54 protein-coding genes, 1 pseudogene and 1 riboswitch (1 of these 56 running past the window's edge) are annotated in these 57671 nt (G+C 43.1%); of the genes and pseudogenes, 12 read left to right on the top strand and 43 right to left on the bottom strand.

What is annotated here, in order from left to right; genetic code table 11:
- A partial coding sequence (locus AC19MX_RS07955) for a transposase (RefSeq protein ID WP_498297525.1) occupies nt 1-254 on the top strand: 254 nt, incomplete at its 5' end.
- A 7-nt stretch (nt 255-261) separates the two neighbouring features.
- On the opposite strand, the gene AC19MX_RS07960 is transcribed toward AC19MX_RS07955, so the two are convergent.
- From AC19MX_RS07960 to hinT, 12 genes are all read right to left on the bottom strand, one after another.
- On the bottom strand, nt 262-1986 hold the full coding sequence (locus AC19MX_RS07960) for an ATP-dependent nuclease (protein ID WP_498297527.1): 1725 nt from the start codon (nt 1984-1986) through the stop codon (nt 262-264).
- A 328-nt stretch (nt 1987-2314) separates the two neighbouring features.
- On the bottom strand, nt 2315-2863 hold the full coding sequence (locus tag AC19MX_RS07965; RefSeq protein WP_498297529.1) for an NAD(P)H nitroreductase: 549 nt from the start codon (nt 2861-2863) through the stop codon (nt 2315-2317).
- 101 nt (nt 2864-2964) lie between these two features.
- Nucleotides 2965-3558 carry an HvfX family Cu-binding RiPP maturation protein gene (locus tag AC19MX_RS07970; RefSeq protein ID WP_498297531.1) on the bottom strand — a complete coding sequence of 198 codons (594 nt, stop codon included), beginning with the start codon at nt 3556-3558 and terminating at the stop codon, nt 2965-2967.
- Between the two features lie 92 nt (nt 3559-3650).
- Nucleotides 3651-4496, bottom strand: a complete 846-nt coding sequence (locus tag AC19MX_RS07975) for a DUF6279 family lipoprotein (RefSeq protein WP_498297533.1) — start codon at nt 4494-4496, stop codon at nt 3651-3653.
- Nucleotides 4497-4557: 61 nt separating this feature from the next.
- Entirely contained in the window at nt 4558-5583 is a 1026-nt protein-coding gene (locus AC19MX_RS07980; protein ID WP_498297535.1) for a phosphotransferase family protein, read from the bottom strand.
- Nucleotides 5584-5619: 36 nt separating this feature from the next.
- A complete protein-coding gene (pnuC, locus tag AC19MX_RS07985) occupies nt 5620-6297 on the bottom strand; it encodes a nicotinamide riboside transporter PnuC (RefSeq protein WP_498297537.1) in 678 nt (225 codons plus the stop codon).
- 5 nt (nt 6298-6302) lie between these two features.
- Nucleotides 6303-6563, bottom strand: a complete 261-nt coding sequence (locus AC19MX_RS07990) for a hypothetical protein (RefSeq protein WP_432399678.1) — start codon at nt 6561-6563, stop codon at nt 6303-6305.
- Nucleotides 6564-6612: 49 nt separating this feature from the next.
- Nucleotides 6613-8814 (bottom strand): TonB-dependent receptor, encoded by a 2202-nt coding sequence (locus tag AC19MX_RS07995; RefSeq protein ID WP_498297539.1) that lies wholly within the window; start codon nt 8812-8814, stop codon nt 6613-6615.
- Nucleotides 8815-8871: 57 nt separating this feature from the next.
- Nucleotides 8872-8978, bottom strand: a riboswitch (TPP riboswitch).
- Nucleotides 8979-9125: 147 nt separating this feature from the next.
- The gene (locus AC19MX_RS08000) at nt 9126-9518 is read right to left on the bottom strand and encodes a YcfL family putative periplasmic lipoprotein (RefSeq protein ID WP_498297541.1); all 393 of its coding nucleotides are present in this window, start codon (nt 9516-9518) and stop codon (nt 9126-9128) included.
- 36 nt (nt 9519-9554) lie between these two features.
- A complete protein-coding gene (locus AC19MX_RS08005; protein WP_160056244.1) occupies nt 9555-10022 on the bottom strand; it encodes a PaaI family thioesterase in 468 nt (155 codons plus the stop codon).
- Nucleotides 10015-10527 carry a PaaI family thioesterase gene (locus AC19MX_RS08010; RefSeq protein ID WP_160056246.1) on the bottom strand — a complete coding sequence of 171 codons (513 nt, stop codon included), beginning with the start codon at nt 10525-10527 and terminating at the stop codon, nt 10015-10017. The genes AC19MX_RS08005 and AC19MX_RS08010 overlap by 8 nt, the downstream gene beginning before the upstream one ends.
- Complete coding sequence (gene hinT / locus AC19MX_RS08015) at nt 10527-10880, bottom strand: purine nucleoside phosphoramidase (RefSeq protein ID WP_160056248.1); 354 nt, start codon at nt 10878-10880, stop codon at nt 10527-10529. The genes AC19MX_RS08010 and hinT overlap by 1 nt, the downstream gene beginning before the upstream one ends.
- A gap of 202 nt (nt 10881-11082) precedes the next feature.
- Here hinT and AC19MX_RS08020 point away from each other — a divergent pair, with 202 nt between their 5' ends.
- The gene (locus AC19MX_RS08020; protein ID WP_498297543.1) at nt 11083-12840 is read left to right on the top strand and encodes a M61 family metallopeptidase; all 1758 of its coding nucleotides are present in this window, start codon (nt 11083-11085) and stop codon (nt 12838-12840) included.
- A 118-nt stretch (nt 12841-12958) separates the two neighbouring features.
- Here AC19MX_RS08020 and AC19MX_RS08025 read toward each other — a convergent pair whose 3' ends face one another.
- The 20 genes from AC19MX_RS08025 to yceD form a co-directional block, all read right to left on the bottom strand.
- Nucleotides 12959-13591, bottom strand: coding sequence for a LuxR C-terminal-related transcriptional regulator (locus AC19MX_RS08025; protein ID WP_498297544.1), 633 nt, complete (start codon nt 13589-13591; stop codon nt 12959-12961).
- A gap of 224 nt (nt 13592-13815) precedes the next feature.
- Complete coding sequence (locus AC19MX_RS08030) at nt 13816-15603, bottom strand: bifunctional protein-serine/threonine kinase/phosphatase (protein ID WP_498297546.1); 1788 nt, start codon at nt 15601-15603, stop codon at nt 13816-13818.
- Nucleotides 15604-15643: 40 nt separating this feature from the next.
- Nucleotides 15644-17110 carry a NarK family nitrate/nitrite MFS transporter gene (locus AC19MX_RS08035; protein WP_432399685.1) on the bottom strand — a complete coding sequence of 489 codons (1467 nt, stop codon included), beginning with the start codon at nt 17108-17110 and terminating at the stop codon, nt 15644-15646.
- Nucleotides 17111-17121: 11 nt separating this feature from the next.
- Nucleotides 17122-17448, bottom strand: a complete 327-nt coding sequence (gene nirD / locus AC19MX_RS08040) for a nitrite reductase small subunit NirD (protein WP_498297548.1) — start codon at nt 17446-17448, stop codon at nt 17122-17124.
- Complete coding sequence (nirB, locus tag AC19MX_RS08045) at nt 17445-20075, bottom strand: nitrite reductase large subunit NirB (protein ID WP_498297550.1); 2631 nt, start codon at nt 20073-20075, stop codon at nt 17445-17447. Before nirB ends, nirD begins: the two co-directional genes overlap by 4 nt.
- Before the next feature lie 309 nt (nt 20076-20384).
- Entirely contained in the window at nt 20385-20990 is a 606-nt protein-coding gene (locus tag AC19MX_RS08050) for an ANTAR domain-containing response regulator (RefSeq protein ID WP_498297552.1), read from the bottom strand.
- Nucleotides 20978-22153, bottom strand: a complete 1176-nt coding sequence (locus tag AC19MX_RS08055) for a glycosyl transferase (protein WP_498297554.1) — start codon at nt 22151-22153, stop codon at nt 20978-20980. Before AC19MX_RS08055 ends, AC19MX_RS08050 begins: the two co-directional genes overlap by 13 nt.
- A complete protein-coding gene (gene cobA / locus AC19MX_RS08060; protein ID WP_498297555.1) occupies nt 22146-23018 on the bottom strand; it encodes a uroporphyrinogen-III C-methyltransferase in 873 nt (290 codons plus the stop codon). The genes AC19MX_RS08055 and cobA overlap by 8 nt, the downstream gene beginning before the upstream one ends.
- Nucleotides 23018-25786 (bottom strand): nitrate reductase, encoded by a 2769-nt coding sequence (locus tag AC19MX_RS08065; RefSeq protein WP_498297557.1) that lies wholly within the window; start codon nt 25784-25786, stop codon nt 23018-23020. Before AC19MX_RS08065 ends, cobA begins: the two co-directional genes overlap by 1 nt.
- Nucleotides 25787-26251: 465 nt before the next feature.
- A complete protein-coding gene (gene cctA / locus AC19MX_RS08070; protein WP_498297558.1) occupies nt 26252-26587 on the bottom strand; it encodes a tetraheme c-type cytochrome CctA in 336 nt (111 codons plus the stop codon).
- Nucleotides 26588-26957: 370 nt separating this feature from the next.
- On the bottom strand, nt 26958-27833 hold the full coding sequence (locus tag AC19MX_RS08075; protein WP_498297559.1) for an NAD(P)-dependent oxidoreductase: 876 nt from the start codon (nt 27831-27833) through the stop codon (nt 26958-26960).
- A gap of 13 nt (nt 27834-27846) precedes the next feature.
- Entirely contained in the window at nt 27847-28335 is a 489-nt protein-coding gene (locus tag AC19MX_RS08080) for an acyl-CoA thioesterase (RefSeq protein ID WP_432399695.1), read from the bottom strand.
- A 90-nt stretch (nt 28336-28425) separates the two neighbouring features.
- A complete protein-coding gene (gene fabF, locus AC19MX_RS08085; protein WP_432399696.1) occupies nt 28426-29667 on the bottom strand; it encodes a beta-ketoacyl-ACP synthase II in 1242 nt (413 codons plus the stop codon).
- A gap of 163 nt (nt 29668-29830) precedes the next feature.
- On the bottom strand, nt 29831-30064 hold the full coding sequence (acpP, locus tag AC19MX_RS08090; RefSeq protein ID WP_011496723.1) for an acyl carrier protein: 234 nt from the start codon (nt 30062-30064) through the stop codon (nt 29831-29833).
- A 163-nt stretch (nt 30065-30227) separates the two neighbouring features.
- On the bottom strand, nt 30228-30974 hold the full coding sequence (gene fabG, locus AC19MX_RS08095; protein ID WP_498297561.1) for a 3-oxoacyl-ACP reductase FabG: 747 nt from the start codon (nt 30972-30974) through the stop codon (nt 30228-30230).
- 10 nt (nt 30975-30984) lie between these two features.
- Entirely contained in the window at nt 30985-31911 is a 927-nt protein-coding gene (fabD, locus tag AC19MX_RS08100; RefSeq protein WP_498297562.1) for an ACP S-malonyltransferase, read from the bottom strand.
- An 81-nt stretch (nt 31912-31992) separates the two neighbouring features.
- Nucleotides 31993-32952 (bottom strand): beta-ketoacyl-ACP synthase III, encoded by a 960-nt coding sequence (locus AC19MX_RS08105; RefSeq protein WP_432399699.1) that lies wholly within the window; start codon nt 32950-32952, stop codon nt 31993-31995.
- 8 nt (nt 32953-32960) lie between these two features.
- A complete protein-coding gene (gene plsX, locus AC19MX_RS08110; protein WP_432399700.1) occupies nt 32961-33989 on the bottom strand; it encodes a phosphate acyltransferase PlsX in 1029 nt (342 codons plus the stop codon).
- A 15-nt stretch (nt 33990-34004) separates the two neighbouring features.
- Nucleotides 34005-34175, bottom strand: a complete 171-nt coding sequence (gene rpmF, locus AC19MX_RS08115) for a 50S ribosomal protein L32 (RefSeq protein ID WP_011636967.1) — start codon at nt 34173-34175, stop codon at nt 34005-34007.
- A 17-nt stretch (nt 34176-34192) separates the two neighbouring features.
- Nucleotides 34193-34717, bottom strand: a complete 525-nt coding sequence (yceD, locus tag AC19MX_RS08120) for a 23S rRNA accumulation protein YceD (RefSeq protein WP_432399701.1) — start codon at nt 34715-34717, stop codon at nt 34193-34195.
- Between the two features lie 249 nt (nt 34718-34966).
- Here yceD and AC19MX_RS08125 point away from each other — a divergent pair, with 249 nt between their 5' ends.
- Entirely contained in the window at nt 34967-35584 is a 618-nt protein-coding gene (locus AC19MX_RS08125) for a Maf family protein (RefSeq protein WP_498297564.1), read from the top strand.
- Between the two features lie 95 nt (nt 35585-35679).
- Here AC19MX_RS08125 and AC19MX_RS08130 read toward each other — a convergent pair whose 3' ends face one another.
- On the bottom strand, nt 35680-36327 hold the full coding sequence (locus AC19MX_RS08130) for an HAD-IA family hydrolase (protein WP_498297566.1): 648 nt from the start codon (nt 36325-36327) through the stop codon (nt 35680-35682).
- Between the two features lie 45 nt (nt 36328-36372).
- Nucleotides 36373-37329, bottom strand: a complete 957-nt coding sequence (rluC, locus tag AC19MX_RS08135) for a 23S rRNA pseudouridine(955/2504/2580) synthase RluC (protein WP_432399705.1) — start codon at nt 37327-37329, stop codon at nt 36373-36375.
- A 627-nt stretch (nt 37330-37956) separates the two neighbouring features.
- Here rluC and rne point away from each other — a divergent pair.
- Nucleotides 37957-41325, top strand: coding sequence for a ribonuclease E (gene rne, locus AC19MX_RS08140; RefSeq protein WP_498297568.1), 3369 nt, complete (start codon nt 37957-37959; stop codon nt 41323-41325).
- A gap of 399 nt (nt 41326-41724) precedes the next feature.
- Here the strand turns inward: rne and AC19MX_RS08145 are convergent, their stop codons facing one another.
- On the bottom strand, nt 41725-42642 hold the full coding sequence (locus AC19MX_RS08145; RefSeq protein WP_498297570.1) for a bifunctional methionine sulfoxide reductase B/A protein: 918 nt from the start codon (nt 42640-42642) through the stop codon (nt 41725-41727).
- A 157-nt stretch (nt 42643-42799) separates the two neighbouring features.
- Here AC19MX_RS08145 and AC19MX_RS08150 point away from each other — a divergent pair, with 157 nt between their 5' ends.
- Both AC19MX_RS08150 and ylqF read left to right on the top strand, forming a co-directional pair.
- Nucleotides 42800-43639, top strand: a complete 840-nt coding sequence (locus AC19MX_RS08150; RefSeq protein ID WP_432399709.1) for an isopenicillin N synthase family dioxygenase — start codon at nt 42800-42802, stop codon at nt 43637-43639.
- Between the two features lie 164 nt (nt 43640-43803).
- Nucleotides 43804-44745 carry a ribosome biogenesis GTPase YlqF gene (ylqF, locus tag AC19MX_RS08155; protein ID WP_432399711.1) on the top strand — a complete coding sequence of 314 codons (942 nt, stop codon included), beginning with the start codon at nt 43804-43806 and terminating at the stop codon, nt 44743-44745.
- Between the two features lie 113 nt (nt 44746-44858).
- On the opposite strand, the gene AC19MX_RS08160 is transcribed toward ylqF, so the two are convergent.
- Both AC19MX_RS08160 and AC19MX_RS08165 read right to left on the bottom strand, forming a co-directional pair.
- On the bottom strand, nt 44859-45353 hold the full coding sequence (locus AC19MX_RS08160) for a low molecular weight protein-tyrosine-phosphatase (RefSeq protein WP_498297572.1): 495 nt from the start codon (nt 45351-45353) through the stop codon (nt 44859-44861).
- 151 nt (nt 45354-45504) lie between these two features.
- Nucleotides 45505-46353: a DNA ligase gene (locus AC19MX_RS08165; protein WP_498297574.1), complete on the bottom strand. Its 849-nt coding sequence runs from the start codon at nt 46351-46353 to the stop codon at nt 45505-45507.
- 147 nt (nt 46354-46500) lie between these two features.
- Between AC19MX_RS08165 and AC19MX_RS08170 the strand changes: the two genes are divergently transcribed.
- Nucleotides 46501-46869, top strand: a complete 369-nt coding sequence (locus tag AC19MX_RS08170; RefSeq protein WP_498297576.1) for a diacylglycerol kinase — start codon at nt 46501-46503, stop codon at nt 46867-46869.
- 318 nt (nt 46870-47187) lie between these two features.
- Here the strand turns inward: AC19MX_RS08170 and hdfR are convergent, their stop codons facing one another.
- On the bottom strand, nt 47188-48063 hold the full coding sequence (gene hdfR, locus AC19MX_RS08175; protein WP_498297578.1) for an HTH-type transcriptional regulator HdfR: 876 nt from the start codon (nt 48061-48063) through the stop codon (nt 47188-47190).
- 108 nt (nt 48064-48171) lie between these two features.
- Between hdfR and AC19MX_RS08180 the strand changes: the two genes are divergently transcribed.
- The 3 genes from AC19MX_RS08180 to AC19MX_RS08190 all read left to right on the top strand — a co-directional run bounded on the left by AC19MX_RS08180 (nt 48172) and on the right by AC19MX_RS08190 (nt 51121).
- Nucleotides 48172-48600, top strand: coding sequence for a MaoP family protein (locus tag AC19MX_RS08180; protein WP_498297580.1), 429 nt, complete (start codon nt 48172-48174; stop codon nt 48598-48600).
- 448 nt (nt 48601-49048) lie between these two features.
- On the top strand, nt 49049-49960 hold the full coding sequence (locus tag AC19MX_RS08185) for a hypothetical protein (protein ID WP_498297582.1): 912 nt from the start codon (nt 49049-49051) through the stop codon (nt 49958-49960).
- Nucleotides 49961-50095: 135 nt separating this feature from the next.
- Nucleotides 50096-51121, top strand: a complete 1026-nt coding sequence (locus tag AC19MX_RS08190; RefSeq protein WP_432399719.1) for a GGDEF domain-containing protein — start codon at nt 50096-50098, stop codon at nt 51119-51121.
- A 91-nt stretch (nt 51122-51212) separates the two neighbouring features.
- On the opposite strand, the gene bioD is transcribed toward AC19MX_RS08190, so the two are convergent.
- The 4 genes from bioD to bioB are packed head-to-tail and all read right to left on the bottom strand — an operon-like array spanning nt 51213 to nt 54987.
- Nucleotides 51213-51944 (bottom strand): dethiobiotin synthase, encoded by a 732-nt coding sequence (gene bioD, locus AC19MX_RS08195; RefSeq protein WP_498297742.1) that lies wholly within the window; start codon nt 51942-51944, stop codon nt 51213-51215.
- A 7-nt stretch (nt 51945-51951) separates the two neighbouring features.
- The gene (locus tag AC19MX_RS08200) at nt 51952-52710 is read right to left on the bottom strand and encodes a methyltransferase domain-containing protein (protein ID WP_498297584.1); all 759 of its coding nucleotides are present in this window, start codon (nt 52708-52710) and stop codon (nt 51952-51954) included.
- A 30-nt stretch (nt 52711-52740) separates the two neighbouring features.
- Nucleotides 52741-53928 (bottom strand): aminotransferase class I/II-fold pyridoxal phosphate-dependent enzyme, encoded by a 1188-nt coding sequence (locus tag AC19MX_RS08205; protein WP_498297586.1) that lies wholly within the window; start codon nt 53926-53928, stop codon nt 52741-52743.
- 6 nt (nt 53929-53934) lie between these two features.
- Nucleotides 53935-54987: a biotin synthase BioB gene (bioB, locus tag AC19MX_RS08210; protein WP_432399723.1), complete on the bottom strand. Its 1053-nt coding sequence runs from the start codon at nt 54985-54987 to the stop codon at nt 53935-53937.
- Between the two features lie 114 nt (nt 54988-55101).
- On the opposite strand from bioB, the gene bioA reads away from it, so the two are divergent.
- Nucleotides 55102-56436, top strand: a complete 1335-nt coding sequence (gene bioA, locus AC19MX_RS08215; RefSeq protein WP_498297588.1) for an adenosylmethionine--8-amino-7-oxononanoate transaminase — start codon at nt 55102-55104, stop codon at nt 56434-56436.
- On the opposite strand, the pseudogene AC19MX_RS08220 reads toward bioA, so the two are convergent.
- Nucleotides 56423-56914 (bottom strand): annotated as a pseudogene (locus tag AC19MX_RS08220) (LysR substrate-binding domain-containing protein); the annotation flags it as partial. The gene bioA and the pseudogene AC19MX_RS08220 sit on opposite strands and share 14 nt — an antisense overlap.
- A 139-nt stretch (nt 56915-57053) precedes the next feature.
- Between AC19MX_RS08220 and AC19MX_RS08225 the strand changes: the two are divergent.
- Nucleotides 57054-57671, top strand: partial view of an ISAs1 family transposase gene (locus AC19MX_RS08225; RefSeq protein WP_498297590.1) — the 5' portion only. It continues 474 nt past the right edge of the window; the window shows 618 of its 1092 coding nt (coding positions 1-618); the start codon lies at nt 57054-57056; the stop codon falls past the right edge of the window.

Here is a 57671-nt window from a genome sequence, read left to right on the forward strand (position 1 = left end):
CCTACAAAGGTAAACGGGTCATCCAAGGCGGACGAGCACAAGTACGAACTGTACTCTATATGGCAATGATGTCGGCTATGCAGTGTAACCCTGTGTTTAAAGCCACTTACCAGCGACTGCTTGGGCAGGGCAAGCCCAAAAAAGTCGCCATCATTGCATGTGTCAGAAAGATGGTAATTATCTTAAATTCGATGCTAAGAGATGGCGTCATGTGGGATGAGAATACAGGTAAAAATAAGTTATTGACGCCATAGTCGTTAGTTAGGCTTCGACGTCTTCAACTATTTTTTCTGACCCAGAAACTAAATTCGCTTTCAAATTACAATGCTTACCTTTATGGACTAGATCCACAAAATTTCTTAAGTCATTAAGTTGAGGATCTCCTAGCGGGATGCTGGTTAACAGCTTAGTTATAAATTTAGGGCCATGGGATCCAATTTGTGGGCAGAAATTTTCTATTTCTCCTACAGGTACCAAATAAATACCAATATCTTCCAATAAATCCTTTAGCAATTGATAGTCAGTTTGTGCTTCACCATGGGGGATGCCTCTAAAACCAAACTTTTTAACCACACTCCAAGGTTTACCTTGCTTCATAGCTTCAATAACATCCCCTTTTGGCAGCTCATCATCGCCTGTATTATTTATTATTTCTATAACACTTTGTTTCATTTCAGATTTTGTTTTCGGCTTATTTCCCCCTCTAACTGCTGCGTCAACACGTTTCCACAATGGCTCTATTTTAGTCCAACAACCACCAAAAGCATCAACCGTTGTTTTAACCAAGCTAGACTCAGATAAAAAATCAATATCAAATACCGCTTTCACAGGAACACCAACTTCTCGAAGTGTCTTTGCTATTTTTGGCACCCCATGCTTTCCACCTGTTGGAATATATGCGGTGTCTAGCCATTGATCATTGGAATTCAACTCCAAATGGTCACCTATTGAATTAATTAATCGACAATCACTATCATCCTCACAAATAATCGTTTGCTCATGAAAAATACCTTCAAGCGCATTTGAGTAACGTAATTCAGGCTTGTCCCATAAACTTTTAATCGTCTCGCTTGATGCTTCAGAAACGACATTTTTATCACCGTCTCTTTGAACACGAAGAATTCTAACATTCCCACGTGTTCCCTCAAGGAAACCACGAAGAATATCACTGCTATGGGTAGCAACAACCAACTGCCCCCGTACTTCTGAAGAAAGGGTTTCTCCAAGTCTGCGCATCTGCGGTGGATGTAGAAACGCTTCAGGTTCATCAATAAGAGTTATATCTAGATCTGTTACGATAGCTTCAAACAGAATACCAGCATAACTTTTCATTCCATCCCCTTGTTTATCTAAGAGAGGATTACTTCGAACTGATTGAACATAAGTATCACCAACTCTATCGACTACACCATCAACCATAGGGTTATCACCTACATGAATAGGAAGACTCCTTCCCCCTCTATAATCAAACATAATATCTTTGCCAAACGCACGTTTAAAAAGCAGACTAATTTTATTCATCAATGCTTCATCATCATAAAGAATGTGCTGTGGTTTAGTTTTTTGATCGCCAGGTGAAATGCTGTTTTGTTGATTGCAGATAGTCAACCTGTCATTGGCTGCAATATTTTTTATGTATCCATCCGCTATTCCATGCATTAGATACTTTTGAGCCCAGAATTGAATATGAGATTCATGAACTTGCCAATTGTTAAAACGGTACTCTGAGTTTACAAATTCCGCATTATCTTCCAAAAACTGTCTAAGCTGCTCTAAATCACCATTCTTCTTGATTTCAAGATCAGTAACTACAACTGTTCGTTCTCCCTCACCTTTCTGAGCAATAGCCATAATTTCACGTAAAGTTTGAGATTTCCCACTATTATTTGGTCCTACAATAATAATTTTTTCGTTTGGGTTTAATTGGAAACTGTTTCCACCTGAGAAACTAATCTTTGAAATTGTTGCTGTGGGTTTTTGGGACAATGCACTATTTCCTTATAATTAATATTGATACTTGACTAGCCGTGTACGCTTAGAACCCTAACGAGCCTGTAGAATTACTCGTTTTAAAATTTATTTTGATTGATTAACAAACAATATCTGAGTTCCTATTTTGACTCAATCATTTAGTTGTTTATAGATAAGCTAAAACTAAGCCATATATGGCCATATTTGCTGTTATGAACAAGAATGCGCTTTACCTCTTTGCTTTGGTAACGGTGAAGCGCCACGACGTTAATGGCCGCAGGCCATGCATCAATATGAAGATGGCCGAAGGTCATAACCCCGAAACGTTATGACCTTACGTTGCTTACAAATAACGCGCAAATTGCTGGCCACTTTTTAGCGGTTTAGTGGGTGCAACCACCGCTGGAGTGCCGACATATAAAAAGCCCACAATTTGATCGTCTGCGGCTAATCCTAAAGCGGCATTCACATCAGCATTAAAAGCAAAATCACCACTGCGCCATACTGCGCCAATACCTAGAGCGAATGCGGCTTGTTGCATGGCCATGGTGGCGCAGCCTGCTGCGATATGTTGCTCTAAAACTGGCACTTTGTCATGCTGTTGCGTTTTGGCAACAACGGTTATCACCATAGGTGCACGATATGGCATATTGCCGGCCTTGGTTATCATGGCTTCGTCGGCACCTTGTGCTTTGGCTGCGGCAACAAATACATCAGCCAATTTTGCTAAACCATCGTCAACGGCAATAATAAATTCCCACGGTGTTAGTGCGCCGTGATCGGGTACTCTAGCTGCAGCGTCGAGTAAAAAAGTCAGTTGTTCTGCCGTTGGTGCTGGGGCGACTAGACGAGGTGTTGACTGGCGAGTCAATAACAGTTGTGTTGCGTCCAAGGTTCAATCCTTTCAAGTAAAATCATGCGAATGATATTAACAAAAATCCCACCAATTTGGTGGGATTAATTAAACGGGTTTCATCGACTGAGTGAACAACACTACTTTAATAAGCGACGGCTAATAAAATAGTCGACACTGGTGTAACGTCCACCGCCAATAACCAATAACGCTAACAACATGAATAAGTAAGTAATGGCGAATTCGATACCATTATTTAAAATCACAAAATTGCCAGAGCTGGTCAGCCATTCGTAATTACCATGCTGTTGTAAAATAGATTTAGCCGCAGCCAGTTTTTCTGCTGATGCCATCACGTTTTCATTGGCAAGCCATGAACTGGCATCGGCAATAGCTAACCATCCATTAGGTAAATGCACTGCAAATGCTGCCACTAGCATGGTGATCATCATAGGCAATGCGACTAATCGAGTGGCTAACCCCACCAGCAATAATGCTCCGCCAATTAGCTCGGTACCTGCCGCTAATGCTGTCATGACTTCTGGCATGGGTAAGCCTAAACCCCAATCTGGGTTTCCAAACCAGGCTGCGGTGTCGTCAAAATGAGACAGTTTATTGTAGCCTGCTTGCATTAATACGGGAGCAAGATATAGCCTTAAGGCCAAAGCGGCTAAGCCTTCTGAATGCTTAACCACGTGTAAAAATTGTTGATATAACCCGATTAACGCCTGCATAAATAATTCGTCCTAAATGTGTAGTGAATCAAAAGACCTGCTTTAGCGGCAAAATCTTTCAATTCACGCTGAGGTATCTCAGTGAGGTTCAGTTATTTATCTAAGTGCAATTCGGTTAAATCGTCAACTAACTCGGTTAATTTACCATTAAAGTGTTTGCGCTGTTTGTCGCTAAAGCTTTGGTTTAAAGCAATTATCATCACCCCAAACTTATGTGTATTCTCAGTGACATTATTTTGATAAACAGATGACTTTAGCTCATCAGGTGCGGTGAGTAAGCGTGTCATTTGTGCGGTAAAATAGTCAGCCTCATTACGGCGCAATAAAGCTTGCTCAAATTGTCGTAGCCATTCGTGACGGTATTCTAACCACATATCTAAGGTGGCTAAACGCTCTGTATTGGCTTGATGAATAATCTGCTTTTGCGCTTCACTGACACTACCGGTCCATTCTTTTAATTGTTTTTCGATACGTTTGTCTGAGTCTGTTATCAGTTCACTTTGCTCTTTACCGGCGTATTCTTCAATTAACTCTTTTTGCTCTTTTTTAAGCTGAGTTAATACCTGTTGAACTTGTTTGTCATCAAAGCTTACTACTATGGGGAGTAAGTCTGGCATGACGACATTAAAAATTCGATACCAGTGCGCTTTGGCCATAGTGACTTGTTGCTGCCATAACTCTGGTGTTAATGAATATTCATTGGCTTGAGTTGATAATAAGGTTAGCTGATCGCGGTATCGAGGTAATTCGTCTTGTCGATGCCATACTAAAAACTGTTCAACGAGTTGATCAAATTTATTTTGCTGATCACGATTTAAATCAACATATTCTTCAACTTCCCACTCGATGGCCCAATCAAGAAAGAAATAGCTCACCTTGGTTGAACAGCCTACAAATAAAACCGTACAGCACAATAATAACAGCAGTTTTTTGCTCACAATTGGTCCCTCAAAATTAGGTGAATCTATACTATACCCAAACAACCTGAAGATACGTTGATTAATGGATTAGGGCTAAGTATTGATTGTAAAACTTAATGTATTTAGCCATCGCTAATGTATCTTGTTTAGATTCATTAGCCGCCATAAGCAGTGACCACATTGCCGAAAATAACCAAAAACAGTTTATCGCAGCAGGCATTGCCGCTTTAGCGGCGGCTACATCGGTCAAACTCGACGTTTGGCAATATTGCACAATAACCTTGTGGGTTAATTGCGCCACTTGGTCTTCTGTTAAGTTATGGGTTGCTACAGTGCTGGCTAAATCAAACAATGGATGGCTGGCAACAGCATACTCATAATCAATACAAATTATTTTACTTTGCGGCAATGCGCTATTTATGTGGGTGGGACTTAACAGCAAATTGTGTGGGGTTAAGTCGCGATGACAAAAAATAGGCAATAAAACACAAGATTCTAACTGTGATAACCAATGCCTGATACGCATGTTCATGCGTTGTAATGTTTGCCATGCGTGATGCCACTGCTCGTTAGTTTGCTGCTGACTCAGCGTATCTAATTGCAGAGCATATTGCTGCCATTGTGCACTCACACTTATGCTTTTAGACGGTACGGGTAATTGGCTCAGCGATGCAAATAATTGCGCCAACAAAGCAACCGCATCCACATTCGGATGAGCGATTGCCGACAATGGCCGAGTAGATGAATGGCCAAACATGGATGAGAACTGGCTCCAATCGCCTTGCGGTTGAGCGACAAAATCACTTAAATAAAATTGTTTGTCGTCACTTACCCACTCGAGTTTCGGCGCGATATTCGCCGCGATAGCAGAGCGCCAACATTCAACCTCAAGCGCCCTATTACACCAATGACTGTGGCGTTGATTGACGCGCAACACCTTGTCACCCAAGGGGCAAGACAACAAATAATTTTGGTTACTTAAGCCAGTATTTAATAAGGTAACGGCAGTGCATTGCGTTAATAATGAGTGATATGTTGCAGCGGGTATTGCCTGCTGCAACATATTAATGAACTCACTGGGTAAGGTGAGTAAAGGTGATGACATAAATTTTACCGCAATAACAATCTGATAATGCTGTGATTATACACTAATTGCTTGTTGAGAAAGCTTATCTTGTTTAACAATGGAGTGTTGATATTTTTTACGCCACATCATGTAACCGCCAACGGCCATTGCAACATATAGAATAAACAAACCTGAGGTCAACATCAGTCCTTTTTGGAAGTAAAGGTAGATAGAAACCAAATCAATCACCACCCAGTACAGCCAGTTCTCGAGCACTTTTTTAGCCACTAAGTACGTGGTAACAACCGCAAAACAGGTGGTGGCTGCATCGATATAGGGAAATGCTGCACTGGTGTAATTCGCCATACCGTATCCCACCACTATCGACACCAAAGCAGTAACAGCGATAACAATACTGTGAGTCGTCAACGACCAACTGCTAATGCTCAGTTGTGTATTCACTTCATGGTGTTGAGATTCCTGCACAGGCGGCACATGCAACCACAGCCAATAACCATAAACAGCCATGCCCATGTAATAAATATTGAGCACCGACTCCATTAATAGCGACACATTCCAAAACAATACAGTGTAAATGGCGGTGCTCAGAAACGCCGCCGACCAACACCAAATGTTAGTCCGCATTGCCAGAATAAGGTAAGCCAGCGCAAACATGACGGCAATGGCTTCCCAAAATGTCATGACCGACGCTTCGCTAAAAGCTTGTTGAATGGCTAACATCACGTCATTCATGGCTGTTATTCGCTATGACTTAGGTTAAGTTCGCCACCAATAAACTTGCACACAAATACGGCTTTGCCCCACTTCTCGTGAGCAGCTTGCATTTCAATGGCCAGCATTGACATGACATCAGCGTACTCACCGCACACTTGTGTTGCCATGGCATTGGTGACACGTTCAATATTGTTGTAGCTATCAACACGGCCAATAAACCACTTGATTGGATCAAGGTAGTTTTCGTTGAATGGATACATACTAATTTCAGCGGTTAATTTCATTGTTCATTTCCTAAACGGTATGCGGCACCGGGTGATGCCGCGGTTGAACTTACATAAATTTATAGTCAAACGTCACACCCACTTGGCGAGGATCGCCATAACGAATGTATTGTTTGTCGGCCCAATCTAAGTCGGGTTCGTTACCAAAATAGAAGCCGCGCACACCGTATTCTTTATCAAATAAATTACGGCCCCATAAGTAAGCCGACCATGTTGCTGTTTCGTAACCTAGGCGGGCATTATAAATGGTGTATGCATCTGATGTTGACTCGTTGCTATCTGAGTAATAAAAATCACTTTTGCCACTGGCATTGATATTAGCAAACCAACCCGAGTCGGCGACATACGTCATACCGGCACTGTAGGTAAAATTAGGAGAATGGGCGAGCTCACGACCCGACAAATCAATAATCGAGCCGTATTTGTCACTGTATTCATACTGGCCGTATTCGGTTTCTAACCAACCAACGCTGCCGTAAAACTCAATATTCTCAGTGACGTACCATTTAGCATCGACTTCAGCGCCGTAGTTTTGTGAGCTACCGGCATTTTCAGTAAATAATACAAATCGTTGTGGATTATCTGGGTCTTGTAAAGAGGCTGACACTTGTTGATCTTCACGATCCATGAAGAATATTGCCAATGTCGAGTCAACCTTGCCGTCTAACCAAGTCGATTTCATGCCGATTTCGTAGTTATATAAAATCTCGGTATCAAACTCTTTTTTGTTGGCTAACTCTGTTGGCAACGTCATATTAAAGCCACCCGCTTTATAGCCTCGCGCAATGCGTGCATAGGCATTATGATTGCTATTAATGGCTTTTGATAAGGCGATATGACCGCCCCACATGTTTTCTGACGGTTCAAAATTATCATTATTACTGTCGCGGTATTCACTGTCTCTTTGCTCAAAACGCAAACCGGTAGACAACAAATAATCATTGCCTAAATGACTGTCTAATTGAGCAAACACAGCATAATTTGTGGCTTCGTAGCTCGACTGTAACACTTCATCTGGCCAGGTGTTGTACTCTGAATATAAGTCATTATCTTCATTGAGGTTCATGGCATATACACCCACTAACCAATCAGTAGAACCTGCAAAAATCCGCCCTGCATCTTTTGATGATAAACGAAACTCCTGGGTAAGCGTTTGGCGGTCGCCTTCTTTATCCCAGGTATAATCGTACTCACATGGCTCGCTGCCTGTGACGTTGTAGTCATCATCATACAAAGTACATTGCTTGCTGGCCCAGTAGTCAGGGTTTGCCCAGTCACCATCATATGCGTGGTGGTGGTCGGTTTGCGCTATCGAGGTGAGTGAGGTGAAGTCAAATGCTGTGGCACCGGTATAAATAAACTTAAGCCCAGCACCTGTTGTTTCTTGCGCATCAATACCCGGTTGATCGGTTAAGGTATTAGTGGTGTTGTTGTCTAGTGTCCAGGCATCATAACCGTTATCGAAATTGGCATGTAATAAGGTCAAATCAATTTGTAAATCGTCTGTGGCATACCAGCGTAATTTAGCGCGGGCACTGAGCTCGTCACGTTGATTGCTGTCGTCACTATTTAGGTACAGATTATTTCGGTAACCATTTTGAGTATGTTGTTCAACCGATACCCGATACAACAATTTACCTGAGTCATTTAATGGCCCAGAACTAAAGCCAGAAAACGTGCGTAAATCATCATCGCCAACGCTGACTTTTGCGCCATGCTCAAATGAATCGGTAGGATCATTACTTTTTAGATAAATTAATCCCGCTAAGGCATTGGCACCGTATTGTGTCCCTTGCGGTCCACGCAGCACTTCAACCTGTTGCATGTCATACATGCTCGACACCATGCCAAGTCCTGATAAATCAATATCATCGACCACAAAGCCAACTGATGAGTTTGGCGCGCCCTGGTATTGCTCTTGCTCGCCGACACCGCGGATTTGGAAGTATTTAGGACGAGAGCTACCACCAGACCAGTTAAAGTTAGCAATGGAATTCAGCACATCTTCAAAATGCTGCGCACCTTCGTCTTTAAGTTGCTGAGCATCGATAACGGTCACGCTCGATGGCATTTTATCAAGGCTGATATTACTAAAATCAGCATTAACAACAATGACTTCCATTTTTTCATATTCGGGAGTTACGCGCTCAACATCAGCCGTTTTGGCTAAAACAATCGGCGAGCTTAGTGCTGCGATAACCGCTAAGGCAATTGGGGTGTGGGTTAACCCGGTAGATTTTTTCGTGAACATAGGACCTCAAATAGTGATTTTGAGATCCGGCAAGAGTAGCGAATAAGAGGTGCACTTAAAGATAGTGTGGCCCATTCCTACGCCGGTATAAGCCGGATCAGGTTCTAAGGGTTCGTCTTAACGACATCTCAGTTCAGTATTGCTGAACACCCCTTGGCGGCCACGAGTATAAACTATCTAAAATCTGATTACACGATCCGTCATACAATTTGATAACACAAAAAGCACTTTGCCAATGTCGACATTATGCTAGTGCCTTTGTCGTATCAAACAAGCGGTAAACAGCGTGTACAAAATACGAATTTAAAGCGTTAATCAGAGTAGGTTTCGCGCACGTATATCTCAAAATGACTGACTTGAGTATTAGGTGCGACTGCACTGACTTGCAGTTGTTGCATGCCATGTAATTTTACCGACTTCCAACTTGTTGCTTCATTTTCAATGGTATAACCGTTGGCATCAAACCAGGTAAATTTGTATTGCACGCGTTGGTCATAACTCGATTTACTCTGAATTAACGCCGAGGCTTTAACTAAGTCGCCCACCATAATTGACGCAATATCAGTAACATTGACATCACTGGCAAAAGAGCTGCTATCAACGCGAACTTGCCCATTAGAGTCAAGGGCAATACCCGCGGTGTTGTGAGCACAAGCGCCAAGTAACAACGTTGATGTGAGTACGATAATCGATGCGAGTTTCATAATCTTTTCCTTAAATGTTACTGGCGGTTTGGGTTATTAATCTAATAAAAAATGCGCTCTGGCTGTGGCGATCAATTGTTTACGGTTAGTTTGCCAACAATTGATACTCACATTGGCCACGCGGCGCCCTTGACGGGTAATTTTACATTCTGCAAAGGTGTCTTGATGTAAACCTGCGCGTAAATAGTCAATTGAAAAGTCGACAATTTTAGGCACCTTTTTGGCCTGCATAAACACCATTAATTGCACAATGGCCGACATTTCCATAAAGCCTGCAATCACCCCTCCGTGAATAGCCGGTAGAATGGGATTGCCGATATTGTCATCTTTTGCGGGTAATCTAAATACCATTTCGTCGCCAAAACGGGCTACAGACATACCAATAAATTGTGAGTACGGCACTTTTTCAAGCAAATAACTGTAGTCATTTAACTCAATGGCACGCTTTACCACATCTTGAACATCCAACTCACTTGATGCCACCTGGGTTGTTTGCTCAGTCATGCTGACTCTCCGGCAAGTTTCCCATTAACGCCTGACGAAACTCTTCGCCAACCATTTCTGGGCTAATACGCATAAATGAACCAACTGCATGGGCAATCGGTTCATCAATACTTTCTTGATAGGCAATCGCGCGAGTAAAGGCCACACTTGACGATAAACGGTAACACTCTGCAAAGGCATAAACCGGTTTATGCGGCTCAGCAGGCTTCATGTAATCGACCCGTAAATCTAATGTTGGTGACAACTCAAGCGATTGATATTTTTTTAAAATGGCGCACACCACTGCGGTGCCGCAAGCGGTGTCGATGAGGGTGGTAATTACCCCACCATGGATCACACCCGTGTCTGGATAACCAATAATGTCTTGGCTATATGGCAACTCAATTAATACGTGATGCTCACTGGCTTCTTTAACACTTAACCCTAAGCGACGACACTGAGCCAGTTGGTTAACAAAACGAGTGGCCACTTCAGTTAATGGGAAAAAATCACTGTTAATTTTCATTAGTCGCGGCTCAGCATTGGACCTAATGGCTTACCGCCTAAAAGATGCATATGAATATGGTATACCTCTTGGCCACCATGTTTATTACAATTCATAATCAAACGATAGCCATCTTCTGCAATGCCTGCTTCATCGGCTAATTTAGCCGCTACGGTCATCATTCGGCCTAAGGCTTTTTCATCTGATGCTTTGACATCATTGGCCGTGGCAATTAAATGGTTAGGAATAATAAGTATGTGAGTGGGCGCTTGCGGAGCGATATCACGAAATGCAGTGACGAGTTCATCTTGATATAAAATATCGGCTGGAATTTCACGACGAATAATTTTACTGAATATGGTTTCTTCGGCCATTTTAGGATCCTTAATGAATGACAGCATTTTGCTAATGATGATAGTAACAAGTCTTTGATCTCTGACTCCAGAAAAAACTCAATAAATCAGTTATCTTTTACAGAAAATGGGATTCGTTTGCTTAACCGAGTCATTTTTGGCAGCATTGTCGATTATAGCTCAATCCTTTTGATTGCAATGCTTCTACTATTTGGAATTCTTTATGCATTATCATATCCGTGCGATCGATCCTAAAGCGCACTTATTTGAAGTCACTCTCACCGTCAGCCAAGCCTCACCGTCACAAGTTTTTTACTTACCGGCCTGGTTACCTGGCAGTTACATGATCCGTGATTTTGCTAAAAACATTATCGAAATTGACGCCACAGAAAATCAACAAGCATTAACCGTCACCCAGTTAGATAAGCAAACCTGGCAGGTAAATAACCAGGATAGCGACATCATATTATGCTATCAAATTTACGCCTGGGATTTATCGGTACGTACCGCCCACCTTGATACAAACCACGGTTTCTTTAATGGCAGTAGCGTGTTTTTAGCCGCCAAAGAGCTTGAGTCACACCCGCACCAGGTTACCATAGCCAAGCCCGCATTAGCCGAATTAAGCCACTGGACTTTGGCCACCAGCATGAACAGAACCGCTGGCGAACAATTTGGTTTTGGTGATTTTAACGCACCAAACTACGATGACTTAATCGATCATCCCGTTGAAATGGGCGAGCTGAGCATCGAAACCTTTTATGCTGCTGGAGTGCCACACGATATCGTATTAAGTGGTAAACACCGCGCCAATATGGCTCGCCTGGCTAAGGATTTAACCGCCATTTGCGAATATCAAATTAACTTATTTGGCACGCCTGCACCGTTTGAACGTTATGTGTTTATGACCACAGTATTAGATAACGGCTTTGGCGGACTCGAACATAAAGCCTCAACCGCCTTAATGTGTTCGCGCAATGACCTACCTTTGTCACTCGATGCGCCGGTTGATAAAGGCTATCGGACCTATTTGTCACTTTGCAGCCACGAATACTTCCATTCATGGAACGTAAAACGCATTAAACCTGCCGAATTTACCCCATTTGATTTATCGCAAGAGTCGTACACAGAGCAATTATGGGCATACGAAGGGATTACGTCATATTACGATGATTTAATTACTTTTAAGTCTAAGTGCATTGATGAAAAAGGCTATTTAACCTTACTTAGCCAAATCATGACGCGAGTGTATCGCGGCGAAGGACGCTTTAAGCAAACCCTTAAGCAATCAAGCTTCAACGCATGGACCAAGTTTTACAAGCAAGATGAAAATGCTGCTAACGCCATTGTGAGTTATTACACCAAAGGCGCACTATTTGCGTTGTATTTAGACCTAACCATCCGCATAGAAACCCAGGGCAAGCACAGCCTTGATGATGTGATGCGCACGTTATGGCAACAATATGGATTGCCGCAAATCGGCACCAATAACATGAGCCATCAACAGATTGTTGAAAAACTGCTTAACCGCTCGTGTGATGATATTTTTGCTTATTTAGACAACACCCAAGACATACCGCTAAGCAGCTTACTTGAACAGGTCGGCGTTAGCATGACAGTGCGTGCAAGTGAGGGTGTCACCGATCTCGGTGGCGGGGATGCCAAAGGTTATAAAATCGCCTTTGGGGCTAAAACCAAGCCAGAATCACTTGGCCTAAAAGTATTAACCGTTAGCCAAAACAGCCCTGCACATCAAGCGGGACTCAGCGCCGGAGATTTGCTGATTGCCGCTGATAATTTACAGGTTAACGCCCAATTTGAGCAGCAACTGCAAAGCTATAGCGTAGGACAACAACTCAATTTACATTGGTTTAGACGCGATGAATTAATGCAAGGCCAACTGCCAGTGCGAGAAGCTGTTGCTGACACGATTTCATTAACCATTAGCGATGCCAGTAAAACCGCACTTTGGTTTAACTAGCAGTGGATTAACTGACAATGGTTTAAGTGATAGAGGTTAAACTCTCCACAAAAAGCAGACACAAAAATGGGTATCAACTGATACCCATTTCTATTTACAAAAGCTGTTGAGCTAAGGATTATACCCTCACCTCATGCATGTGAGTTTGCGCCCAGGCAATGGCTTGGCCTCTGCAGGAAACACCGATCTTTCTAAATGCACGATATAAGTGAGTTTTAATCGTTGATTCACTAACAAATAATTGATTCGCAATATCTAAATTGGTACTGCCTGACAATAAGGCGTGCAGCACTTCACGTTCGCGGATAGTCAACTGATCGCCTTCCACTTCGTTATCATCATTCATCATCGAATGTAATAACTCCTGCGGCATGACACTTCGCCCTTTCATTATGTCGCTCAATCCCAAACTGATTTCCGTTAAGCTGGTGTCAGCGTAAAAAACACCTAGAGTCGTCGAAGGGTGAATAAGAAAACGCGTATCAAGTTGTTTAGGGAAGTTAATAAACACGGTATGGATAGAGCTATATTCTCGCTCAATAAGACGTTGTAATTGATAAGCTTGTTGGATATCGATGGTTGATAAGTCAAAATAGACCACTGAAATAACTTCTTCAGCCAATTTATTGGCCATATTACCGGGCTGGGCGGGAGTTAATTTAACTAAAAATTCTTGCGGCCAACGGCAATCAAGTAAGTCAATGAGCAACTGAGATCGTGACACTAACATCCAATTTACGACTTTAAACATCTCAAACACTCCATGTGAACTGACTAAACGACTTCATTGCCAAGTAATATTCCAACATGTGAATATTACCAATCATCCTCATTGTTGAAAATAAGCCAAAAGAGCCATCACCATAAAAAAATAACACTTTAGTATTAATGCTAACTAATTATCTATACGTAAGGTTATTTTAGTTAACTGAATTCATTAATGCCCGATTTTTATACTCAGAAACCATATTAGGCCTAAACCAATAAGCTGGTGATTAAAGCCAGAAAAAGTACGATGGAGGTGGCCTGCCAAAATCTGACTGGATTACGGTTGATGAGAGGCACAAAATGATGTGGGCGTTGACGAGCACTGGCGGTGGTTAATTGATGAATAAGCTCGCAGGTGTCGGCCTGGCGCAAATTAGGCTCAATGCTTAAGGCTTTTTTTAGGGCCTGGTCTATCCAGATGGGCACCATGGGATTGAGTTGGTGCACATTGACATATTCTAATCGCGAGAAAGCTTGCCTGGTATTGCATTTGCTGAGCTTGCCTTTAAAAGGGTGTTCACCTGCCAACATTTCATAAGCAATCACAGCAAGGGAAAACAAATCAGCTCGTCCATCAGCCTGATAACCCAATATCACCTCTGGAGCGGTATAATCTACAGTCCCCAAAATATGATCGCGTGTCAGTGGAGTGCTAATTTCAGCAACGCCTTTGATATAACAAGAGCCAAAATCGATAATTTTCACCACGCCATCACGGGTAATAAAAATATTATCCGGCTTTAAATCTTGATGTAGCGTTTCTCGGCGATGAAATGCCCTTACGCCTAATTCGATTTGTTTTAGCAGCGCTAGCACATCTTCTACTGGGGCTGTTTTATGCTGAACGAGCCATTGCGCTAAGCTCACTCCTGGGAGAAATTCGGTTAAGTAATACAATGTCGATTTAGGTTGATGTTGCTCTACCACCTTCACGACATGAGTACTGTTTATACGCTGACCAATCCAGCTTTCTAACATAAAACGTTCAATATAAGCCGCATCATCAATGTAATTAACTGAAGGTGTTTTCATGCAAAAAGCATGTTGCTGGTCATTCTCAACCCGATACACCTGGCTACGTTGAGATTGATGAATAATGTGAGTGACTCGATAACCATCAAGCTTCATCCCGACACTCAGCGGAGGCGGAAATGGACGCTGCGATAAATGATGGTAAACATCATCAATGGCTTGTTTCGGCAATTGCTGAACACACAATAATTGCGCACTCAAATTATCTTTACTGCCAAGTTCAAATGCTTTTGTTATCAATTTACGGCAAAACTGCTCACATAAGTCATCGCTTAATTGCGGATGTAATTGATGAAAACTGCTTATCCTTTGCAGTAATTCAAACTCTGTAAATTGATCGTGTATACCGTCTGTGGTTAATAAATACAGATCGTCTTGCTCAACCGTTAATGCTTTATAATCAACATCTAATTTGACATCCATGCCTAATGCGCGAGTTAAATATTGATGCGATGCGTTTATTTTTGTGCTGTGGTCATGGCTTAATTGGCTTAATTCGCCACGGCGAAAACGATAAATGCGTGAATCACCCACATGTAGCATGTGCACAGTGCACGACTTAAACACCAATGCGCTGAAGGTACATACAAATCCACGCCGTGCATCGCGATAATCTTGCCCTAACCCATACAGCCAACGGTTTAATGCGGTTAAGACTTTGGCGCTTGAGGTTTGCACGCTCCAGCTCTCTGGTGTGGAGTAATAATCGGCTAAAAAATTACTCACGCTAATCGCTGATGCTTGTGCGCCTCCCTCTGCGGTACTGACACCATCACTTATCACGCTGACGATACCTTTAGTCATAAGAGATACACCACTCGGGATGCGTATGCCTATCGCATCTTCGTTTTGCGATTTATGACCTTTTTCAGAGGCTTGCCCCACTACCAATTGCAAACTGGTTGCAAAAGGCAGCGTGTCATCTATCACAGGGCTGGCATGTGTATCTAACTTAGGAGGCATAGGTTTCCTGCTGTAATAACGATCCCACTCATAGGTTCATCTAACTGACGCTTATCAAGGTAACTTCGCCGTCTTCATTCACCTCGGCAATATGACCTTTCGGCTCATTCATAAAGAATAAAGTAATAAAACCAAATACGGCACTCACAGCAATGACATAGAAGAACGTTTGTGTCGACACCATTGAATATACCGTTAAGAAAAACACTGCGCCAACATTTCCATAAGCTCCTGTCATACCGGCAATTTGACCGGTTAAACGACGTTTAATGAGTGGTACTGCAGCAAAAACTGCGCCCTCACCGCCTTGAACAAAGAAAGAACACGCCATCACCACAACTACCGCAAGGGGGAGTGACCAACTTGAGTCTATTTGTGCTACCGATAAATACCCTATCGCTAAACCAGCAGTTAAAATCAATAGTGTGGTTTTACGGCCAAACTTATCACTTAACCAGCCACCGCCAGGGCGAGACATCAGGTTCATAAAGGCATAACTGGATGCCACCATACCTGCTTGCGCCATACCTAATGCAAAGGTTTCGGCAAAAAATAAAGGCAACATTGACACCACCGCCAGCTCAGAACCAAATGTGGTGAAATACAATACATTTAGTACCGCAACTTGCTTAAACTCGTAACGTTCAAACTCTGGCACTTCAACAGAAAAGAGATGCTTGTTGACCTGATAGGTTTGATAAAAATCAATTAAAAATACAAAGACTAAACCGGCGTAAATCAAATTTGTCGTATCTTGAGTAAACATGCTGACACCCGCTGGCGACAACTTCCATCCCAGTAGCGCTAAGGTGGCATACATCGGCACTTTCATGACAATGAGTAACACTAAATCATTTTTGCTGGTTACCTCTAACCCGCCGCCTTTTTTGGGCTTAAAGTATGTTGAACCTTTTGGTGTATCGGTGACATTAAAGTAGTAAACAAACGAAAACAATAAGCTCATTAAACCAGTAATACCAATGGCATAGCGCCAACCGTCTGGGCCACCAAAAGCAAGAGCAACCGCGGGTAAAGTAAAGGCTGCAGCAGCTGAACCAAAGTTACCCCAACCGCCGTAAATGCCCTCTGCGGTGCCTAACTCTTTAGCCGGAAACCATTCACTGACCATACGAATACCAATCACAAAACCGGCACCAATAAAGCCAATTAAAAAACGGGCTAATGCGAGCTGTTCAAATGAATCGGCAACGGCAAACATAAAGCACGGAATAGAACAAATGGCGAGTAACGCCGAATAGGTTATCCGCGGTCCGTATTTATCGGTCACCATCCCGATAATAATCCGCGCAGGAATGGTTAAAGCAACGTTGAGGATCAACAAGGTTTTAATTTGTGCGGTCGTCAGCCCTAAGCTGTCGGCAATCACACTCACCAGCGGTGCGGCGTTAAACCACACCACGAAGGTGATAAAAAAAGCCATCCAGCTTAAATGCATAATCTTCATTTTGCCGTTAAAAGAAAATAACTTAAATTTTTCAGCACTCATCGTAATACTCCTTATGCTTTGGCTAATACAAGGACATGTCCCTGTTCAGTTTTAATATCAAACGGACTGGCAATTAATGACGTATCTTCAATGCACACGCCTGTGGTTAATCGATAATGTTGTTTGTATAACGGCGATGCCACGCACAGTTCACCGTCCATTTCACAAATTAATCCGCGAGCTAATAAGCCCACGCCTGAGGCGGGGTCGACATTATCGATGGCATACAAACCATCTTTGCCTAAGTTAAAAATAGCCACTGCCTTTCCGGCAACCCAGGCAGCAACACCTGTGCCTATGGGTAAGCTTGTTTCTTCACACACATTAATCCAACTCATGCTAATACCTCATCTGCTTTTGCTTGTTGCTCAGTGGTTTGCTGCTCGGTAACTTTTTGCTCAGTAATCTGTTTAATCGCAATGTTGCCTGCACCGGTATCTTTACCATTAGGGAAGCGCTGATCGCGCACACGTTGGTATGCATTAGCATCTGCAACAGGTGCCTGACTTGGGTTAACAAACTCATTAAAGCGCGCTAAGAAAGCCGGTTGTTCAAGACTGGTTTTCCATTCACATTGATACGTTGCTGCAATCAACTCCATCTGTTGTTCTAAGGTTGAGTTGATCCCTAGCGCATCATCAATCACAACCGATTTTAAATATGCTAAGCCGCCTTCTAATGAATCCATCCAGGTTGAGGTGCGCTGCAGTTTGTCGGCGGTTTTGACGTAAAACATCAAAATGCGGTCAATGTATTGATAGAGCGTTTCGGTCGATAAATCGGTAGCAAATAAGTCGCCATGACGTGGACGCATGCCGCCATTACCTGCCACATAGAGGTTCCAACCTTTGTCGGTTGCAATAATGCCGATATCTTTACTTTGTGCTTCGGCGCATTCGCGAGTACATCCCGATACGGCAAACTTCAATTTATGCGGGCTACGTAGGCCCTTGTAACGATTTTCTAAATCGATGGCAAAACCCACCGCATCTTGCACGCCATAACGGCACCAGGTACTGCCGACACAAGACTTTACGGTACGCAGAGACTTGCCGTAGGCGTGCCCAGTTTCAAACCCTGCATCAATGAGTTTTTGCCAAATTTCAGGTAATTGTGACAAGGTTGCACCAAACATATCGATACGCTGCCCACCTGTGATTTTGGTATATAAGTCATACTCTTGGGCAATCTGCCCCATTGAAATCAACTTGGCTGGGGTAATTTCGCCACCGGCAACCCGTGGCACAATAGAATAAGTGCCGTCTTTTTGGATATTGCCTAAATACGCATCATTGGTGTCTTGCAGCTGAACATGGCCGCTGTCTTGGTTTAATACATATTGGTTTTGTAAGCTGGCAAAAATCGAGGCGGCTGCGGGTTTACAAATATCGCAACCATACGTGTGGCCGCTTGCAGAAGGTTTGCCGTGTTGACGCATTAATGAATCAAAGTCATTAATGCCTTCCACTTGGCATAGGTGATACAAGGCTTGTCTTTCGTGATCAAAATGCGCACAAATACCGGCATTAAAATCAAGCCCAGCAGCTTGCAAGGTTTGATCAATAATTTTTTGCACTAATGGCGCACAACCGCCGCAACCCGACGCTGCGCGGGTACACGATTTAATTTCAGCCATTTTATGATTGCCAGCTGAAACCGCTTCAACAATGTCGCCTTTCGTCACTTGATGGCAAGAACATACGATAGAGGTGTCTTTTAAGTCGGCTTCATCTTCAGCACCAGCAAGTAATAACTCAACTGCAGAGCCTGCAATTTCATCCTGAGACAAATACAAATCCAGTAAGCGGCTGTAATCGCTATTGTCGCCAATGAGTACCGCGCCTTTTAAATACTTACCACTGTCATCAAGCCAGAGTTTTTTATAAATACCCGTTTGATTATCAGACAACTCAACAAATTGAGCATCCTCAAAACCACGGCTTGCGCCAATAGCGGCCACATCGACGCCTAAGAGTTTAAGCTTGGTACTCATGTCGGCGCCGGTAAACGATTGGCTTGGGGAGCTTGATGATAATGAGGCAATATGCGAGGCCACTACACGTGCCATTTGATAACCGGGTGCCACTAAACCAAATATTTTTTGTTGCCATAATGCACATTCGCCGATGGCATACACATCGGGAGCTGACGTTAGACAGTGATCGTCAATTTCAATACCGCCACGCTCACCAATACTGATATTTGACACGCGGGCTAAAGCATCCTGTGGGCGAATTCCGGCTGAAAAGACAATCATGTCGGTTTCAAGAAAAGATTCATCATTAAATGTCATGCGGTGCAGTGCAGTTTCACCATCAATAATGGCGGTCGTTGCTTTTGAGGTATGCACACTCACTCCGAGTTGCTCGATTTTGCTGCACAATAATTCACCGGCTTTGTCATTTAGCTGAACGGGCATCAATTGTGGCGCAAACTCGACAACATGGGTTTTTACCCCAAGTTGCATCATGGCATTTGCCGCTTCTAAGCCCAATAGTCCGCCGCCGACAACCACCCCGACCTGACTATTTTTCGCCGCAGCTTGAATAGCCTCAAGATCTTCAATGGTACGATACACCAAACATTGAGCGCGATCGTTACCTTGTATTGGCGGCACAAATGGAAACGAGCCAGTCGCCAAAATTAATCGGGTATACGAGTAACATTCACCTTGGGCACTTGTGACGGTTTTCGCTGCGATATCAATCGCCGTGATGGGAGTATTTAAATGCAGATTAATGCCCCAATCTTGATAATCCTGGGCACTGGTTAGCATTAATGGATCGGCACTGCCTGTCTCAAAATATTTAGATAACTGCACTCGGTCATAGGCTGGACGAGGCTCTTCGCCAAACACATGTACTTCAAAGGTTTTATTCAGCCCCAGACTGCATAATTGCTCAATAAAGTGATGACCCACCATGCCATTGCCAACGACCACTAATTTGGGTTTTGAGACTGTCATTTCCTGCTCCTTCATGCCTTGGATGGTAAAAAACAAAATGGCGCCAACTCCTGTTAAAGAGTTGGCGCCATTGCCAGTTACAATCCCGATTTTTTTAAATTTTACTGTTCGTGCTTTTATGGGTTATGTCCCATTAATGCGTTGCAGTATCATACTGTGATGTTGCAGACTCTATGCCAACAAATAAAACCATGTAATAAATTGATTTATAAAGACTTTATGTATTCAACGTTAACCTTGCAGTGATAATATGTCCTTTTTAGGCTCAACCGCACCAACATTGGGCGCACCATCACTGTTCAATGTTATTTACTCCGCCAAACGAGCACGGTCAGATTGGCTAACAAGCGCAATGATTTGCGCGGACATTTGCGCCATCGACATGCCTTTTAGCATCGCTTGCTGCTGTATAATCTGGTGTGCTTTAGTTTCATCAAACCCTTGTTGCATCACAATCAATTTAGCCCTACTCAGCAATTTAATGCTGCGGATCTCTTCGTCTAATTTTTTAAATTCTGCGAGCGTTTTACTGGCGGCATTAAAGCGAATTTGTGCCAAACTAATCACGCTGGTTAACCGATTCACCGTTAACATGTCGGGAATAAAAGTGATTCGACCGCAATCAAGTAATTGTGACAGTACATCTTGTTGCCATGATTTGGCATTAACAATAATCACCATAGGTTTAATGGCCAAAGTGCGTTGTATTAACCCCTGAATTTGACTATGCAATTGGTCAGTTAGAATAAGTAAAGTATCAACATGTTGTTGATGTAAACGTTGCTCAATTTGGCTAATTGACGTCAACACACTGACATGCCCAAATGCCGCCAAACAAGCTTGGTATTGCACCACATCACAATCAACGACAGGCACCAGTGAAAAGCCTGCATCACAAAAAATTAAACTGCGCATGGTCGCTCCTTTTTGTGCCATTGAGCCAATAGGTTATTCGCATCACTCAAACGATTTGCCCAACACTGCTGGCTTAAACTAATGGCCTGCTCTACCGTCAATGATTGTTGCGAACCGCCTGCCATATGGGATTGCTGATTCAGTAACAGTATTACGGCAGTTAATGTCGCGCTAATACTACTCAATGCTTGCTCAATCATGGTGCGCGACATAACACCACTAAGCTCAGTTGCCAATAATGGTTGAGTTTCGCGCCATAACAGCGCAAGGATGTCGCTAGACAGGTCAGCCTGACCCACTTTTGCACCACAAAAGCCTGCTAATAATGTCGGGATAGTCGAGCTAGACACAGTTACATTGGCCGCTTTTTTACTGACGACTTTCATTAACGTAGCCACTCTGGGGTTAAATTCTGTTTCGCCTTGCAAGCCTTTAAAAATCGCAACATGCCCGGGTGGATATTCATTATTAGCAAATAATGCTTCGCTGACCTGTTGATGCAAATCATCTAAGCCTGGGTGAAAATAACTGCGTAAACTGATTGGAGCGTTACTTGGATTAATACAGCGTGCAGCGGTTTGAATGACGCTGCGTAATCCCAATTCTTGATGCAATTGACGACAATCATCTAACACGGGGGCTAAGTCACCTGCGCGCACATAGACAATACCGTCAGACGCTAATGCCAACGCTGCACTTTGAGGGGTGGTACAACACCGAATACTTAATGCATCCAAACATGACTCAACATGACGGCGATGCGGTAACGCTTGGCTATCGCCATGCAGCATCACACGGACACCTTGCTTAGCCAGCAATGTTGCCACCAGCAACAACCAAGGTAATTGTTCACGTTTACCTGCATAAACAGGCCAATCAATATCGACTGACAAAGACTGCCAATCACGATGTAACGTATGACGTAATCCCGCGACTATTCCGGCAACTTCATCCACGGTTTCGCCGCGAACTCGCATTAGCATCATTGCGCTCGCCATTTGCACTCGCGTGGCATGCCCTAACGCAAACCCTTCAAGTAACAGACTTGCTTCTGCAAACGTTAACGAACGAGATCCCTTTTCACCTTTACCCAACGCTTTTATCAATAACCGAAAATCGAATGTTTCGGCAGATGTCAGGGTTAATTCACCTATTTTAGGCATACAGCGCCTCATATTGTGTATTGACCGGTGAAGATGACAAGTCGATATCATCAAGTAAACAGGCAAGGTGCTGGCCGACACTGACCACCTCGCCAATAATGATTAACGTGGGTCCTGAGTCTTTAATGGTTAACGCTGCATCAGCCATTGAAGTCACTGTCGCAAACGTTACAATTTGATTAGGCCGACCTCCATTAGTGATAAATGCGACAGGTAAATTGGCTGTGCATTGTGCTGTAAGTAAGCCAGTTGCAATACGCGACGCTTGCTCTTTTCCCATATAAAAAACCAAGGTCGACTGCGCAGCTAATAATGCTTGCCACTGGCTAGGCGCAACAGCGTTATCAACATCGGTCATTTTTGTGCCAGTGATCAGCGTGACACTGCGAGCCATGCCGCGAAACGTCAGTGGGATCCCTGTGCTTGATGCACAACCTAAAGCAGCAGTGACGCCGGCAATAAATTGTGATCGAATACCCTGCTTGGCGAGATAAAGCGCTTCTTCAGATCCACGGCCAAAAATATGTGGGTCGCCACCTTTTAAGCGCACAACTTTCAAACCTTGTAGCGCAAGCTTGAGCAATAGCGCATTGATGTCATCTTGTTTAATACTTGGTTGGCCGCAACGCTTACCGACAAAGTGACGCTGACAATGTGTATCAACTAAAGTCAAAATATCGCTACTCACTAGACTGTCGTAAACTAATGCATCTGCTTGGGCGACAATGCGCGCAGCTTTTATGGTCATTAAATCGAGTTGACCACACCCAGCGCCAACAATGGCAACCTCACCCGCTTGCAGCGCATCTGCACAAGCGACGCCAACAGAGTTAACACCTTTGATTAATCCATCTACCGTATTCATTAGGCGACATCCTCTTCTGTTGCAGTAGCGTATTCAAGTTCGATGTAAGATAGAGCCTGTTGCCAATGGTTTTGGGCACATTGCTTCACTTCACTATTACAGCTGCCACATTGTCGACCACACCCTAAGCTTGATTGCGTAACATCTAATGCCTTATTAAATTGCAGATGTTGCTTACCATCATGAAATATTTGTTGGTCAAACTGCGCATTTATCTCATCAGCAATTTGTGCATCAGTCACCCCGGTACAGGCACAAATTAACGGGCTATTACCGGCATTAATTTGTTGATGTAACTGCTTGATAAATGTGTTGTCGACGGGTTTTCCAATAAAGGCATTCAGCGGCTCAACGGCTAGGTTAACCCGAGTGTGAGACAGCACTTTAATCGCGCTAACAATGCCCTTTTCCATATTGCATTGCACATGCAGACGCTGGCCATGAACATTAGCTGACCAGGCAAGTGAGTGGGCAGTAGCTTGATAAGCAAACCCCTCCTCTGCATCAGTAAATCCGACGTGATGACATATTCCGGTGGTTAATGTTTGAGCGACTTGCCAGCATAAACCTTGCGCTTCAGGATCGTGTAAACCAAACACCACACCTTGCAATGCCAGCTCGACAGGCTTCAGTACCACGTCTTGACACTTATATCCGGGTTGCTGCGATACTGGGTCAACTCGGTTATCGAGGTATTGATTAACCCCTTTGCCCAATGAGAATTGCTTAGACCAATGCATGGACATCATTGCCATCTCAAGCGGTATATTTTGATCAACCACCACCCTGGCCAGAGCAAATGACGTAGATTCTTTGTCTGCGGCGGAGCCGATAGTCACAAGGTCGCCATCTGCAATAGAAAAGCTCGCGAGGTTATCCGGATGAAGTTGTATTACAGGCTCAGGAATACTTGCTCGTAGACTCGCAATATGACCTGTGCGAGTCATAGTGTGCCATTGATCGCGACTGCGGCCACTGTTAAGTAATACGCTAGCCTGTTTGGCTACATTTGCAGCCACTTGCGTTACCGTCTTCGCGGGGAAAATGAATTGTGCTTTTCCTGTCGGCGTAGCAAATACCCCATCACTAAATACTCGCAGCCCTTGCTGTCCAATGTGTTCAGCAGATGCTATTGGCCACTGAGTCGGTCTTAAATCGTCATATTCTTGTTGGCTTAAATCGGTTAACCCGCTTATATCAAATATCTTATTGGGAAAAGCTTGTTTAACGTTTGCCGACAACGCGGCAAACTCACGAAACACGCTAGCACTGTTGTCAAACTCAAATCCTTGAAAACCCATTTTTTGCGCCACTTGGCTTATGGCCCACCAATCCGCTTTGCTTTGTCCTTTGGGGGTAATAAAGCCCCGCTGACGGCTTATTGTGCGTTCACTGTTGGTCACTGTTCCGCATTTTTCAGACCAACCTTGAGCGGGTAATAATATGTCTGCAAATTTTGCGGTATCAGAATCAGGGCTTATTTCAGACACCACCACAAAAGGACAATCGGCCAAGGCTTTAGCAATTTTATTACTGTTAGGCAATGACACCACAGGATTGGTGCCCATAATCCAAATGGCTTTTATTTTACCGTCAGCTAAGGCATCAAACATGTCGACAGCGGCTAAACCTTTTTTGTCAGCAACGGTATCGACCTGCCAAAAATCGGCGAGTAGTTCACGTTCAGATTGAGAAAATCCCATATGACAAGCCAGTTGAGTGGCTAATCCCCCTACTTCGCGACCGCCCATCGCATTAGGTTGACCCGTTAATGAGAAAAAACCGCATCCGGCTTGGCCAATATGCCCTAAGGCTAAATGGCAATTAATAATCGCATTCGTGGTGTCAGTGCCAATAACAGACTGGTTAACGCCTTGGCATGATGCTGTCAGTATGGCTTTATGTTGAATAAACAATTGATAAAATTGTTTCAATGTTGACTCGGTTAACCCCACTTGCTTTGCAAGGCCAAGAAGATCTGTACTCAATTGTTTGGCGTGACTTACCACAACATCAAAACCGTCGGTATGCGCATTAATGTATTCATGATTAACACGTTCATTATCCGCCAAATAGCCTAACAAACCGTGGAACAAGGCTAAATCGGCCCCTGGCGTAATCGCTAAATGAAGGTCAGCTTGTTTTGCTGTCGCGGTTGTAACTGGATCAATAACCACTAACGTTGTGTTATTGGCTTTTTTTGCTGCCAATATCCGTTGAAATAACACTGGATGAGTCCAAGCGGTATTCGCACCAATTAATACAATGACTTCTGCATGTTCAATATCGTCATAACAACCTGGCACTACATCTTCACCAAATGCCCGCTGCATAGCACTCACAGCAGATGACATGCATAAACGTGAATTAGTATCGACATTTGCCGTTTTTAAATAGCCTTTGGCAAATTTGTTTGCTACATAATAATCTTCGGTGAGTAACTGGCCAGAAAGATAAAGTGCAACAGAATTGGCTCCGTACTGGGCGATAGTTTGCGCAAATTTATCAGCAATTAACGAACTGGCCTGATCCCACGAAATGGGTTTACCTGAGCGTAAAACAGGATAACGCAGCACATTAGGTTGCGTTAAACTGTCAAGCAGTCGCTCACCTTTTGCACACAAGTGACCATAATTTGCAGGATGATATTTATCACCGATTAAGGTTAAAGAAGACACATCAACGTCAACCCAATCGGCTTGAGTCGAGGACACGCTAACGCCGCACCCGACACCACAATAAGCACAACTTGATTGGATTATTGACATACATTGACCCTTTCACATTAACCATTTCATGATGGTATTACTGCGAAAGCTGTGCCAAAAAATTAACTTACTGATTTAACTTAGAAATAGAAAAAACAGACTGGTATTCAACGCTACATTTGCGCAACATAAGTGCAAGCGCATGCACTTAAAGCGCGCATCTATTTGAAAACAAAAGAAATTAAATACCTATAAAGAGGTAGGAATACCCATCCGCATTATTAAGTGACCACTCAGAATGCGCCCAGCGGTTTTTGATTAAGGCGTCGCTATCTCTATTGTGTCTTGATGGTTGCTCTCCTTCAAATAGCGAGAAAGCAGAGCAAAAGCGGCTGGAGTATTTCTTTCTGGCGAGTCATCACTTATTAGCACGCAATGGTATTAGATTTATACTTCTCGGTTTTGAAAGAGGCCAGAAACAAAAATACCGACATTAATGTCGGTATTTTTAATCAGCGGGACAACTTATTTAGCAGTACGGCCATCATCATGACATGTGTCACACGTTGGTTTTTCGCCAACTTTAATTTCGTGCGGAGCATGACAATCTGCACACATTAACGCACCATCATGCGCTTTATGGGTATCATCCATCTCTGCAAGTGAACCATGGCAACTTTGACATTGTTCAAATTCATATGCACCATCAGCTGATGGCTCTTCATTAGCATGGCAGTTTTCACAGCCACCCATTTCAACGTGAAACTCTGCGAGGGTTTCATCAGCAGCAAATGATGCAGAAGACATCATCATTACCGCGAAACCTGCCGCAAACAATGCGCTGAGTAGTTTGTTGCTCATTATTCATTCCTCCAATTTAGTGTATGCCCGCATTCTTATTATCTGACGCGGGTCTTACACTGAAGCACGACACTTTACTTAAGAATTAACTCACCCCTTTATATCGACCGAAATCAAAATTGAGCGACAATATAAAAGTAGTAAATTAATTCACTTTAAGCAAAATTAATTTAGATTAAGCAATAATAACAGTCTTACTTGTTTGAATATGTGCGCTACATCATGTAACTCGATGGTTTTTAGTGATTAAATTAACTTTTACGCCAGAAAACCCTAATGTAGTAACACCTTATATATTGGTTTTTATAAACAAAAAAAAGCCCCAATCAATGTTGAGGCTAACAATAGTAAACTGAATATATTGTCTAAGTTAACGTCTAGATTTTTCTAACCTAGCCAGTAAACTCGAGGTATCCCAACGGTTACCTTTCATCGCTTGCACTTCTGAATAAAACTGATCGACCAATGCAGTAACCGGTAAATGACTACCATTTCGGCGAGCTTCATCTAATGCAATGCCTAAATCTTTACGCATCCAATCAATCGCAAAACCAAAATCATATTGACCTTGCCACATGGTTTGATAACGATTCTCCATTTGCCAGCTTTGCGCAGCACCTTTACTGATCACTTCAATCACTTTAAGGCCATCTAAACCGGCACTCTTAGCAAAGTGAAGCCCTTCAGCCAATCCTTGAACCACACCGGCGATACAAATTTGATTGACCATTTTAGTCAATTGCCCTGAGCCGACTGGCCCTAATAGTTCAGCACAGCGACTGTAAGCAGCAAGAACAGATTGAACAGCATCAAAATGGACTTGCTCACCGCCCATCATTACCGTTAATAAGCCTTTTTCAGCGCCAGCCTGGCCGCCAGATACTGGCGCATCTAAAAAGCCAATATTGAGTGGTTGAATATGCTCTGCAATCTCACGGGCAACATCAGCTGAAGCCGTGGTATGGTCAACCAAAATCGTACCTGCGTGCATACCCTGTACGACGCCGTGCTCACCTAATACCACTTGACGCAAGTCATCATCATTACCGACACAGGTAAACACGATATCTTGGCCTTTCGCTGCTTCTTTAGGTGTAGCGGCAGATTGACCACCAAATTGTTCAACCCACTGAGCCGCTTTTGAGCTTGTACGGTTATATACTGTGACCTCATGGCCATTTTTAACTAAATGCCCCGCCATCGGGTATCCCATTACGCCTAAACCAATAAATGCGACCTTGGCCATGATTTTTCCTTATTTATTCAACTGAAGGTTTAACGTGTGCTTCCATTTCAGCACCGATACGCTTACGCATATCCATTAAACGTAAAGCACTATCACGTAAACGAATATCATCTGCTGTTGCCGGGATCCACTCAGGAACCGATGTTGGATGACCTTCATCATCTACTGCAACCATGATAACAATACAATGAGTGGTTAAATGACGTTCTGATTCTTTGGGATCGCCCGCTTTTACATCTATCGCAATATGCATTGATGTTGTACCGGTGTAAATCACTTTACCCGTTACCTCAACAATATTGCCTACATGGATAGGTTTAACAAAACGGATCCCGCCAGCATAAACCGTAATGCAATATTTACCGCTCCAACCCGCAGCAGTTGCATATGCGGCTAAATCGATCCATTTCATTACAGCACCACCGTGTACCTTACCGCCAAAATTGACATCTGCAGGTTCGGCCAAAAAACGTAATGTAAGCTTTCTATCTTTACCGGCCATAAAGCCTCCCAGTCATTCGATGGTGTATCAACGATACACGCTGTACCGATACAAAAAAAGCGCACTAGGCGCTTTTTATCTTGAACAATATTAATCTATTTTTTTGAATAGTAGCGAACCATTCGTTCCACCAAAACCAAATGAATTACATAACGCATAATCAAATTGATGGCGGCGTGAAGTATGCGCAACAAAGTCTAAATCGCATCCTTCATCAGGGTTATCTAGGTTAATCGTTGGCGGTACGTGTTGATCACGCAGCGCAAGCAAAGTAATGATGGCTTCAATTGCACCTGCTGCGCCGAGTAAATGCCCTGTCATTGACTTGGTTGAACTCACCAACAAATCATAAGCATGTGGGCCAAATACCGCTTTAACCGCGGCAGCTTCAGCTTTATCGCCGGCATGAGTTGAAGTGCCATGGGCATTGATGTAACCCACTTGCTCTTTTTGGATCTGTGCATCGTTAATGGCATTAACCATTGCAGCTGCTGCACCTGCGCCATCACTTGGCGGCGAGGTCATGTGAAATGCATCGCCACTCATACCAAAACCCACTAATTCGCCGTAAATTTTAGCACCGCGCGCTTTAGCACGTTCATATTCTTCCATGACAATAACGCCCGCACCATCGCCAATTACAAAACCATCACGGTCTTTGTCCCATGGGCGGCTAGCTGCGGTTGGATCGTCATTACGGGTTGATAACGCTTTAGCTGCGCTAAAACCGGCTACGCCCAATGGACTGGTGACATCTTCTGCACCGCCAGCAACCATTACATCGGCATCGCCATAAGCAATAGTACGGGCGGCAAAACCGATATTATGAACGCCTGTAGTACAAGCGGTCGTCACTGCAAAGTTAGGACCTGTCATGCCATACATAATCGATAAATGGCCTGCGATCATGTTAATAATGGTGCTCGGCACAAAGAATGGCGATACTTTACGTGGTCCACCATTTAATAATGCCGAATGGCCTTGTTCAATTAACCACATACCACCCATACCAGCACCGATTGCAGTGCCCACACGAGCTGGATTTTCTTGGCTCATGTCTAAGCCTGAATCGGTAACGGCTTGAATGCCTGCGGCCATGCCGTATTGGATAAACAAATCCATTTTACGTGCATCTTTTTTTGTTAAGTATTTTTCGACATCAAAATCTTTAACCGAACCACTAAAACGCGTGCCAAATTCGCTGGCATCAAATTTAGTGATTGGCGCGATACCACTTTGGCCTGCCAATAAGGCATTCCAAGAAGACTCGACATCATTACCTACTGGAGTCACAAGTCCAAGACCTGTGATGACGACACGACGTTTAGACATGATATTCACCTTTAAATAAAAATCTGCCACGATGCCATTATTGCGATAACGCTAAAGGAGTATAAGAAGGGATATGTTAGTGCAATTAAATGGAACGAGCGTTTACAAATGCTTTAAACAAAAACAGGCGGCATAAATGCCGCCTGTCAATGTGAATTCTTGATTACTGATTCTTAGAAACGTAATCGATCGCTGCTTGAACAGTAGTGATCTTTTCAGCTTCTTCGTCAGGGATCTCGGTATCAAACTCTTCTTCTAGAGCCATAACCAATTCAACCGTGTCTAGAGAATCAGCGCCTAAATCGTCTACAAAAGAAGCAGCTGATTTAACGTCTTCTTCTTTAACGCCAAGTTGTTCGATGATGATTTTCTTTACACGTTCTTCGATGTTGCTCATTAGTTTTCTTTCCTATTCAAATTACGCACTTGCGTAAGATTGCGAGTAGTTTATTCGAATTAGATAACAATGCAAGCTTAGATTTTGTGGTCTAACCACAAAAATTAACATTGAATTGTCACTAACACTGACTCAAATGAAGGTAGTTTCCTACCTATCGCCCTTAAACCATGTACATACCGCCATTCACATGCAATGTTTCGCCTGTGATGTAAGCGGCTGAATCCGAGGCCAAAAACAATACTGCATTGGCAATTTCTTGTGCTTGCCCTAAACGTTCCATCGGAACTTGCGACATAATAGCTTGTTGCTGCTCAGGTGTCAGCTCATCTGTCATATCTGTCTGAATAAATCCAGGTGCAATAGCATTCACTGTTATTTGACGAGATGCAACCTCTCTTGCAAGAGATTTTGTAAACCCTATCAAACCCGCTTTTGCTGCCGAGTAATTTACTTGACCAGCATTACCCATTGTACCTACTACTGAACCGATACTGATAATACGTCCGAAACGTTTTTTCATCATAGATCGCATTACAGGTTTAGACAATTTAAATAATGACGTCAAATTGGTGTCAATAATGTCTTGCCATTCATCATCTTTCATCCGCATCAATAAATTGTCGCGAGTGATACCAGCGTTGTTAATAAGAATATCAACATCACCCGTTTTTTCTTTGATCTGGCTATACAAATCGGCAACCGATTGAGTATCAGTGACATTTAACACCATCCCAAAGCCTTTGTCACCTAGGTATTGCTGAATTGCTGCCGCGCCTTTTTCACTGGTCGCGGTACCGATAACGACTGCACCTGCTTGTTGTAGCGATTCAGCAATTGCACGGCCAATGCCACGACTCGCGCCGGTAACTAACGCTACCTTGCCGTCTAGACTGATGTTAAAGCTCATAAAAACTCCTTTATTCGGTTAATGCCGCAAATGAAGCAACATCATTTACCGCTTGAGCGGATATGGATTTATTAATTCTTTTTGTTAACCCGGTTAATACTTTACCAGGCCCACACTCAACTAAATTTGTAACACCTTGTGTCGCTATAAACTCAACCATCTCGCTCCAGCGAACTGGGCAATATAATTGACGCACTAAAGCCTCTTTTATTAAATCAGCATCAGTTGGCATAGCAACATCAACGTTATTAATCACATTAATACTTGGGGCAGAGAACGTCACATTAACTAACGCTTTAGCTAATTCATCAGCAGCAGGCTTCATAAGCGCACAGTGAGATGGCACACTTACAGGCAAGGCAACAGCCATTTTAGCGCCAGCGGCTTTACACGCTGCAGCAGCGCGTTCAACTGCGGCTTTTTCACCGGCAATCACGACTTGACCTGGGCTGTTATAGTTAACTGGACTGACAACATCACCTTGGGCAGATTCAGCACACGCCGCGGCAATGGCCTCATCATCGAGCCCAATAATGGCAAACATCGCACCAGAACCTGCTGGCACAGCTTGTTGCATTAATTTACCACGCAGCTCAACTAATTTAACGGCATCGGTAAATTCAATCACCCCAGCACACACTAAAGCAGAATACTCACCTAAGCTGTGACCCGCTAACAAACTTGGCATTGGCTTGTTAGATGCTTGATATGCACGCCAAATCGCCACACTTGCAGTCAGTAATGCTGGCTGAGTTTTATCTGTCTCGTTTAACGTTTCAACTGGGCCATTGGACACTAAATCCCATAAATCATAACCTAACGCGTGACTCGCTTCGGCAAAAGTTTGCCCAATAATGTCGTTAGATTGTGCCAAGTCAGCTAACATTCCAACAGCCTGAGAACCTTGACCAGGGAATACAAAAGCAACATTTTCCATAAACACTTACCTGTATAAGAATTGATTTAAGTAACTGCACATTTAAATAAAAGCACATTTAAATAAGAGTAGATTTAAACATTAATAACGAATGAGGGCACTGCCCCATGCAAAACCGCCACCAAAGGCTTCGAGCAATAATAATTGACCACGTTGAATACGACCATCACGCACGGCTTCATCAAGCGCAATAGGCACTGAGGCTGCGGATGTATTACCGTGTCTGGCTAACGTCAATACCACTTTATCTAAACTCATATTGAGTTTTTTGGCAGTGGCATTAATAATGCGGAAATTGGCTTGATGCGGCACTAACCAATCAATTTCAGACTTATCGACGTTATTTAAACGCAACGTTTCAGTGACCACATTCGATAACTGCGTCACGGCAACTTTAAATACGTCATTGCCTTTCATTGTCATAAAACTAACGGCTTCTGAGCCTTCACCCGAGCGAGGAGGAAAAGCGCACTTTAATAAGTCGCCTTGACTACCATCAGCATAAATATGGGTCGCAATAATACCTGGTGTATCACTTGCGCCAATAACAGCTGCCCCTGCACCATCACCAAACAGAATCACAGTTGTTCGATCGGCAGGATCACACATGCGCGACAATACATCAGAGCCAATGACTAATACTTTTTTAGCGGCACCTGTTTTGACGAATTGGTCGGCGACAGACAACGCATACACAAACCCTGAACATGCGGCGGCAATATCAAAGGCTGGAATATTTTTAACGCCGAGTAAGGCTTGAATTTCGCAGGCTGCTGCAGGGAATGCGTTGGTTGCACTTGTGGTGCCACAGACAATCATGTCTAACTCGCTGGCATCAATGCCGGCCATTTCAAGCGCTTTTAATGCCGCTTGATGGCCCATGGTTGCCACCGACTCGTCTATAGCAGCGATGCGCCGCTCAGAGATACCGGTTCGGTCAACAATCCATTGGTCATTGGTTTCAACCATTTTTTCGAGATCTTGATTGCTACGTACTTGCACAGGCAAATAACTGCCTGTTCCGAGAATTTTTGTGTGCATATATGAGATCAGCTATTGATGTCTAAAAGAATCGACTCCAAACGATCTTTAATCATTTCAGGAAGACGACGTTTTGCTTCTGTTGCTGCTAAATTTAATGCTTGTAAAAATGCAGCTTCATCCGCGTTACCATGACTCTTTACTACTATTCCGCGCAATCCTATCAGACTTGCACCATTATAGTGGTCGGGGTTCATCTTACTGAGTACAGCTTGTATGTGTGGAGCGATGAGTTTGGAGAGTAAACGTACAAAAAAGCCGTCTTTTAAACCGCGCTTTAATTGATGTACTAATAACTTGGCAATGCCTTCGGAAGTTTTAAGGGTAATGTTACCGACAAAACCATCACAAACAATGACATCGACATTACCAGTATAAATTTCATCACCTTCAACAAAGCCAATGTAATTGACTTGATCGGTGTGTTGTAACAACTGTGCAGCTTGTTGAACTTGATCGTTGCCTTTTACTTCTTCGATGCCCACATTCAATAATGCCACTTTCGGGCGCGCTTTTTTATGGACAGCTTCACATAAAACCGAACCCATAATCGCGAATTGAAATAATGCTTCAGAGTCACAAGAGACGTTGGCACCTAAATCGAGCAAATAAACCGGCTTGCCAGTAACCGCAGGTAAACAAGACACTAATGCAGGCCTATCAATACCCGGTAAGGTTTTTAGCAATACTTTTGCCATTGCCATTAATGCACCCGTGTTACCTGCACTGACGCAAGCGGCCGCTTTCCCGTCTCGTACTAATTCCAGAGCAATTCTCATTGAACTGTTTTTACGTGAACGCAAAGCATGAACGGGCCTATCACACATGGTGACAACTTCGGTGGTATGGATTATTTCAATACGGTCTAAATCAGTAGAAGGTGTTTGAGGTAAATATTTTTGAATTTCGGTTTGATTACCAACCAAAATAATTTTGAGGGTGTTATGAAATTTCAGTGCCTGCATTGCTGCAGGCACTGTCACGTGGGGACCGTGATCGCCCCCCATCGCATCTAACGCAAGCGTCAGATTTGTCATCAGATAATCAACAAATTACTTGTTGATTACCTTTTTACCGCGGTAAAAACCATCAGCAGTCACGTTGTGACGTAGATGTAATTCACCGCTAGTAGCGTCTACTGATAATTGAGCAGTGCTCAATGAATCATGTGAACGACGCATGCCGCGCTTTGAACGTGATTTTTTATTCTGTTGTACAGCCATTTGACCTGTCTCCTAGATTACTTGCTCTTCAGTTTTTCTAACACTGCAAACGGATTTGGACGCTCCTCATGAGCGGGTTCGATCTCGCCTACAACTATATCTTTCGACCCTAATTTGCAATCAGTATCTTCATGCATAGGGATGATCGGCATAGCGACTATCAATTCATCTTCAATCAATTGATGCAGACGTACTTCGCCAATCTCATTACACTCAATTGGGTCATACGCATCCGGGAGCTCATCGATTTCTGCCTCAGTCTTACAAGGACTAAAACAAAAGTCGACCGTAACCTCCGTAGTATATTGTGTCATGCAACGTTGACATAGCAGAGTGAGCTCCGTCACAGCCTTCCCGCGAAGGTAGACTATCCCCTGTAAATCGACGCCACATTCCAACGACACAACTACGTTGGAACAGTCGCCGGCACATAACTCGCTTAATCGCTTAAGTTGCTCACCTGGCACGAAACCTTCATAACGAAGGCCGCTTGAGGCAGCGCGTATAGGATCAATTGAAACCGGTATCTTTACTGTTTGCATAAGGCGCGCATATTATAGTTTGAAAACGCTGGAGTCAAAGAAAATTTCCGTAAAAATACGGTCATCTCACCTAACACTGACTATTTAGGTATTCTTTAATCCGGCATTGAATTTGAAAGTTGGCAAATTTTACCGAACCAAACCCCATCACACAAGCATTACTCGGTGAAAAATACTCCATTTGACCTAATGAATGCAGTAAACTGCACGATAATTGATTATTGATAAATAAATAGTGAAATAAACCCGATGAATTTCAATCTTGTACTCGCATCAACGTCCCCTTTTCGACAGCAACTATTACAAAAATTAATGCAACCATTTGACTGTGTTAATCCCGATATAGACGAAACACCACAGCAAAATGAAACAGCAACGGCATTAGTGCAACGTTTAGCTGAGCAAAAAGCGCTCGCGGGTGCCAAATTAGCGATTAAAACAGATTCAACACAATTAATTATTGGTTCAGATCAAGTCGCAGTGATAAACGGGCAGATTATCGGTAAACCCCATACTGTCGACAATGCGATTGCCCAACTAAGTGCCGCATCTGGCCAGGCCATAACCTTTTATACTGGGCTTGCCGTATATAACCAAGTCACACAGCAGATGTTATCGTGCATCGAACCTTTTACAGTACATTTTAAAAGCTTAACGCAAACACAGATCCGCTATTATGTCGAAACAGAACAACCTTTATATTGTGCGGGAAGTTTTAAAAGTGAAGGCCTAGGGATTGCGCTGTTTAGCCGTTTAGAAGGTGATGACCCCAATACCTTGATTGGCCTGCCATTAATTAAATTAATTGAGTTACTGCAACAACAAGGTATGGATGTGTTAAGTAAGTCATCCGTGATGAGAAGTTAGTCGTAAATAACAAGTAGGTGGGAATAAGCAGACTTTACGAAAAAGCAGTGTGTAAATGAGGGCTTTCAATAAATATCGTGAAGCCCTACATCATATTACAAGTAATCGCGAATTGCAGAAGCTTGACTCACAATAGCCAAAGGCTGAAGCACTTGTAACCGCGCTTCATCATGGGCACCATAACTCACACCAATACTGGCTATGTTAGCGTTATTGGCCATGGTTAAGTCATGAATTGAATCACCAATCATAATCGCTTTGTCAGCGCTGATCTCAAAATGACTTAACAAACTTTGAAGCATTTCTGGGTGCGGTTTACTTTGAGAATCACTGGCACAACGTGATGCATGAAAATACTGATCTAGCCCAGTCAACTCAAGTACCCTATCTAACCCTTCGCGTGCTTTGCCCGTCGCAATAGCTAATAAATACCCCGCGTCATGTAGCTGCTTAATCAATAATTCCACACCGTCGAATAACGGTGTTGGATAATCGCTGGCTAAATGATGGCGACGGTAACAATCAATAATTTGTTGATGATCTTGATGCCCAGCAAACAAAATCGGCATAATCGTAGGCAAAGACAAACCAATCACATCTCTTACTTGTTGCTCTGTCGGCACAGTTAATGCTAACTCATGCGCCACACCTTGCATGCAGGATACAATTTTACCCACGGTGTCCATTAACGTGCCATCCCAGTCAAAGATGACTAAATCAAATGCTTTGTCTTTACGCTTCACGTTATGCCTTACTTTTTTGATTCAACACATTGCACATACTGTGGTTTAAGTTCGTTTGAGCTTATCCAAAGTATTTAGTAATATTTCATCTAATGGTGCTTTGACTTGCATGACTTCATTATTCTCAGGATGAGTAAACTTGAGCTCAGCCGCATGTAAAAACAGGCGGTCTAATCCTAACGCTCTCATGCTGTCATCAAATTGTTGCTCGCTGTATTTGTCATCACAGGCAATTGCATGACCCGCATACTGGCAATGCACACGAATTTGATGCGTACGACCTGTCACAGGGCTGGCTTTCACCAATGTACACCCTTGGTAGCGTTGCATGATTTTGTAGCGAGTCTCAGACTCTTTACCTTCTTTATTGACGCGAACAATACGTTCACCCGATTTTAAGGTAATTTTTAATAACGGCGCTTTGACCACTTTATCGCTTGCTTGCCACTCGCCACGCACTAAGGCTAAATAATCCTTTTGCATGGTTTTACTGCGCAGTTGCTCATGTAAATGCTTTAATGCACTGCGTTTTTTAGCCACAAGCAGCACACCTGAGGTGTCTTTATCTAAACGGTGCACTAGCTCTAAAAATTTCTGTTGTGGCCGCAGTGAACGTAACCCTTCAATCACACCATAATCAACACCACTGCCACCATGTACAGCAATACCAGCGGGTTTGTTTAATACAATAAGATGATTATCTTCGTGGATAATACGTTCTTCAAGCTGCGACACTCGAGATAAATTAGGCGATGGCGCTTTGCGATTATCTTTCTCAGCCATTCTCACCGGCGGAACACGCACGATGTCACCGATTTGCAATTTGTATTCTGGCTTTATGCGCTTTTTATTTACGCGCACTTCTCCTTTACGCACAATCCGATAGATCATGCTCTTAGGAACACCTTTTAATTTGGTGAGTAAAAAATTATCGATGCGTTGTTCAAAATGATCTTCGTCGATAGTCACGTATTCAACTTGGGGGGTAGTTTCAGTATTCATGATGCGCCATATAGTAGTAACCGCAATAGTGTACCTTATCTTGCAAATGATTGGCTATTACCATGGCGGACTTGAAATAAATACATGAAAGAATATGGGCTTTTGATTGATGACAATAGCGTTTGTTGCTATATTTGCGCTCAGGTTGAGAGTAAACAGTGGATAAAGTGTTCACAACTTTCACCAAATGCGAAAGAACTGCAATTAAGAAAATGAGCTTTATCGGTAGCAAGTCATTGATTTGCAAATTGTATATAAATAAAAAACGACAAGAAACGTTTCGACAATTAAACCGTAAGTCTTCAATAAAGATTTCAATTTAACTGCAGTAAATCGCCCCAAATTCGAACAATATTTTAGCTTGTTATCAAACAAACCGATTCGACTTGGGCATTAACGGATTAAATTACCATAATTTATGGGGTTGGTTGTAAGTCAACGAATTCCTTGTTTTTGTAAATATTAGAAAATAAGCCATAAATAGGATGCGACACGCAGCGACTGCGTTTTACAGTGATGAGCACCTAATTGCCTGAAGCTAACCGTGAGGTTACACCGATTAATTCAGGCCCGTAATGCAGAAAGATCGTGTTGTTTGATGACCTCATTTAGAAGAATCACGTCATCATGAAACGTATGTTAATTAATGCAACTCAATCAGAAGAGTTGCGTGTTGCCCTTGTAGACGGGCAACAACTGTATGATCTAGATATCGAAAGTCCTGGTCACGAACAGAAAAAATCAAATATCTATAAAGGTAAAATCACTCGCGTAGAGCCCTCACTTGAAGCAGCTTTTGTTGATTATGGCGCTGATCGTCATGGTTTCTTACCGCTTAAAGAAATTGCCCGCGAATACTTCCCTAAAGGTTACTCATTCCAAGGTCGTCCTAACATCAAAGAAGTGGTGCAGGAAGGTCAAGAAGTCATCGTCCAGATTGATAAAGAAGAACGCGGTAATAAAGGCGCGGCTCTAACAACCTTTATCAGCCTTGCGGGTTCATACCTGGTACTCATGCCAAATAATCCTCGTGCTGGCGGTATTTCACGTCGTATCGAAGGTGATGAACGTACCGAGCTTAAAGAAGCTATCTCTGAACTTGAAGTACCAAATGGCATGGGCTTAATCGTTCGTACCGCTGGTGTTGGTAAAGAGTCAACTGAACTTAAGTGGGACTTAAAAGTACTTCAACACCACTGGGATGCCATTCAAGAAGCGGCACAAACTAAACCGGCACCATTCTTAATTCATCAAGAAAGCAACGTAATTGTACGTGCTATTCGTGATTATTTACGTCGTGATGTCGGTGAAATCCTCATCGATCACCCACGTATTTTTGAAGAAGCTAAACTGCATATAGGTTTAGTTCGCCCAGATTTCGTTGAGCGTGTTAAGCAATATGATTCAGAAGTGCCGTTATTTACTCACTTCCAAATTGAGTCGCAAATTGAGTCAGCATTCCAGCGTGAAGTGCGTTTACCGTCTGGTGGTTCAATCGTAATCGACCCAACAGAAGCATTAACGTCTATCGATATTAACTCTGCTCGCGCCACTAAAGGCGGCGATATTGAAGAGACTGCACTAAACACCAACCTTGAAGCTGCTGATGAAATTGCGCGTCAATTACGTCTGCGTGACTTAGGTGGTTTAGTGGTTATCGACTTTATCGATATGACGCCTGTTCGTCATCAACGTGAAGTTGAAAACCGTATGCGTGATGCCGTGCATCATGACCGTGCTCGCGTGCAATTAGGTCGTATCTCTCGTTTCGGTTTAATGGAAATGTCACGTCAGCGCCTGCGCCCTTCTCTTGAAGAGTCCGCAGCACATTTATGCCCACGTTGTCATGGCCAAGGTACTATTCGTAGTACTGAATCTTTAGCGTTATCCATTTTACGTTTAATGGAAGAAGAAGCCATTAAAGAAAATACCACTCAAATCGAAGCTATCGTTCCGGTTGATGTGGCGGCATTTTTGTTAAACGAAAAACGCAAAGCGATTCGTATTACTGAAGAACGTCATGAAGTTGAAGTGTACATCATTCCAGATGCCCACATGCAAACGCCAGAGTATCGTGTTGTTCGTCGTAAAAGCGATGATGAAGTTAGCGAATCTAGCTACAAGCGCGTTGAAAAACCGTCATCAAAGTTATATGAACCACGTAAACTTGAGCGTGCAGCGTCACCAGAGCCTGCTTTAAAAGGCTTTGCTGCACCACAAAAAACAGCAATAGATGAAGCGCCTCCAACGCCTGCTCCAGTGGCTAAAGCCCCTGTTGCTGCAGCGCCATCTCAACCAGGATTCTTTGCGCGTATCGTTTCAGCAATCAGTGCACTGTTTGCCACCAGCGATAGCGAAACCAAAGACACTAAACCGGCTGCGCCAGCAAAAGATGCGTCTCAGGCTAACAATCGTCGCCCACGTCGTAATGACAGCCGTAACGATAGTGCGAATCGCAACACCAGCCGTAACGACAGCCGTCGCCAACGTACTGACAGCGATAAGCCAAAAGAAGGTACAGAGCCACGTACTCGTAACAAACGTAATGATCGTAATAGCAAAAATAATGCTCAGGACGATAGCGTTAAAAACAAACCGCGTAATGAGAAAGTAGACACGCCATTAGCAGAAACTAATGAGCCGAAAGCTGCCAATATCAATACTGAAAAATCACCTAAGCAAGAAGCGGCTCGTGAACGTCGTCAACGTCGCAACATGCGTCGTAAAGTGCGAATCGAAAGCGAACAAACTGATGATACAGTTGCAAAAACAACGGATGCGAACGATAAAGCAGAAGAAGTTAACACAGCAGAAATCAAAGCGGTAGAGCCTAAAGTAACTGAAGAAAAATCAGAAACAAGAGCGCCTCGCAGCCGTCGCCAGCCACGTAAAGAAAGAAGCGAACAATCGAATGAAGCGCAAGCTAAAAACGATACAGAAACATCAGACAATACTGATAAGACAGTAGCGTCAGCGCCACAAGCAACGACAGATGTTGTTAAAGCAGATGCTACTGAAGTTCAAGTTGAAGCGAATGCGGTTAAAGCAGAGCAAACAACTGCGACAAGTGAAATGGTTAACGAAACCAGCAATACTGAAGCAACTGTTGCCGTTGAAAACACCGAAAATGGTGACGCTGCGGATGACAACGATGCAGATGCATCTGAAGACGCGAAGGCAGACGGCCGTGAAGGTCAACGTCGCAGCCGTCGTAGTCCTCGCCATCTTAGAGCTGCGGGTCAACGTCGTCGTCGTGATGATAGCGACACAACTCAACAAGCAGTATTTACCTCTGTTGATGAGTTAGAGAAGCAGTTAGATGCTGAGCAATCTCAAGACAAGGCACCAGTAAAGCAAGCAAACGTTGAAGCCACTGTTAAACCGGTAACTGACACTCAAGTTGAAGTAACAGCGGTTGCGACTCACTCTGAAGCTGCAACACCTGTTGATGCGCCAAAGGCAGAAGCTGTAGTTGAAACCAAAGCAGCACCGGTTGTTGAACCTGTTGCAGAGAAAGCGGTTGAAGCACCTAAAGCTATAGAGCCTAAAGCAGAACCGATAGCGGCAGCAGCTCCTGAAGTTGTTAAAGCTGAAGTTACTCCTGAAGTGAAAGCTGAAGTAGTGAAGACTGAACGAGTAACGGAAACAGTTAAATCTGAGCCAGAAGTCAATGTCGCTCACGAAAAAGCTGTAGCTTCAAATGCTTCTGCGCCAATGGCCAAACCTGCTGCTATGGTACGCAAAGTTCAAGCTGAGACTGTAACTGATGTTAAATCAGAGGTTACCGCACCGGTTGAAGCTGCGCCTAAAGCACCCGCTAAAGCCAGTCGTTTTGGTTCAATGGTATCTTCAGATATGACTAAGCCGACTGTGGATGTACGCGAACAACAAGCGGTACCGCAAGGTCGAGCTTATGAAGCGCAAGCTGAAACCAATGCTCCTAAAGTCGCAATGGGTAACAGTGCATCATCTGATATGGCTCGCCCAGGCAAGTAATATCATAAGGAGTAATAATACTTCTTAACCATAAAGCCATGCTTAGCATGGCTTTTTTATTGGGCTATTTTTAGTTCTGCGGCGATGTTTGGCGCTGCAAACTTACTAACAACCTGTCCAGTAGTTGTTGATAGAGATGCGGTGCTGACGGCCTGATGATTTACATCGATAGGATATTTGATTAAAGCCAATATGATTGAAACGGATGAAATGCAATTAAGTGCGTATATTCACACGTTTCAGACTCAACGTATAAACGCCATCAAAGTCTTTTGAAAAGCGGCAACATAAAGATAAAAAAGGGAGCGATTGATGATTCAACCTCCCCCCTTTTTTATTTAACTGATGCACTACTGTTAACCAATACTTTTGACTAGTGCATTAATTTTAACTAGTGCACTATTTTTTGCGTTTATCAGCGAATTTGCGCATCACTTTATCAAACTTTGGTTTCACCACTAACTGGCAATACGGTTGTTCGCCATGTTTAGCGAAGTAATCGTCATGATAATTTTCTGCCGGGTAAAATGTATCAAAAGCACTAATTTGAGTCACGATAGGGTTAGGCCAGATTTGTTGTGCATTCAAGCGGTTGATAAACGCATTGGCTAAGTCAACTTGTTCACTGTTATGCGCAAAAATAGCCGAACGATATTGTGGCCCTTTATCGTTACCTTGTTGATTTAATGTCGTTGGATCGTGACTTTCGAATAACACGGTTAAGAGTGTTTCATAGCTAATCAGAGCCGGGTCAAACTCAATGTGCACAACTTCAGCGTGCCCAGTAAGCCCCGAACAAACCGCATCATAGTTTGCCTCTTGTGCATCGCCACCGCAGTAACCAGACTTAACACTGATCACCCCCTCAAGTTGAGCGAAAATCGCTTCAACGCACCAAAAGCAGCCCGCACCAAAAGTGGCTTTTTGATTACGACTAACAGCCATATTTGATGCGTTTAATTCATCGATTGATTTGAACACCATCGACACTGAATTAACGCAATGACGTACATTTTTATCCGTCAGAAATTCACCTTCAAATACGTGGCCTAAATGTCCACCACACTGATCGCAGGTAATTTCAACACGACGCCCGTCGGCATCAGGGGTTCGCTTAACGGCACCCGTAATCTCATCGTCAAATGCGGGCCAGCCACAATGAGCGTTAAACTTATGTTCGCTCTTGTATAAAGGTGCCAAACATTTTTTACAGCAATACACGCCTTGAGCATCATGGTCCACATACTCGCCACTAAAAGGGCGCTCTGTGCCTTTTTGTTCAATCACGTATTTTTCAAAGTCGGTTAAATTATTCATTGCTTGTTCTCACTGATTTTTTGCGGCATCGATAAACAATACGCGAGATCAATAGCATCAGTTCAACCAATACTCTTTGAATACGCGCAAATAATTGCGACAAAGTGTGACTAAGGTTACCATTGACGTGGGTCAACACACTAATAAGAAATATATAATGAAACTTAATACAATTGATTATTTAGCACCAGATAGTGCTGAGCGCTTTGTCGAGTCACTTCGTGAAACGGGTTTTGGGGTATTAACAAACCACCCTATTCAAAAGCAACTTGTCGAAGACATATACCAAGAATGGTATGCATTTTTTCAGTCTGAAGAAAAAAATGAGTTTTTATTTAATAAAGAAACTCATGATGGATTTTTCCCTGCATCAGTGTCAGAAACAGCCAAAGGCAACACAGTAAAAGATATCAAAGAATATTATCATGTGTATCCATGGGGTCGTATTCCTGATTCACTACGAGCAAATATTCTTGCTTACTACGAGCATGCCAATACCTTAGCCTCTGAATTACTTGGCTGGATTGAACAATATACCCCTGCAGACGTAGCGGTTAACTATTCTATTCCACTACCAGACATGATCGCGCAAAGCGAAAAAACCTTATTGCGTATTTTACATTACCCACCGATGAAGGGTAATGAAGAAATGGGCGCTATCCGCGCGGCTGCACATGAAGACATCAATTTAATTACCTTATTGCCTGCGGCAAACGAGCCTGGTTTACAAGTTAAAACCAAAACAGGTGAATGGATAGATGTGCCAAGTGATTTTGGTAGCATCATTATTAATATCGGTGACATGCTTCAAGAAGCCTCTGGCGGTTACTTCCCGTCTACATCACACCGCGTGATTAACCCTGAAGGTACCGACAAAACTAAGTCGCGTATTTCACTGCCATTATTTTTACACCCTAATCCAGATGTTGTACTGTCTGAGCGTTATACCGCTGACAGTTACTTAATGGAAAGATTACGTGAGTTAGGTGTTATTTAACCTTAACGTGATTAAATAGCACTAAGACTAAGCGCCGTTAGGCGCTTTTTTTATGCTTTTACTAAGCTAACAAGGTACAATACGGCTTTTATATTCTTTGATTAAATATTCCGTTATTTACTCGAATATTTACTCGAATAAGCATTCGGTTATAAGGCAACATCATGGCAATTCAGTGGTATCCAGGACACATGCACAAAGCACGTAAAGAGATTGAAGAGGCGATGCCTCAGGTCGATCTTGTTATTGAAGTGCTCGATGCGCGCATTCCCTACAGCAGTGAAAACCCAATGGTGTCACAACTTCGTGGCGATAAACCGTGTATTAAATTGCTCAATAAATCAGATTTAGCCGATCCCGCGGTCACTGAACGTTGGATTGAATACCTCGAGCGTGAACAAGGCGTAAAAGCTTCAGCGATTACCACCTTACAACCCGGCATGGTGAGAAATATTCCAGATATTTGCCGTAAATTAGTGCCTCATCGTGATGTGATGGAAAAAGACATCCGCACTATGATTATGGGTATCCCAAACGTGGGTAAATCGACCATCATCAACACCCTCGCTGGCCGAACTATCGCCAAAACAGGTAATGAACCAGCGGTGACCAAAACCCAACAACGCATTAATCTACGAAATGGTATTGTGCTTTCTGACACGCCTGGGATTTTATGGCCAAAAGTTGATAACGAAGCCAGTAGTTATCGTCTTGCGGTAACCGGCGCCATTAAAGATACAGCAATGGAATATGAAGACGTGGCAATGTTTGCCGCAGACTACTTCTTAAAAGCTTACCCTGAAGCGATTTGCGAGCGTTATAAGCTCAGCTCTTTACCCGATACAGACATAGGCTTACTTGAAGCCATTGCTGGCTCTCGTGGTGCGTTGCGTCCGGGTGGACGTATTGATTATCACAAAGTCTCGGAGTTGTTATTACACGATTACCGATCAGGACGGATTGGTTTATTAAGCTTGGAAACACCTGAGATGGCAGAAATGGAACAAATCGAAGTCGCCCGAGTATTAGCAGAAAAAGAAGCAATAAAGCAGCAAAAAATTGAACAAGAAAAACTAAAGCGCTCAGGTAAACGTCACAACGACTAGTTTTTACCTTTATCGCTAACACCAAGAATATTGTTCAAACCAAGAATATTGCTCAAACTAAGAATATCGCTAAAACGAAGAGTATCGCTCATCACGATTAACGGGGTAATTGCTTACCCCGTTTTCGCTAATACTAATTGTTTCGCTAACTCAGCAAGGCTAGTCTCGAGTAAATCGATCACCAATTCAAATCCCCTGTCACCACCATAATATGGGTCTGGCACTTCCTTTACCCCTTCGCCTGCAAAAGACAAAATCAAGCGGATTTTATATTGTAAATGCGCAGGACAACGTGAGTACAAATCGATTAAATTGGCCTCATCTGCCGCTAAAATCAAATCAAATGTGTCGAAGTCACTGTCAATAACTTGCCTGGCTTTCATACCTGAAAAATCTAAACCACGCTTGCGTCCCGCTATCATACTGCGAGGATCAGGAGCGTTACCTTGATGAAACGCAATTGTGCCTGCGGAGTCTATCTTAAGGGATAATCCGTGTAATTTAGCTTGCTGTTTAAATACAGCCTCGGCAGTCGGTGAACGACAAATATTGCCCATGCACACAAATAACACTGACGAGACGTTGGTTAAATTTGTATTATCGTTCATGTCTCTTACCTATTGGTTTATTTTTGAGATGACTATATTGCTCAGGTGGTGACTTATCGATTCACGTTTAAACATGATGTATTTTACAGTTAACTCGATGGCCTATCTTCAATGATGCGCAGTCAATGAACTACCATCAATAAAGCCAACACTATTGAGCGGATCGCTCGCGTAAAAAAGTGGCAAAACGCGGAGTCCCTTTTTGGGTAAACCCTAAATATTGATAAGTAATAATCGTACCAATAGCGGGCGGATATTGTCTTTGTATGTCACTGAGCCCACTGCCAATATTAAACACTTTTCCTTGGGGCGTTTTAACCGTTAATGCACCGAGTTGTCCTGTGTATTTGCCTTTACCTGCAGTGTGACCAATCACCACAGCTTCTGCATCATATTTCGGTTTTAATTTTACAATATACGGACTGCGTCCAACGGTATAAAAAGCATTTCGATAGTGCAACATTAACCCTTCTCCGCCAGTATCGACCACGCTATCAAGCTCAGAAAAGAGCGTGTGATTATCTGCAAACGTTAATTGTGGAATAACCTGTAAGTGAGCAGAATTAACCTTTTGAGCAAGTTGTTGCATCGCCATATACCGTTGTTCAAAGGTGCCACTATGATGCGGTAAATCAAATATCATAAACGTGACAGACTGCCACTCTTGAATTTGTGTATGCTGGCGACGAACCAGGGCAGAGATTTGCTCAAACTGCTCCCGACCTAGCCATAACTCACCGTCAATAGGATATTCAGGAAAGCCTTGCGTAAAAGTTGCTGGAAGGTTAACCGTGCGCCCACTTCTCGTTAGCATCTGTTTACCCGTCCAGTATCCTCGCACCCCATCTAACTTTTCGCTTACAAGGTAATCGGTTACATCTAAATCGGCAGCATAGTGACTCGCAAGTTGAATTTCAGGCTTGGGAAGCGCTTCACTTTGACACACCATACAGATCATCAAGAATAGAACGGAAAATAGAAAAGTGTGAACACGTAACATAAGCAATCCTTGCATAATAGCTTGAGCCTCATGGCAAGCTAAAGCCTAGTACAAGTCGAATAAATGTGCACATATAGCCAAAAACACTGGTAGCTGTGGTCGTGAATGTTACAATCAGCACAATGTGAATAAAAAGAAATAAAAATAATGAAACCAGCAAATAATCATGGTCTTAAACGCGTATTTAGAGCAACGGGGTTCTCAATAAAAGGCCTAAAAGCCGCATGGCAAAATGAAGCTGCATTTAGACAAGAAGCCGTTTTAGCTATACTAATGTTACCTATAGCCTTGCTTGTTAATGTCAGCGCACCTGAACGAATATTATTGATAATGACACTGATGATTGTGTTGATTGTTGAATTACTCAATTCAGCCATTGAAGCCGTAGTGGATCGTGTCGGTGATGAGATCCATCCATTAAGTGGTCAAGCTAAAGACATTGCATCTGCAGCAGTGTTTATCAGTTTAGTTATGTGCGCAATCACTTGGGCGATGATTCTTTTGCCATTAATTTAATCCTATCTAATACCATTCCGCGTTAATAAGTGATGACTCAGCGAGAGTTTAAAAGGGCTTAAATAAGGCGTATGACTGAATGAATAGGTTCTCTTTCGAAGTCATGCAACGCAGTGTAAGCCCTTTTAAAACTCGCCTGAAAGGAATGCCCCAGCCGCTTTTGCTCTGCGTTCTCGCTATTTGAAAGGGAGCAACCATTACTGCATAGCGACGCCTTAATCAAAAACCGCTAGACGTATTCTGAGTGTTCACTTAATTAATGCGGATTGGTATAAGGCTTAGTAAACTATCACTATTCGCTAAGCCTTGTATGGATGGTTATTGATCGATACACGGCGCCATATCAGTGGTTAATCTATTGGACAATATCTCTATGGCTTGTTCAATATAAGCCAACCTTTCATTTTCAGCCCAGTACGCCGCATACACATTGCGGGTAATGCTGTTTGCCCCTTCAACAATAAATAAGGTTTTGTTGGTTAAATAAGGTTTAACGAGCACTTCAGGTAAAAAGGCACAACCGCCGTTATTCAATATAAAATCCAATGCCATTCTGGCTGAGCTGGTATGCAATACCGGCAGTGGCAGCATAGTGTATTCTTGCGCATGGGTGATATTAAATGCAGTGCCCCAATCAACTTTAATATAAGGAATGGTTGAGGTTTGCGACAAGCTAAGGTTCGGCTGTTTAGCCACTAAGACTAATTTGATCTGTGCCAGCTTAATCAACTCAAGCTCATCCAGTTTTGGCGGATCGAAACTAATGGCAATGTCCAAACTGCGCTCAATGAGTTGGCGCGTCATGACCGAGCCAGACAATACATCAGTGCGTAATGCCACACCGTCTAACCCGAGATGAAGTGGTTGTAAAAAGGGTTGTAGATACGCATCCCAAATATTGTGTCCTGCAGACACCGTTAATTGAGTGCTGTGTTGTTGGTTTAAAATAATATCTTGTTTGGCCCTTTCCCACGCATTCAACACGGCTTCGGCGTGTCCGAGCATTCGCTCACCGGCGGGTGTGGGTTGAATATTATTACGTAAACGTTCAAAAAGCTCGACGCCTAGAATGCCTTCTAATTGTTTTATCCTAAAACTCACCGCACTGCGCGTTAAGTAAAGATTTTCAGCCGCCTTACCAAAGTGGCGTGTACGGGAGACTTCTAAGAACGTTTTTAATAAATCTGTATCCATAAAAATTCTTTACCATGAAGGACAAAATATTTTGATTTAAAAAATGATAATACTAGCCAATACTCCAGTTGAAAATCTTTATATCTCATAATCTAGAAGGTATTAGCCATGTCTCAGCAATCATTTGTCAATGCGAAACAAGGTATTGAAGCTCACACCAATGGGTCAAGTGACAGTTTCCGCTCTACTAAACGCTTCTATGATGACGCTAACTTTCCTAAAGGCTTTAAACGCTGCGGTGATTTTACCAGTAAGGAAGCGGACTTGCTTGAACAACATGGTCAAGCAATGAAAAGTTTAGCCGAAGGTACCCAGCTGCCCTGTAATGTCGATGAAGACCAATTTGTCAATGTTGCCAAAGGCCATTTACCCGCATCTACCGCTATGGAATTACTGTGGGCTAAATATTGTCGTTTGGCAAAAGGTAAACCTTTTTATGCCGTCGTCGGTACGATTCATGCTCCTGCGGGTGCAAAAGTGGAAATCGAATTCGATGATGTTGAAGATGATAGCACTGACACCGATGAGTCTGAATAACGGGTATTCGGGCAACAAAACAACAACCTACCAATTTTAACATCTTGTTAACCACCTCAGTTAAAGTAGAGCATTTTTAATGCTCTACTTTTTGTATTTAACACAAAAAAGACACCTCACACACTCATCGCCAATGCTCTGACACCTCTGAATCACCAGCTTTTGAAACAAAAAAGGTGATTTTTAAGCCTTTAAGTTCAAACTACCAACGAAAACTTGATTTAGCGCAATTTTTACATACAAATACTTCACATTTAGTTACAAGCTGCTAATATGTTTGCTGAACAGTTTGTCCTATTTTTTTGTTTGAACTTTATGACGACACATTTTGATAACCCTACATTGGTTATTGTCGAAGGAAAATAAACTCAGCCTCAAATACGGCAACAGCATCATATGAAGACGCATATCTTGTAACACTAGAATAAATAATAAATGCGGAGTTTCAATGATTAGGCCCCTTTTTTATATTGTCGTGATGCTATTAAGCACTCAAACTGCCTACGCAGCGAGTAGCAATAATAGTAATACATCGTCAGTAATGGATAAATTTGCCCTCGATATTGGGGTGTTTTATGCTAACTCCGATTCCAACATGGCGGTTACCAATCCTAAAACCGGCGGATCGTTTCCGATCGATTTTGAAGATGAATTTTTACTCGCAGAAGAACAATATCTCCCTTATTTCGAACTCACCTACTCTTTCAATCAACGCCACAACCTTTTTATCGATTGGAAATCTCTCGACAGAAAAGCTGATAATAATGCCGTAAGCCAAGATTTCATCCTTGAAGATATTGATGGTAAAGATTACCTAATCGAAGTGGGTGCTAAATTAAACACTGAATTAAATATTGATATTTTACGTATCGGTTACGGATACGATATCTGGCAAGGTACAGATTATGCTGTTGGTGTTTCGATTGGGTTACACACCATGTTTGTCGAAGCCGTATTCAAAGGCACGATAGGCACTTGCATACCAGACTCATCCCTCACGAGCTTATGTAATAATGTCGTCGCTACGCCTGAGGTGGTAGATGATGCGCTTACTGCGCCACTGCCTAATGTCGGTATTTATGGGGCTTATGAGTTTTATCATGGTTGGAATTTTTCAGCGCATGCGCAATATTTCTCAATCAGTTATGATGATGTCGATGGATCACTCATTGATGTCCGCTTAGGTGTAGAAACTAAATTCTGCGACAACTGGTCGTTAAAGCTCGCTTATAATTATTATGACGTAGACATCACGATAGAAAAGCAACGTAAGATGAGCAACAATGAAATGAGAACCTTCGACCATAAAATCAGCTACAGCTTCACAGGTCCTATGTTTGCCGTTTCATATGCCTTCTAACCCGCACACATTATTGTCATAAAAGCATCTTAGGATGCTTTTTTTGTGATCAGTAAAATGATAATGTCCTACTATTCATTCTATTATAACTAATCTCCTTAATGTCTTTTTACCGCCCTATTCATGAGGCACTTAATGTCTAACACGTTATTGCAAACTGCTGCCGCCAACTTGAAAAAAGCGGTGCCGTTAATGCTTAAATACAGGATCCCTACCACGCCAACCAACTATGCGCTTTGGTACGCTTATGTTGGTGAGCAAAATCCATTGTTAAATCAAGAACTCGACACGGCAATCAAACAGAATCAAACATGCTCTCCAGTTACCAGCGAGTTGTTATATCGAAAGCATGTGGCCGATCCTGTCGAGCTTGATGTACGCGACATGCGTAAAAACTTAGATGCGATGGTATGTGAATTGTCACAATCTCTTAGAGATACCAATTTAGACACTGAGACATTTCAGACTCAAATGGATAAAGACTTTAAGAAATTAAGTGATTTGGAAACCAAAGGCTTTTCGCTTGAACAAGTCATTGGTGTTGTAAGAAGTATTGTAAAAGAATCGTCCAGCATTCGCTCAAGTACGGTTAGCTTTACTGAGCAATTGCAAAAAGCCCAATCCGAAATTGATACCCTCAAGACACGTCTTGCAGCATCAGAAAAAGACATGTTATTTGATGCCCTAACCAATATTTTAAACAGACGCGCATTTGACCACGATATTGAAGCACAAATTGATTTATCGCCAACCGGTACATGCTTGATTTTAATAGATATCGATCACTTTAAAAACTTTAACGATACCTTCGGCCATCAATTGGGCGATTTAGTATTAAAAACCGTTGCTAAACGTATTCAAGAAGCGTGTCGAGATGGCATTAAACTTTATCGATATGGTGGAGAAGAATTTGCCATTCTCGTGCCTAGTAGCCAATTGAGAGTCGCAAGACAGCTAGCCGAAGGGATCCGAAGAGCACTGGAAAAACTCAGTGTAAAAGACCGTCGTAGCGACAAAGTGATTGATTCGATTACGGCTTCATTTGGTGTGGCAGAGTGGAAACCCAAACAAAATGTGGGTCAATTAATTGAAGCGACTGACAAGTTATTGTATGAAGCAAAACGTCTTGGCCGTAACCGAGTGATGCCAATCTCCAGTTAAACGATAAAGGTCTTATTGAACGCTAAAAAGCTCCGCGTTGTTATCAATCATTATGATGAAAGCAGCGCTGAGCTTTTTATTAATTTAATCATTATTGAGGTAATTGTAGATATCCTGCTGCATTTTCGGCGCTAGGATTGGCAAGGTGTGGCACATAACCTAAAAATGGCGCTTGCATCATCTGTTGCAAACTTTGCAAGTTGTCGTCAATAAACGCCATGTCGGCATCAACCTGATTTGCTACCCAACCTGCAATACTCAATCCATCGGCTAGCAGCGCTTCTTGCGTTAACAACGCATGATTTAAGCAGCCGAGTTTCATCCCCACTACCAGAATGACTTCAAGTGTAGTGTTTTTCGTTACAGCATGAGTTAACTGAACACTATTGCCATAAGTGGATGTCTCTTGTTGAAGCGTAGTCTGCAATAATTTAACCGTATCAGATAGGTACTCGCCATTACCTAACGGTAAACGCCAGCCACCAGCCCCTTCAATCAAAGCAAAGTCGGCATTAACCATTGCCGGATGGAACATCGCATCAAGTACGCCTTGTGCACTTAACGCGGTATTGACTTGCGATGCAGCAATATGGGGCGCAATTGCGGGCTCAAAACTGATTGGGTTAATCTCTTGATAAGCCAGCCCCATATTAGATTGCGCCATTAACATTAACGCATCACTGTTGCGCAAGCCATCTTCGGTCACGTCACAACCTGAAGCAATGGGTTTAAACCCGCATTTATGCCCTTGTGCTTTAGCTAGTAAAGCGGCGGAGATTAAGGTTTTACCACTGTCAGTATCAGTACCCGTCACGAAATACAACATAAGATTAGCCTCGTTTAGCGCGGATAAACGCAATTTGATAAGTTAAAGGAATGCCTTTATCGGTACGCAGAGTTTCAGCTAACCCAAGCCGGTGTCGCCATTGCTGCCTGGTTAACTGTGGCCGTTTTTTACCATTTCCTTGCTGATCAAACGAAGCTCCAACGCCTTTAATGGAATACAATAAACTGCGTAAGTCATCAAAATACACTTGAATGCTTTCAAGCTGAACATCAACATATTGCCAATCATCCATTGCCATTTTTGAGGATAAAAAAGTGGCTTTTAAACTCTCAACAGAATGAAATTGGTTTACATGAAAACCGAGAGTATCTAATTCTGCTAGGCTGCCATCGGCAACGATACTCAAAAAGCATTCACCGCCAGGGCGTAAAACACGATGAAACTCCATAAAAGCGTTTGGTAATTGCTGACACCACTGTAATGCTAAATTTGAATATAGCGTATCTACAGAACCACTTTGCAACCCTAAAGCTTGCGCATCACTGCACAAAGGCAAATAATTTGTAAATTGTTGGGTTAACTCAGTGAGCATGCCATGGGCAATATCGACCGCAATAACCTGACTAACGTGAGAGAATGCACCAAAATCAGTACCAGGTCCTGCGCCGACATCCAGTAACGTGCCGTATAGATCCGCTTTTTGGAACAACTTTTGCGCGCTTAAACGCTGCAATACATCATGTTGTTTGTATTGGCTTGCTGCGCTTGAAAACTTATTGGCCAGTGGATTATCTAACGTCATGAGGTTGCTCATTGATCCAAATTGATGTCGTTACAATGTCTGTAAAGGTACTGATGTGTTTGTGTCTGCATCATTGTGATTCATCAGCGATGCGAGTGCAGCAACCAAGGCGCGAATATCGTCAGCCTGGTGCTGAGCATTGAGGGTGATCCGTAATCGCGCTTGCCCCTTAGGCACAGTAGGCGAACGTATTGCCCCCACCAAGAAACCTTGCTGAGTTAACTGTTTTGCAATGGCAATCACACGTTGATTATCACCAACCATAATCGGTTGTATAGCGGTTAACGATTCAGTTAACGGTAATTGATGTTGTAAAGCGACCTGTCTAAACAGCGCGATATTGGCCAACAGTTGGGTTAACAATTGCGGATGCGAATATTGCCAATTAATCGCCGCTAATGCTAAATGAGAATTAGCAGGAGATAACGCCGTTGAGTAGATATATTCCCGCGTTGTCGCCACCAGATAATCAATGACATCTTGAGAGGCTAAAATTGCCGCCCCCTGGCAACCTAATGCTTTGCCAAAGGTGACCACTTGAATATCGACTTTGTCTGCATTAACCCAGTCATTCGGTAACACACCAAAGCCGTGAGCATCATCAACAATCAACCAGCAATGATGCTCGCGGCACAAATGCGAAAGTTCAGTGATTGGCGCGATATCACCGTCCATGCTAAATACACTTTCAGTCACCACTGCGCAGCCTGGATTGCGCTCAATCGCCCGCGCTGCGCTACTGAGATCATTATGTAAAAAACGGCTAATTTTACATTGGCTGTCTTTCAAACCATCAATCACAGATGCATGCACTAATTTGTCTGCAATCACAGTGTCATCAGCATTAAAGAGTGTTTTCATCAAGGCGCTATTGGCGCTAAAACCTGAGCTAAACAGTATACACGCCTGGTGCCCCGTTAGCTCACATAAGCGTTGTTCAAGCTGTTGATGGGCAACACTGTAACCACTGACTAACGGCGATGCCCTACTGCCGACACCGTATTGTTGTGCCCCTTGATAAAGAGCCTGAGCTAATGCGGGTTCTTGAGATAAGCCAAGGTAATCATTATGGCTAAAATCAATAATCTTGGTTTGCGAAACAAGCCCGTTAACTCGCCTTTGACGTAAAAGACCCGTCGTGTGTAATTGCGCAAGCGTATTATTGATCCGCTGAGCAAGTGGATGGTTATCCTTTACTGACAGGTCTGATTTTTCCATGGCTAATTACAGTGCTGCGGCATCATAAAATTGTTTGGTAGACTTATCTTGCTTAGCACTGGCTTTAGCAAGTAATGCACTGTCTGATTCAATATTAGCTTGTGGTCCCTGCTCCGGGTGTAAACCCAAACGACGGAAAAGACTCATGTCATCGTTTTCTTCTGGGTTTGGCGTAGTCAGTAACTTACAGCCGTAGAAAATCGAATTAGCACCAGCAAAGAAACACATCGATTGCAGCTCATCGCTCATGTTTTCACGCCCTGCAGATAAACGCACCCGCGACTTGGGCATTAAAATACGCGCTACGGCAATGGTACGCACAAATTCAAGCGGATCAAGATCATCTAATTTTTCAAACGGTGTGCCCGCAACTTTCACTAACATATTGATGGGCACTGAATCTGGGTGTTGTTCTAAATTTGCCAATTGTTGCAGTAAACCTGCGCGATCAGTGGCTTTTTCGCCCATACCAACAATCCCGCCCGAACAGACTTTCATGCCAGATGCACGTACGTTTGTTAGCGTGTCTAAACGGCTTTGATAAGTTCGCGTGGTAATCACATCACCGTAATATTCAGGCGACGTGTCAAGGTTGTGGTTGTAGTAATCTAAACCCGCATCGGCCAATTTTTCGGCCTGTTCAGGCGACAACATGCCTAATGTCATACAAGTTTCCATGCCTAAGGCACGCACATCTTTTACCATTTGGGTTAAATATGGCATGTCTTTGTCACGAGGGTTACGCCAAGCGGCACCCATGCAAAAACGTGATGCGCCTGCGGCTTTAGCACTTTTAGCTTCAGTGAGTACTTTTTCAATTTCAAGTAAGCGTTCTTTCTCAAGACCTGTGTCGTAACGCGCGCTTTGCGGACAGTATTTACAATCCTCAGGGCATGCACCGGTCTTAATCGACAATAGACGACTGATCTGTACTTCGTTAGGGTCAAACGTTTCACGATGAATACTGTGCGCTCTAAACAATAAATCATTCATAGGCAATGCAAACAATGCTTCAATTTCAGCTTTTTGCCAATCGTGACGAACTTCAGCTAACGACATGGATCAATCCTTTATTTTGATTTTATGTTGGCTAGGATACCCTGAGCCCGTAAACTGTCAACGCAGCGACTACTTCGCACTTTACAAGCGGTTAAAAAAAGAGCACCTATAATTATGGCACTTTCCAACACAAATACCACTATCGATTATACTTTTGATCAACAACATATTTGGCATCCCTATACCTCTATGACCCAGTATCTGCCTGTGTATGGTGTGGTTTCTGCTCAAGGTTGCGAGTTGACGTTAGACAGTGGCAAAGTGTTAATTGATGGTACCAGTTCATGGTGGTCATGTGTGCATGGTTATAGTCATCCGACCATCTTAGCAGCCATGCAGCAACAGCTTTTAAGTCTCAGTCATGTCATGTTTGGTGGCATTACCCACCAGCCAGCTATTGAGGTTTCAAAACGCCTAGTACACATGACCAGTGCCAATTTAACCAAAGTGTTTTTGGCCGACTCTGGCTCTATTGCGGTTGAAGTGGCCCTAAAAATGGCGCTGCAATATTGGCAAGGGCGCGAGAAGCCGCAAAAACAACGCATTATGACGGTTAAAAGTGGTTATCACGGCGACACTTTTGCCGCCATGAGCGTGTGCGACCCAGACGGCGGCATGCACACGATGTTTGGCAATAATGTCACTAAACAGGTGTTTATCCCCGCGCCAACATCGAAATTTAATGAACGGCTAAATCAAACCGATATCGATGCTTTAGAGAATGCATTTAGCCATTACCATCAAGATATTGCTGCAGTGATCATAGAGCCGATCATGCAAGGTGCGGGCGCAATGCGTTTTTACTCGCCGGCTTATTTAAGCAAACTTCGCCAACTGTGCGACCAATATCATGTACTGCTGATTTTAGATGAAATAGCCACAGGGTTTGGCCGTACAGGTAAATGTTTTGCTTATGAACATGCCAACATTGAAGCGGATATTTTATGTGTGGGTAAAGCACTTACCGGTGGTTATATCAGTTTAGCGGCAACGCTTTGCAGTGACGAAGTCGCCAACGGCATTAGTGACTCGCCAGCAGGCGTGTTTATGCACGGCCCAACATTTATGGGCAATCCATTAGCCTGCGCCGCAGCTACTGCCAGTTTAGATTTATTGCTTAAAGGCGACTGGCAACAACAAGTCAGCGCCATTGAAGCTCAGCTTAAACAAGAGCTCGCCAGTGCCACTGATTTAGCCCAAGTACAAGATGTACGCGTGTTGGGCGCCGTTGGGGTGATAGAAATGATAAGCAGTGTCAATACCGCGCAATTACAACAAGCATTTGTCGATCTTGGGGTTTGGGTAAGACCTTTTAATAAATACATTTATATTATGCCGCCTTACACGATTAGTGCTGCGCAATTAACGCAACTCACCTCAGCAATGGTAAGCGTTGCAGCCAGTATTGAAGATAGTGGTAGTAAGCAGAAATTTATTAGTCATGGCTAGCCAATACTTGCTGGGCATAGGATATGATCGCGTCAGAGACTTCTTTATAAATTCCCTTGAGTAAAATACAATGGTGCCAATACAGTGTCTCTTCAATGACTTTATCTGGCAGGATCTGCACTAATTCTCCACTGGCTAGCTCATTGTTAACTTGTAATTGTGGCGCTAAACAATAAGCAGCGCCGTGTTTAGCCATATTAATGAAGGCTTCTGATGAGCGAACGGCGTGTAGTGGGTATTGGCCTTCTTCTAAACCAAAGTGTTGCTCAATAAAACGGGTGTGCATATTGTCTTTGTGATCAAAGGCTATCCCTGGTGCTCGCATTAACGTTTGCGCATTTATCCCATCACAAAAATAGCGTTCAACAAACTCTGGCGTCGCAACAACAATATAATTAATCTTGCCTAATCGCGTTAACTGGCACCCTTTTATCGCCACATCTTGTACAGCTATCGCTCCAAATGATTGGCCATCTTTGAGTCGTTCAAGGGCAGGGGCTGATCATACTCGATCGCTTTTCATACATCCTTTTTAAAAACAAAGAGATAAAAAATAGCTTGATTGATCACGCCTGTGTGATCAAATAGCGCTCTTTTTCTTTGTCTTTATACATAATATGCTTAAACATCTCGATAAGATTACTGATTGCCGTTCCCATATAAATCAAGAACATGATGTCATTGATATCTGCTTCCTCGTCCTGAGCGCAGTGATATCAGGTGCGCAAAGTTGGGCCGATTGCCACGAGTTCGGGACATTAAAACTCATGTGGCTGCGTAAATATTGCCCCTTCGCTAATGGTATTCCCAGCCAGCAGAGCATTGGTCGCATCTTCAGAGGAGTGTCAAAGCAATCCTTGCTAGATGCCTTGCTGAGTTGGGTCAACGAGCATCGGCTTGCTTCTATTACGATTGATTGGAAAGTGCTTAAAGGTGCCAAAGCATCAGCCTCAAGCGCAGCATTACATATGGTCACTGCATATGATACCGGCTCTGGTTTAGTCTTCAGCGCTAAATCAGGTGCGAGCAAAAAGAGTGAACTCAAACTCGTTCAAGAATTGCTGACGTGTCTTGATTTGAAGTCTGAGTTACTGACATTTGATGCGCTGCATTGTCAGACACAAACACTTAATTATATTGTCAAAGAAGGTGGGCATTGTATTTTGCAAGTCAAAGGTAATCAGCCCAAGCTGTACGAGGCAGTACAGGCACAATTTGCTGATTACATTACAAAT

It is taken from the genome of Shewanella sp. MF05956 (assembly GCF_059758055.1).

What these genes read in the sequence shown, in the direction of transcription:
- AC19MX_RS07970 (WP_498297531.1), bottom strand. Translation starts at nt 3,558, where the DNA reads ATGCAGGCGTTAATCGGGTTATATCAACAATTTTTACACGTGGTTAAG.
- AC19MX_RS07980 (WP_498297535.1), bottom strand. Translation starts at nt 5,583, where the DNA reads ATGTCATCACCTTTACTCACCTTACCCAGTGAGTTCATTAATATGTTG.
- pnuC (WP_498297537.1), bottom strand. Translation starts at nt 6,297, where the DNA reads ATGAATGACGTGATGTTAGCCATTCAACAAGCTTTTAGCGAAGCGTCG.
- AC19MX_RS07990 (WP_432399678.1), bottom strand. Translation starts at nt 6,563, where the DNA reads ATGAAATTAACCGCTGAAATTAGTATGTATCCATTCAACGAAAACTAC.
- AC19MX_RS07995 (WP_498297539.1), bottom strand. Translation starts at nt 8,814, where the DNA reads ATGTTCACGAAAAAATCTACCGGGTTAACCCACACCCCAATTGCCTTA.
- AC19MX_RS08000 (WP_498297541.1), bottom strand. Translation starts at nt 9,518, where the DNA reads ATGAAACTCGCATCGATTATCGTACTCACATCAACGTTGTTACTTGGC.
- AC19MX_RS08005 (WP_160056244.1), bottom strand. Translation starts at nt 10,022, where the DNA reads ATGACTGAGCAAACAACCCAGGTGGCATCAAGTGAGTTGGATGTTCAA.
- AC19MX_RS08010 (WP_160056246.1), bottom strand. Translation starts at nt 10,527, where the DNA reads ATGAAAATTAACAGTGATTTTTTCCCATTAACTGAAGTGGCCACTCGT.
- hinT (WP_160056248.1), bottom strand. Translation starts at nt 10,880, where the DNA reads ATGGCCGAAGAAACCATATTCAGTAAAATTATTCGTCGTGAAATTCCA.
- AC19MX_RS08020 (WP_498297543.1), top strand. Translation starts at nt 11,083, where the DNA reads ATGCATTATCATATCCGTGCGATCGATCCTAAAGCGCACTTATTTGAA.
- AC19MX_RS08025 (WP_498297544.1), bottom strand. Translation starts at nt 13,591, where the DNA reads ATGTTTAAAGTCGTAAATTGGATGTTAGTGTCACGATCTCAGTTGCTC.
- AC19MX_RS08030 (WP_498297546.1), bottom strand. Translation starts at nt 15,603, where the DNA reads ATGCCTCCTAAGTTAGATACACATGCCAGCCCTGTGATAGATGACACG.
- AC19MX_RS08035 (WP_432399685.1), bottom strand. Translation starts at nt 17,110, where the DNA reads ATGAGTGCTGAAAAATTTAAGTTATTTTCTTTTAACGGCAAAATGAAG.
- nirD (WP_498297548.1), bottom strand. Translation starts at nt 17,448, where the DNA reads ATGAGTTGGATTAATGTGTGTGAAGAAACAAGCTTACCCATAGGCACA.
- nirB (WP_498297550.1), bottom strand. Translation starts at nt 20,075, where the DNA reads ATGACAGTCTCAAAACCCAAATTAGTGGTCGTTGGCAATGGCATGGTG.
- AC19MX_RS08050 (WP_498297552.1), bottom strand. Translation starts at nt 20,990, where the DNA reads ATGCGCAGTTTAATTTTTTGTGATGCAGGCTTTTCACTGGTGCCTGTC.
- AC19MX_RS08055 (WP_498297554.1), bottom strand. Translation starts at nt 22,153, where the DNA reads ATGCCTAAAATAGGTGAATTAACCCTGACATCTGCCGAAACATTCGAT.
- cobA (WP_498297555.1), bottom strand. Translation starts at nt 23,018, where the DNA reads ATGAATACGGTAGATGGATTAATCAAAGGTGTTAACTCTGTTGGCGTC.
- AC19MX_RS08065 (WP_498297557.1), bottom strand. Translation starts at nt 25,786, where the DNA reads ATGTCAATAATCCAATCAAGTTGTGCTTATTGTGGTGTCGGGTGCGGC.
- cctA (WP_498297558.1), bottom strand. Translation starts at nt 26,587, where the DNA reads ATGAGCAACAAACTACTCAGCGCATTGTTTGCGGCAGGTTTCGCGGTA.
- AC19MX_RS08075 (WP_498297559.1), bottom strand. Translation starts at nt 27,833, where the DNA reads ATGGCCAAGGTCGCATTTATTGGTTTAGGCGTAATGGGATACCCGATG.
- AC19MX_RS08080 (WP_432399695.1), bottom strand. Translation starts at nt 28,335, where the DNA reads ATGGCCGGTAAAGATAGAAAGCTTACATTACGTTTTTTGGCCGAACCT.
- fabF (WP_432399696.1), bottom strand. Translation starts at nt 29,667, where the DNA reads ATGTCTAAACGTCGTGTCGTCATCACAGGTCTTGGACTTGTGACTCCA.
- acpP (WP_011496723.1), bottom strand. Translation starts at nt 30,064, where the DNA reads ATGAGCAACATCGAAGAACGTGTAAAGAAAATCATCATCGAACAACTT.
- fabG (WP_498297561.1), bottom strand. Translation starts at nt 30,974, where the DNA reads ATGAGCTTTAACATCAGTCTAGACGGCAAGGTAGCGTTAGTTACCGGC.
- fabD (WP_498297562.1), bottom strand. Translation starts at nt 31,911, where the DNA reads ATGGAAAATGTTGCTTTTGTATTCCCTGGTCAAGGTTCTCAGGCTGTT.
- AC19MX_RS08105 (WP_432399699.1), bottom strand. Translation starts at nt 32,952, where the DNA reads ATGCACACAAAAATTCTCGGAACAGGCAGTTATTTGCCTGTGCAAGTA.
- plsX (WP_432399700.1), bottom strand. Translation starts at nt 33,989, where the DNA reads ATGACAAATCTGACGCTTGCGTTAGATGCGATGGGGGGCGATCACGGT.
- rpmF (WP_011636967.1), bottom strand. Translation starts at nt 34,175, where the DNA reads ATGGCTGTACAACAGAATAAAAAATCACGTTCAAAGCGCGGCATGCGT.
- yceD (WP_432399701.1), bottom strand. Translation starts at nt 34,717, where the DNA reads ATGCAAACAGTAAAGATACCGGTTTCAATTGATCCTATACGCGCTGCC.
- AC19MX_RS08125 (WP_498297564.1), top strand. Translation starts at nt 34,967, where the DNA reads ATGAATTTCAATCTTGTACTCGCATCAACGTCCCCTTTTCGACAGCAA.
- rluC (WP_432399705.1), bottom strand. Translation starts at nt 37,329, where the DNA reads ATGAATACTGAAACTACCCCCCAAGTTGAATACGTGACTATCGACGAA.
- rne (WP_498297568.1), top strand. Translation starts at nt 37,957, where the DNA reads ATGAAACGTATGTTAATTAATGCAACTCAATCAGAAGAGTTGCGTGTT.
- AC19MX_RS08145 (WP_498297570.1), bottom strand. Translation starts at nt 42,642, where the DNA reads ATGAATAATTTAACCGACTTTGAAAAATACGTGATTGAACAAAAAGGC.
- AC19MX_RS08150 (WP_432399709.1), top strand. Translation starts at nt 42,800, where the DNA reads ATGAAACTTAATACAATTGATTATTTAGCACCAGATAGTGCTGAGCGC.
- ylqF (WP_432399711.1), top strand. Translation starts at nt 43,804, where the DNA reads ATGGCAATTCAGTGGTATCCAGGACACATGCACAAAGCACGTAAAGAG.
- AC19MX_RS08160 (WP_498297572.1), bottom strand. Translation starts at nt 45,353, where the DNA reads ATGAACGATAATACAAATTTAACCAACGTCTCGTCAGTGTTATTTGTG.
- AC19MX_RS08165 (WP_498297574.1), bottom strand. Translation starts at nt 46,353, where the DNA reads ATGTTACGTGTTCACACTTTTCTATTTTCCGTTCTATTCTTGATGATC.
- AC19MX_RS08170 (WP_498297576.1), top strand. Translation starts at nt 46,501, where the DNA reads ATGAAACCAGCAAATAATCATGGTCTTAAACGCGTATTTAGAGCAACG.
- hdfR (WP_498297578.1), bottom strand. Translation starts at nt 48,063, where the DNA reads ATGGATACAGATTTATTAAAAACGTTCTTAGAAGTCTCCCGTACACGC.
- AC19MX_RS08180 (WP_498297580.1), top strand. Translation starts at nt 48,172, where the DNA reads ATGTCTCAGCAATCATTTGTCAATGCGAAACAAGGTATTGAAGCTCAC.
- AC19MX_RS08185 (WP_498297582.1), top strand. Translation starts at nt 49,049, where the DNA reads ATGATTAGGCCCCTTTTTTATATTGTCGTGATGCTATTAAGCACTCAA.
- AC19MX_RS08190 (WP_432399719.1), top strand. Translation starts at nt 50,096, where the DNA reads ATGTCTAACACGTTATTGCAAACTGCTGCCGCCAACTTGAAAAAAGCG.
- AC19MX_RS08200 (WP_498297584.1), bottom strand. Translation starts at nt 52,710, where the DNA reads ATGACGTTAGATAATCCACTGGCCAATAAGTTTTCAAGCGCAGCAAGC.
- AC19MX_RS08205 (WP_498297586.1), bottom strand. Translation starts at nt 53,928, where the DNA reads ATGGAAAAATCAGACCTGTCAGTAAAGGATAACCATCCACTTGCTCAG.
- bioB (WP_432399723.1), bottom strand. Translation starts at nt 54,987, where the DNA reads ATGTCGTTAGCTGAAGTTCGTCACGATTGGCAAAAAGCTGAAATTGAA.
- bioA (WP_498297588.1), top strand. Translation starts at nt 55,102, where the DNA reads ATGGCACTTTCCAACACAAATACCACTATCGATTATACTTTTGATCAA.